Origin of the sequence: Pseudomonas sp. PICF141, assembly GCF_002286815.1 — a bacterium.
Lineage (GTDB): Bacteria > Pseudomonadota > Gammaproteobacteria > Pseudomonadales > Pseudomonadaceae > Aquipseudomonas.
Genome location: NZ_MUNM01000049.1, coordinates 1 through 56517 on the forward strand (window position 1 = coordinate 1; position 56517 = coordinate 56517).

A 56517-nucleotide genomic window follows, 5' to 3' on the forward strand; every position below is an offset into this window, starting at 1 on the left:
CCTCGACAACTTCTACAGCCAGCACCTGGTCAACCTGACCTACGTGTTGCCAGTCACCACCGGCCAGTCGCTGAAGACGGATCTGCGCTTTGCCCGTTCAACGGATGATGGCGGCAGCAATATTGATAACAATGCGATTGGCGCGATGTTCACCTACAGCCTCGGCAGCCATGCGTTCGGCCTGGGTTACCAAGGCATGAGCGGCGACACCGGCTACGCCTACGTCAACGGCACCGATGCGTACCTGGTGAACTTCGTGCAGATCGGCGACTTCGCGAGCAAGGATGAAAAATCCTGGCAGGCGCGCTACGACTACAACTTTGCGGCCATTGGCATGCCGGGCCTGACCTTCATGGCCCGCTATCTCACCGGTGACAACATCGATCTGGGCGGCAACCGCCCGCAAGGCAAGGAGTGGGAACGTGATACCGACATTGGTTATGTGGTGCAGAGCGGGCCGCTGAAGAATGTCGGCGTTAAGTGGCGCAACGCGACGGTGCGCTCGACCCACTTCGGCAGCGACCTGGATGAAAACCGCCTGATCGTCAGCTACACCCTGAAGCTCTGGTAAATACGCCCGCGGGCCGAATGCCATTCCCAGCGCCAGGGCGGTGTGAGTGGCATTCGCCTTGCGGTTCAGCCACGAGACGAGCAAAACAGCTCCATGCATTTTTGCACAACATACGGGCTTTTTTAGCCATTCATATTTGTTTTATGCATACCTATACTCGATTCATATCTGGTCATGAACCAGGTCAGTCCCGACAAAAATAACCAAGGGAATTCACCGTGAAACCATTCTTGACGGCCGTCTCTCCATCATCAGGTTTGCGCACCTGTCCCGTACGCCACGCGACGCGCAGCGATGCCTCTCTCGGCGCGTGACTGCTTCGTACTCACTACCCGCGCCGATCGACACCTTGATTGATGGAGAGAACCATGAACACCAACAGCCACCCCTTCCTCGCCGCTCGCGACTTCCTGCTTTCCCACCGCACCGATTACGCCACAGCGGTGCGTGACTTCCACTGGCCGCAATTGAACGAGTTCAACTGGGCGCTGGATTACTTCGATGCCATGGCGCAGGGCAATCACGCCAACGCCTTGTGGATCGTCGAAGAAGACGGCAGCGAACAGCGCTACAGCTTCCAGCAACTGGCCTCGCGCTCCAACCAGGTGGCCAACCACTTGCGTGCCCTTGGCGTGCGTCGCGGCGATCGCATCCTGCTGATGCTCGGCAACGACGTGGCCCTGTGGGAAACCATGCTGGCCGCCTTCAAACTCGGCGCCGTGGTCATTCCCGCCACTGCCCTGTTGACCCCGGATGACCTGAGCGACCGCATCGAGCGCGGCCAGGTTCGCCACCTGGTGGTCGGCGGCGCCCATGTCGACAAGTTCGTCGGCCTGGGTGAAGGCTGCAGCCGCATCTGCGTCGGTCCGGGCCCCGCCGACTGGACCTCGCACAGCGCCGCCAGCGAATATCCCGAGCAGTTCGAAGTCGAGGGCCTCACCTTGGCCACCGACCCGATGCTGCTGTACTTCACCTCCGGCACCACCTCCAAACCGAAGATGGTGCTGCACAGTCACCAGAGCTACCCGGTCGGCCATCTGTCGACCATGTACTGGATCGGCCTGCAGCCGGGTGACCTGCACTTGAACATCTCCTCACCGGGTTGGGCCAAGCATGCGTGGAGCTGCCTCTTCGCACCCTGGAACGCCGGCGCCTGCATCTTCATCCACAATGTCGCGCGCTTCAGCGCCCCGGCCCTGCTCGGCGCGCTGGAGCGCTACGGCGTCACCAGCCTGTGCGCCCCGCCCACCGTCTGGCGCATGCTGATCCAGGAAGACCTGGCCAGTTACAAGGAGCGCTTGAAACTGCGTGAACTGGTGGGCGCCGGTGAACCGCTGAACCCGGAGATCATCGAGCAGATCCTGCATGCCTGGGACTTGCCACTGCGCGACGGCTTCGGCCAGTCGGAAACCACCGCCCTGGTCGGCAACACACCTGGCCAACTGCTCAAACCCGGCTCCATGGGCCGTCCGCTGCCGGGTTATCGAGTGACCATGCTTGACCCCGATGGCGTACCCGGCAATGAGGGTGAAGTAGCGCTGCCGCTGGATGTGCGACCACTCGGTCTGATGTTGTGCTACGAGGACAGCCCGGAAAAAACCGCCGAAGTGATGCGCGACGGTTACTACCGCACCGGCGACACCGCGCAGATCGACGAGGATGGCTATGTCACCTTTGTCGGCCGCGCCGACGATGTGTTCAAAGCCTCCGACTACCGCATCAGTCCCTTCGAGCTGGAAAGCGCGCTTATCGAACACCCGGCCGTCATGGAGGTGGCCGTGGTGCCGAGCCCTGATCCGGTGCGCCTGGCAGTGCCCAAGGCTTATCTGATCCTGGCCCATGACGCTCCGGGCAGCTGCGAACTGGCCGCCGACATCCTCGCCTTTGCCCGCGAGCACCTGGCGCCTTACAAGCGGGTGCGACGTATCGAATTCGTCAGCGAACTGCCCAAGACCATCTCGGGGAAGATTCGCCGGGTGGAATTGCGGCAAATGGAAGTGCAGCGTCGCCAGGGTGACGCGCGCGGCCCGCAGGAATACTTCGAAGAAGACTTCCCGCACCTCAAGGGCTGAACCTCGGGCCGGTGCGCCGGCCCCTTTCTGAATTCAAACGCGACCGCTCGGCCAATCAGGCCGAGGGGCGTCACTCGACTCAAAAAAAGTAGACAGGACCCGAAAATGACCGCCTCCAGCATTCCTAGCGTCAAGCTTCTCATCAACGGCGAGTTCGTCGAATCGCGCAGCACCCAATGGCGCGACGTGATCAACCCGGCGACCCAGGAAGTCCTGGCCCGCGTGCCCTTCGCCACCGCCGAAGAAATGAACGCTGCCGTGGCCAGCGCCAAGGAAGCCTTCAAGACCTGGCGCAAGACGCCGATCGGCGCCCGCTCCCGGATCTTCTTCAAATACCAGCAACTGATCCGCGAAAACATCAAGGAACTGGCCGCCCTGCTCACCGCCGAACAGGGCAAAACCCTGCCGGATGCCGAAGGTGATGTGTTCCGCGGCCTGGAGGTCGTCGAGCACGCAACCGCCATCGGCAATCTGCAGATGGGCGAATTGGCCAACAACGTGGCCAACGGCGTCGACGCCTACACCCTGATGCAGCCGCTGGGCGTGTGCGCCGGCATCACCCCGTTCAACTTCCCGGCAATGATCCCGTTGTGGATGTTCCCGATGGCCATCGCCACCGGCAACACCTTCATCCTCAAACCGTCCGAGCAGGATCCGCTAGTGACCATGCGCCTGGTGGAACTGGCGCTGGAGGCCGGTGTACCGAAAGGCGTGCTCAACGTTATCCACGGTGGTGTCGACGCGGTGAACTTGATCTGCGACCACCCGGACATCAAGGCCGTGTCCTTCGTCGGTTCGACCAAGGTCGGCACCCACGTCTATAACCGCGCGACCCAGAATGGCAAGCGTGCACAGTGCATGATGGGCGCCAAGAACCACGCCATCGTGCTGCCCGATGCCAACAAACAGCAGACCCTGAACAACCTGCTGGGTGCTTCCTTTGGCGCTGCGGGCCAGCGCTGCATGGCTCTGCCAGTGGTGATTCTGGTCGGTGAAGCGCAGGCCTGGTTGCCGGACCTGATCGAGCGAACCAAGACTCTCAAGATCAATGGCGGCACCGAGCCGGGCACCGACATCGGCCCGGTGATTTCCTGCGCCGCCCTGGAACGCGTCAACGGTCTGATCGCCAGCGGCATCGAAGAAGGCGCCAGGCTTGAACTGGATGGGCGCAACCCAAGCGTGCCGGGCTACCAAGATGGCAACTTCGTCGGCCCGACCATCTTCTCCGGCGTTACCGCGCAGATGTCTGTGTACCGCGAAGAGATCTTCGGCCCGGTGCTGTGCGTGATGCACGCCGCCAGCCTGAGCGAGGCGATCGAGATCATCAATGCCAACCCGAATGGCAACGGTACCGCCCTGTTCACCCGCTCCGGCGCTGCCGCCCGTCATTTCCAGGAAGAGATCGACGTCGGCCAGGTGGGCATCAACGTGCCGATCCCGGTGCCGGTCCCACTGTTTTCCTTCTCGGGTTCGCGCGCCTCCAAGCTGGGCGACCTGGGTCCCTACGGCAAGCAGGTGGTGACCTTCTACACCCAGACCAAGACGGTCACCCAGCGCTGGTTCGACGAAGACGACACCAGCGGCGCGGTAAACACCACCATCACCCTGAAATGACCTTTGCTGGCGTCCCGATGCTACCGCGATCAACCTCGGCGCAAGCTCTACCTATGGCTAGAGCTTTGTGGTGAGGTGAACGGAGAGAGGACGGGGTGGTGTCCTGTCCGCCAGGCTGGCTGGCTTGCTCGCGGTTTCAGTTTGACTCGTATTGTCAGGACCGATCTTGAACCAGATGGCATACATCGCCGGCAGGAACACCAGCGTCATGATGGTGCCGACCAACGTTCCTCCGATCAGCGTGTAGGCCAGCGTCCCCCAGAAAACGGAATGGGTCAGCGGAATGAACGCCAGGATTGCCGCGAGTGCAGTCAGCAGTACCGGACGGGCACGCTGTACGGTGGCTTCGACTACAGCGTGAAACGGGTCCAGCCCTTCTTGCGTATTGTGATGAATTTGCCCTATCAGAATCAGCGTATTGCGCATCAAAATGCCCGACAGCGCGATCAGGCCGACCAGAGCGTTGATCCCAAACGGCTGCTGGAAGATTAGCAGCGTTGGCACCACGCCGATCAATCCCAGCGGCGAGGTGAAGAACACCATGATCATTGCCGAGATCGAACGCACCTGGACAATGATGATCAGCAACGTCAGGGCAATCATGATCGGAACCAACGGCACTATCGCCTGGCCGGCCTTGCCCGATTCCTCGATTGCACCCGCCTGCTCAATCCGGTACCCGGCAGGCAGTTTATCGATGATCGGCTGCAGCTCCTTCATGATCACGCTCGAGACGTCCGGTGGCTGCAAGCCTTCGGCAATGTCGCCGCGCACGGTGATCGTCGGCGTGCGGTCACGGCGCCTGAGGATCGGATCCTCCATACGCACATCCACCTTTCCGACCTGGGACAGAGGGATACGCTGACCCGCCGCTCCCACCAATGTGAAACCTTCAATCCGAGCCGGATCAAGGCGGATGTCACCCGCGGCGCGACCCACCACCTGCACTGAACGAATGTCTTCGCGAACCGCGGTGATCGGCACCCCGGTCAGCAGGAATTGCAACTGCTGGGCGACCGCACTGGATGTCAGTCCAACCGCCTGCAAGCGATCCTGATCCAGGCTGAAATGCAGCGTCGGCGTCAGAGGCCCCCAGTCACTGTTGACCGTCCGCATCATCGGGCTGGCTTGCATGACCTCTTGGACACGGCCCGCAATCTCGCGCAGCTTCGTCGGGTCAGGCCCCATCACCCGGTAGGCAACCGGGTATGGCGAATACGGACCAAACACAATTTGAGATGCCCTGACCCGGGCCTCTGGGGCGAGGCCTGCAGCGACCGCTTCGCGAAGACGGAACTTGAGGGTTTCACGTGCCTCCTGGCTGTCCGTCAGCACCACGATCTTGGCGAACGATGGATCGGGCAGTTCTGGCGCCATCGCCAGGAAGAAACGCGGCGCGCCCTGCCCGATATAGGCCGTGACGATTTTTGCCTCTTCCTGCTTTTGCAGCCAGGCCTCGACTTTTGCCGCAGTGGCACTGGTCTGTTCGATGGAGGTTCCGTAGGGCATTTGCACCTCGACCATCACCTCGGGACGGTCTGAGGTCGGGAAGAACTGCTTCTTCACCAGGCTCATGCCCAGAACGGCCACGAAAAACAGCGTGACAACCGTACCGGCCACCAGCCATTTGCGGGCGATGACGCGTGTCAGAACCCGGCGGAAGCGGTTGTAATGGGGGGTGTTGTAGATGGCCGCGTGACCACCCTCGACTTTCTTGATGTTCGGCAACATCTTCACACCCAGATACGGGGTAAAGGCGACCGCAACGACCCAAGAGGCAATCAGGGCAATGCCCACGATCCAGAACATGTTGCTGGTGTATTCGCCAGCAGTCGATTGCGCGAAGCCGTTGGGCATGAAGCCAATCGCCGTTACCAGCGTACCGGCAAGCATCGGTGCGGCCGTGTGGCTCCAGGCATACGCGGAGGCTTTGATGCGGTCGTAGCCCTCCTCCATTTTCACCACCATCATTTCGATAGCAATGATGGCGTCGTCCACCAGCAGTCCGAGCGCCAGAATCAACGAGCCGAGGGTAATGCGGTCAAAGTTCTTTCCGGTGGCCGCCATCACCACAAACACGATCGCCAGCGTCAACGGTACCGCCGCTGCGACCACGAGGCCTACCCGCCAGCCCATGCTGAGAAAGCAGACAAGCATCACCACAAGCAGCGCGACAAAAAATTTGACCATGAACTCGCCAACGGCTGAGTCGATGTTCACGGCTTGATCAGTGACTTTGGTCAGCGTCATGCCCAGCGGCATGCTTTCATTTATCTTCGTCGTCTCGGCGTCCAGCGCCTTGCCCAGGTCCAGGCCATTCCAGCCCTCGCGCATTATGACCCCCAGCAACAAGGCCTCTTCGCCGTTATTGCGCACCAGGAAGGTGGCAGGGTCTTCATAGCCTCGCTCAACCGTTGCCACGTCCGAGAGCTTCAACGTGCGCCCCTGAATCGCCAAGGGCGTGTCACGAATTTTTTCCAATTTATCGAAAGCGCCATCCACCCGCAGGAAAACCTGTGGCCCGCTGGTTTCGATGGAACCGGCGGGTGTGAGCACATTCTGGCTATTCAGCGCGGCGAAGATGTCCTGGGGAGAAACGCCCAAGGTGGCCAGTCGGTCGTGGGAGAAGGAGACAAAAATGCGCTCGGCTTGCTCACCGATGATGTTGACCTTCTTCACGCCCGGCACATGCAACAGTTGTTGGCGCAAGGATTCAGCATCGCGCACCAGCAAGCGCTGCGACTCGCCCTTGGCTTTCAAGGCAAACAGCGCAAACGTCACGTCCGAATACTCGTCGTTGACCAATGGCCCGATCACACCCGCCGGTAGCTTGGTGGCTTCGTCGTCGAGCTTTTTGCGCGCCTGATAAAACTCTTCCTGCACCTGTGAGGGTGGCGTGCGGTCCAACAACGACACCATGGTGAACGCGAGACCGGGCCGCGTATAGGTTTCCGAGCGGTCGTACCATTTCAATTCTTGCAAGCGTTTTTCAAGGGGTTCTGCTACCTGGTCCTGCATCTCCTGCGCGGTGGCGCCCGGCCACGCGGTAATGACCGTCAACTGCTTGACCGTAAACGGAGGATCTTCCGCACGCCCCAACTGGAAGAACGCCAGGGTGCCTGCAACAGCAATCAGAAAGATCAGAAACACCGTAATAGATCGCTCACGAACGGCGATCGAAGAAAGATTGAAGCGCCCCTCGCTCATGGACGCCCCCCGGCAACTTTTTCAGCATCCTGTTGAGGCAATCTAACCTCTTCACCTTCGTGCAACAGATGTGCGCCTAACGCAACGATCTGTTCGCCGACCTGGAGGTCGCCCGCGACTCGCACTGAGTCGTCGCTCAAACCCAGGACTTGTACAGGTCGCCAGGCCACCTTCGCCGGTGTACCGGCAATGACCCACACGCCAGTGCCTTGGCCTGGGTCATAAACGGCAGCGATCGGTACTTGCAGCTCCTGCCCTTGCATCGTGGATTCAGCGATCCGAAGCGTGACGGTCGAACCGATCGGTGCATTGGCCAATGCGCCCTCAAGCACATACCGCGCCTCGAAGGTGCGCGTCATTGGGTCGGCCGAGTCAGACAGCAGCCTCAACTTCGCTGTCACAGCGTCCGTGGTATTGCCATAAAGCGTTGCCTGCGCGGTGGATCCTGCGGCGGGGCGCAACGTCTCGGGCAGGTGCACGATGGCTTCGCGCTGCCCTGCCCGCGCCAATCGAACCACTGGCTGTCCCGGGCTGACAACTTGTCCGGGCTCGGCGAGTGTCTCCACCACCACGCCGTCGGAATCCGCAAGCAGCACCGCATAACCGGAAGCATTACGGGCAACGTCAGCCTGCGCTTCAGCGGCGCTAAGCTGCGCCTTTGCGGTATCCGCTGCGGCTTTGATCTGGTCGTAGGCCGATGCAGAAATAGCGCCTGCGGCCACCAGACTGCGGTATCGCGCTTCGTCATCTGCTGTCTGTTTGGCTCGGGCCCGAGCGGCTATGACCGACTCTTGCTGTGCTCGCGCTTGCAGTCCCAAGTCGGTGGGATCGAGGCGCATGAGCGGCTGACCACGCTTAACGGTCTGGCCGGTATCTACCAGGCGCTCAAGGATCTTGCCCGAGACCCGAAACCCGAGATCGCCCTGCACACGGGCGGCCACCACGCCAGTGAAAGAACGTGAGTAGTCGGAGGAACCCTGAACCGTTCCAGGCCTTATCAGAGGGGCATGCGTGCGCGGATCGTCAGCACTGGATGAGTCACCACACGCCGTCAACACGAGAGGCAACAAGCAGGCCGCAATGGGGATGGGTCGAAGCCGGAGCATAGGTTCCCTTACTCGATCAGATAGAACAGGAATCCTATATTAGAATAGTGACCATAATTGTCAATGGTCACATTTGGAATGCTCAACTGCGGAGTATCAGCACTGAAAGAGACTCAGCGTGTTGAAGCCCGCGAAATAAGTCATAGCGCCATAATCGCCCATTTCTCTTGCCTTCAACGATCTCATCGCGAACGCCAGGGTCGCGCAGTTCAGCCAAGAACCTCAAGTTGACAGAGAGTGACCGTGACGTACTATAGTCACCAACAACATTCGGCTCCAGGAATTCTCGATGCTCTCCCTCCGCCTCGCTCTATTGGTAAGCGCTAGCTTGATGGCAGGCTGCGCGGTCGGTCCGGACTATCAGCGTCCGGACGTTCCGCTTTCAGACCGCTACATGGGTCAGACTATTGTCGAACAGAGGCCTGGGCCGAGGCAGGCCGGTCTTGTTGACTGGTGGGAAGGCTTTGGTGATCCACAGCTTTCCGACTTCGTCTCTAAAGCACTTGAACAAAACCTGGACCTGGTACAAGCGTCGGCGCGAGTCACACAAGCGCGGGCAGGACTAGGCGCCGCAAATGCCGCTTTACTGCCCTCAGGAAACATCAGTGGCCAGGCTGCGCGCTCCTACCAGTCCATCGAGACGCCACTGGGCCAAGTGTTGAACTCGACACCTGACTTCGATCGGTACGCAAGCTCCTACGAACTCGACCTTGATGCCAGCTGGGAGATCGATATCTTTGGCGGGCTGCGACGCGGACGGGAGGCTGCATTAGCCGAGTATCAGGCTGCCGAAGCGGGCGCCGCCGCCACACGCCTGGCCATCGCCGCGCAGACCGCCGACACCTACATCATCATCCGTGGATTACAGTCGCGCCTGGACATAGCGAACCGACAAGTCACAACGCAGGAGGAGCTGTTGAAGAAAGTCCAACTGCTTTATGGCAAAGGCCTCGCCGCCCACTATGAAGTTCGCCAAACGGAGGGCGCGCTGTCGCAAGTCCAAGCGACAGTGCCAGCTCTGCAAACGGGTCTGGATGACGCCATGAACGCACTGGATATCTTACTCGGCACGCCACCAGGCACTCATAGAACGCAACTAGCAAGTACTGGCCACATCCCTCTAGCGCCCCAGTTAAAAACCACTGGAGCACCCGCCGAACTGTTACGCCGCCGACCAGATCTCATTGTGGCCGAGCGCCGCCTTGCAGCCTCCAACGCACGCATCGGGGAGGCAATCGCTGAGTACTATCCGAAATTTTCCCTTGGCGCATTGCTAGGCAGTGCAACGGCCGTATCCAGCGGCAACCTTTTTAGCGGTGATGCCAGCCAGTCAGCAGGCGTATTGGGTTTGCGCTGGAGACTCTTCGACTTCGGTCGCATAAACGCCCAAATCGACCAAGCCAAAGGACAGGAAGCCGAAGCCCTGGCCGCTTACCGCCAGTCAGTGTTACGCGCCACCGAGGATGTCGAAAACGCCTTCTCCGCGCTGGTGAATCGGGAAGCGCAAGCAACCCTCCTCACCCGAGGAGAGGAATCACTGACACAGGCTCGCCAGTCATCGTTCACCGCCTATGAAATGGGCACAGCCAGCCTTATTGATGTTTTGCACGCCGACGAGACAATGCTGCAGGCCTCCGATACGCGGGCGCAAGCCAGAACAGAATCGGCCAGGGCCGCGGTCGCGGCATTCCGAGCGCTTGGAGGTGGCTGGCAGGCTCCCCAGGCCCAAACTATGACGAGTACGGCAAATACTGGCGCTGAATCATGGCGATCCCTCTAGAGGTGATGCACCCTGTTTTATTCAGGTGACTTTTTATACCAATAGTCACGAATCAGGCAGTAACGCCCTCTTCCGCTGCCCAGTGCAAGAACTGAAATTCGATATGATTTTTTGTCTCTCGCAGCAGGGCAGCATGCAATGCTTTGCCCGTAATCATGGCATGAGGCTACGCAATATCAGGTTGGAGGTGAGCGTTGGCGCCTCTTCGATGAAATCGAGATTGAACTGCAGCAGCAAAGGGTTGACGAAAGGTCGCAGCGCAAGATGTATTGAATTGACCGTCTCGTCTAAAGGAGTCTTGCGTTCAAATTCGTTGTTTTCCCGTCCCTCCCGCACGATCTGCGACACAAAACCCTTGATCTGTGCGTCGTAAACCTGCGAACTCGGCCAGCTTTCCAATGCAGCAAACGCCGCGATGTCGTAAAGCTTTCGGTCGTTAAAGAACAGGCTTACGCCTGTGGAGATCAGGGTTTTGACCAGGCGTCGGAAGCGCTCCGTCGAGGAAATACCATCGACATTGATGGCATCCTCAACGGCTGCCACGATTTCCGCCAGGCAATTTGCGCAGATGGCTTCACCGATCGCCTGCTTGGAATCAAAGAACTTGTAGATGTAAGCCTTGGAGAATCCGATGGCCTTGGCCAGATCGGAAACCGTGGTTTTGCTGTAACCGTATTGGCTGAAATGCTCGTTGGCCGCCACGACAATCTGATTTCGAATGTCATGATCCGCAGGCCCCCGAACGCCGGGTGAAGGTATTGATGGCTGGTTCATATTTGTAGCTTACGCATCCATATGACGGTTGACAACTTGTGACCCATTTGTGATGCGGTCACAATCGGTTGATATAAAGGGTTTTGCCACCTTCCTGACTGAACTGCAGCCACAGCCAGAGATTGCCCATCGCACAGTTACAAAAAGCCCGAGACAGCAAGATTCTGCGATGAAGCGCCATTCAGGTTACGTGCAACGCTTTCGGCAAGCCTTCACACTGGATTGAAATGCCGGTCAGTAAAAGCCATTACAGCTACGACGCTCTCCTTGTAGGAGCTGTCGAGCCTGCGAGGCTGCGATCGGCTGCGCAGCAGTCGTGAAGCCGGCTGATGCGGTCTGCCTGACACACCGCGACCTCTGGTTTTACGACTGCTGCGCAGCCGATCGCAGCCTCGCAGGCTCGACAGCTCCTACAAGGCCGAGCGCAGCCTCGCGGGCTCGACTGTTGCTACAGATCGCATTACGCATTTTTTTTGATTTTGATGAAGTTCAACTCATATCAAAAAAGGAAAAACCATCATGCGTCGCCGCCGCCAACATGACTCGCGCCGCCGTCGAGCGAAAATACCGCTGGTCTACGTCAATCGCCATCCGGACGAACGCGTCCTGCCCAAAGGCGTGGTCACGGTAACGTCCAACGGCGTTGAGGCCGGGCAACTGCAAATGCGTTACCTGGCTGACAAGATGGCGGGCAAAAGGCAACATCGCGATCATCATGGGCGACCTGGCGCAGAACTCCACGCACGACCGCACCGAAGGCGTCAAACAGGTGCTCAAGGACTACCCCGGGATCAAGGTCGTCGAACAACAAAGTGCCGAGTGGCAGCGCAATAAAGGGATGGACCTGACCAGCAACTGGCTGCTGGCCGGCACCGGTTTTGATGCCATCGAGGCTAACAACGACGAGATGGCCATCGGTGCGGCCATGGCACTGCAGCAAACCGACAAAGCCAAGGGCGAGATTGCCATTGTCGGCATCGACGGCCTGCCTGACGGTCTGGCGACCATCAAGCGCGGAATGCTCGTAGCCTCAGTCTTTCAAGACCCCAAAGCGCAAGCGACCAGCTCGCTGCAAGCAGCCATCAAGATAATCAAAGGGGAGCCGGTCGAGACGGATGTCTGGGTGCCCTTTCAACTGATCACGCCGGAGCAGGTAGCTGTATTTGAGCAGCATTATAAATAGCGTCAAACAGCTGCGTTAGTCGAGCTTGTTTATTGAGTACACACAGACGTTCAAGCAGTTTGACTGCTGCCCTTGATGAGGGGCAGCAATCGGCCTGTTGAACAAGCCGGATTTTCAGATCGCCGATGACCCCGCAGCCTAACCCTTCTAGGCGGATCACAAGGATGATGATCCATCGCAAAATCTCCATAAGCGAGCATTGGAGCCCTGAGCCACACTCGACGAAAAAACCGGTTTTTTTCAACATCGCGGACGAGCAAATATATTCAGTTCCTCGCGCACGACCGGGATAGGGCTGAGCGAGCGATTGCCAAATCGGCGCGTCCGACGTCTTCAATGCCCGCGGATATAGCTTTCCAATTGCTGTATCAGGTCGGCTTGTTCTGCAATAGCCGCCTTTACCAGATCACCAATGGATAGCAAGCCCAGCAATTCTTCGTTTTCCACGACTGGCAGATGACGAAGATGGCTATCGGTCATAATACCCATGCAATCTTCAATGCGCTGTCGAGCGTCTACCGTTATCACAGGGAAACTCATGATATCCCTCACAGGCGTACCCGCCGAGGAGCGCCCCTGAAGTACCATTTTCCGCGCATAGTCTCGTTCACTGACAATACCGATTACCTTCCCGTTTTCTACGACAGGTAGAGCACCGATGTTTCGCTCAGCCATTAACCTGATCGCCTCCAACACCATTTGATCTGGCGCAATGGTGTGAACTTTTTGATTATGCACGGGCTTTAAACACAGTAATTGGGTCACTGTTTTCATAACGATCGTCTCTTGTTTTATTTTGATGCAAGCGCTGCTAACAGGCGCCTTGGCCAGTCAATGATTCCGACTTCGTTCAACCGTTTTCGATGGCACTTCCAAAAACATTTTTTTGTAATCTGATGAAAAGCGACCCAGATGATTAAATCCCCACCGCATCGCTACCGCGGTGATGTTTTCATGACAACCACCTTCTAAAAGCGCCTGCCTGACTGCTTCCAGACGAAACCGCTTCAAGTACAAAGCGGGAGATATACCGAAGTACTTCTTGAAGTCCTCGGAGAGTTTGAAACGGGATACGCCAGCCGCCCGACTGATGTCGTTCAGGTTCAGTTCGCCGCCAGCATTTTCATGCATAAATTGCTTGGCCTTCAGCAAATACGCAGGGCACCGTGTTTGCGAGATCCCCTCCAGTTCACTTGAGTAATTATTTGGCTGCGCCAGGATCAAACCTTTTATCAACGTCCGTTCAATGTCACGGACAATAGACACATGGCCAAAAAACTCTCGCCCCTGATCCAGTTCCATCAGCAAAAATTTAACCAGCCGCCACCATGCCGCGGGAGTTCCTTGATCTGTACTTATCCCTGTTTCGAAGACAATCGGTTGTGGGGCGGGTCGCTGTAGCAATTCCTCCAACACTTGATGCATTGCTACGCACTTGATCGCAACCTGAATTTTCCGACAGTTACCTGCAATGGCAAGTTCTTGCTGATCATAGGGCGAAACAATGAGCCCGTTGTTGCTATCGGACATCAATAATCCATTTGCTTTTCGCAACTCCTGTTGCCCACTGACCGGAAGACTGATGCTGTAGCTGTTGAGTACCGATGCATCAATATCGATAGTGACATCAGTACCGTATTCGATATAGCCAATCACCGTAGACATCGACTTCAGGACGTTTCCGTCATGCTGAAAATGAAGACGTTGCGCAGATGAGGTCTTTAGTTCGTGAGGGCCGCAAATGTTCGCCATCCAGGCCTGCGCACTCTGCAGGTCATGACGTACCGCATGGATGTCTTGAAATTCAGCATCAGCCCGAACATGAGTTTGCAGATTCATCACAGCACCCCGTTACAGATTAGTTGTAACCCTACTTTCTGCTCTCACATGCCTGCTATCCACAAAGTGCAGAAACAATCAAAAAAACGCGAAAAAAGCTTGCTTGAGCAGCGCTTACCCAAATCACTTCCCGCGCCCAAGAATCGGATAGATATCGCCTCGAATCCGGATAGCTGCACTGCACAGAAAGGCTTTCAATCAGGTTGAGCCTAAAACTACAAAAAGGGTGTACCTGATGAACAGCACTAGAAGCATTGCGCAGTGGCAAGACTACATTCAGGGTTGTCTGGATTTCCGGCCGGCTGAAGGCATATACCGTATCGCTCGTGACATGTTCACAGAGCCGGAACTGTTCGACCTGGAGATGGAGCTGATCTTCGAAAAGAACTGGATCTACGCTTGCCACGAAAGTGAAATCGCAAATCCCAATGACTTCCTGACGATGCGCGCAGGTCGTCAGCCGATGATCATCACCCGAGATGGGAACAATCAGCTTCACGCGCTAATCAACGCTTGCCAGCATCGGGGCGCGACGCTGACTCGTGTCAGCAAAGGTAACCAGTCAACCTTCACCTGTCCGTTCCACGCCTGGTGTTACAAAAGCGACGGCCGCCTGGTCAAGGTCAAGGCACCGGGGGAATACCCGGAAGGTTTTGACAAAGCGACTCGCGGCCTGAAGAAAGCCCGGATCGAAAGCTACAAGGGCTTCGTCTTCATTAGTCTGGACGTTAACGGTAGCGACTCGCTGGAAGACTACCTCGGTGATGCCAAAGTGTTCTTCGACATGATGGTCGCGCAGTCCCCCACTGGCGAACTGGAGATACTGCCGGGCAAGTCGACTTATAGCTACGACGGCAACTGGAAACTGCAGCACGAAAACGGTCTGGACGGTTATCACGTCAGCACCGTGCACTACAACTACGTCTCCACGGTACAGCATCGCCAGCAAGTCAATGCCGCTAAAGGTGGCGGCTCCGACACACTGGACTACAGCAAACTGGGCGCCGGCGATGCCGAAACCGATGATGGCTGGTTCTCGTTCAAGAATGGTCACAGCCTCTTGTTCAGCGACATGCCCAACCCGACTGTACGCGCCGGTTATGCCACCGTCATGCCGCGTCTGGTGGAACAGTATGGCCAGCAGCAAGCCGAGTGGATGATGCACCGTCTGCGCAACCTCAACATCTACCCAAGCCTGTTCTTCATGGATCAAATCAGCTCACAACTGCGCATCGTGCGCCCAGTGGCCTGGAACAAAACAGAGATCACCAGCCAATGCATCGGCGTGAAAGGTGAGTCCGACGCGGACCGGGAAAACCGGATTCGCCAGTTCGAGGACTTCTTCAACGTTTCAGGCATGGGAACCCCAGACGACCTGGTGGAGTTTCGTGAAGCTCAACGTGGATTCCAGGCACGCCTTGAGCGTTGGAACGAAGTATCCCGCGGCAGCGAAAAATGGGTTGAAGGTCCCACACCCAACAGCGAGGTTCTGGGCATTCAACCGGTATTGACCGGCACCGAGTTCACCCATGAGGGGCTCTACATTAATCAGCACGGTTCCTGGCAGCGCTTCCTTCTGCAAGGCCTGGAACAAAAAGCCCTGAAGTTGAAGGAGGTGTGAAATGAGCGCACTACAACATTCCGTCGAGCAGTTCCTTTACCGTAAATCCGAGTTGTGCGATCAGCAGGACTGGGACGCCTACATCGCCCTCTTTGATGAACAGAGTGAATTCCATCTGCCGCAATGGGAGTCGGAGCATGTGTACACCACCGACCCCAAGCGCAGCATGTCGCTGATTTACTACTCGAACCGGTCCGGCCTTGAAGACCGGGTATTTCGCCTGCGCACCGGTAAGTCGGCGGCTTCAAACCCGATGCCGCGCACCCTGCATCAAATCAGCAACGTGCGAATCAAGGAGCTCGATGACGGCTTGCTTGAAGTCAAGGCAGGCTGGGTCACGCTTTATACGCGTCAAGGATTGTCTGAGCAGTTCTACGGCCATGTGACCTACCACCTTAAAGCGGTCGCAGACAGCTGGAAGATCACTCGCAAGCACATTGTGTTGCTCAATGACACGATCAATTCTGTGCTTGATTTCTATCACCTGTGAGCTGTGGGGCACCTTGTCATGAACCATAAAGTCGCTTTCAGCTTCGCAGACGGCAAGACCTCATTCTTTGAGGTCAAACCAAACGAACTGCTGCTCGACGCCGCGTTGCGTAATGGTGTGAACATTCCGCTGGATTGTCGCGAAGGTGTCTGTGGCACCTGCCAGGGCCGCTGCGAATCCGGTCAATTCACTCAAGACTACGTCGATGAAGAGGCATTATCCGAACACGATCTGGCCCAACGCAAAATGCTCTCTTGCCAGACCCGCGTGCAATCGGATGCTTCGTTCTATTTCGACTTCGATTCGACTTTGTGTAACGGCGGTGGAACCCAACTGTTACAAGCGGTTGTTACCGGTGTAGAGCAAGTGTCAGCCACCACCGCGATCCTTCATATCGACGCGTGTTCCAACAAGCAGCAACTGGATTTTCTTCCGGGACAGTACGCACGTGTGCATGTTCCTGGAACCAGTGAGTGGCGCTCTTATTCATTCGCTAACCGCCCGAACCCCACTAACCAGCTTCAGTTTCTCATCCGGTTGCTGCCTGATGGAGTGATGAGCAACTTCATCAGAGAGCATTGCCAGCCTGGTCAACTCATTGAGTTCGAGGCACCTTTGGGTAGCTTTTATCTACGCCAAGTGACCAAGCCACTGGTACTGGTGGCAGGCGGCACCGGCCTGTCGGCGTTCCTCGGGATGCTGGATAACATTGCGGAAAAAGGAGGTTGCGGCCAGCCGATCCAGTTGTTTTATGGCGTTACGCAAGACAATGATTTGTGTGAACTCTCGCGGCTGGCCGGTTACCGTGAATGCATCGCGGACTTCGACTACCACCTCGTCGTCTCGAAACCATCCGCGGCATGGGCAGGCAAAACCGGGTGGATTCCAGAACACTTCGACCGCCAGCAATTGGAGGCTAATCCGTTCGATATCTACTTGTGCGGTCCGCCACCGATGGTGGAGTCCATCAAAACCTGGTTTGATGCCCAGCAGATTGAACATTTTCAGATGTACTACGAAAAATTCATCGAGAGCAACACCAAGCAGTGACGACTAAAAAAGGGGAAATAGCCTCGCGGCTATTTCCCCTTTTAATTTGTCTTTAATTGAACCTCGCACATCATTGATCAAAGCGTTCAGCCAGATGACACAATGCTTCGGCCTGACGTTGCAAGTCCTCGCTGATGCGTTTTCCATCCAGCGCCTTTTCGACACTGTCAGTCGACAGTTCAGCCACCTGCAATACCTGTTGCGACAAATTTTCCACCACTTGGGACTGTTGCTCCATGGCAGAAGCGATTTGCATGCCCATGCCGGAAATTTGTGCGAGGGATGAATTCACACCCGCCAGGTTGTTCTGCACCGAAGTGACTTCACGGGTGCTGTTTGAGGCAAACTCACGCCCGGCATCAGTCAGTTGCACCGTCAGCTCGGTGGCATCGCGCAGTTGCAGTAAGAGCGGTTGAATTTGTTGTGTCGCTTCCTGGGTTCGCGTCGCTAATTGCCGCACCTCATCAGCCACTACGCTGAAGCCCCTGCCCGCTTCCCCCGCCCTCGCTGCCTCTATTGCCGCATTCAGTGCCAGTAGATTGGTTTGCCCGGCAATCGAACTGATGATGTTGGTGATATGACTGATCGCTTCCGTAGAACTGGCCAATTGTTGAACGGCCGTGGCCGTGTCGCCCACGGATGTATTGAGCAATTGCATTGCCCTCAGGCTTTGACCGGATAGTTGCTCGCCATGGTTGGCCAGATCGACGGCCCGGGTAGTCGCCAGATGGGTGGCCTGCACATTGCCGGTAACTTCTTGAATCGTCGCGGCCAGCTCGGTGAGCGCTGTCACCGACAGATCGGTTTCATCGCGCTGACGTTCAAGGCGCAGGGTTTCGGCCTGGATCAGTTGCCCGAGCTCCAGCACCCGCTGCTGTACCACCAGACCGGTGCTGCCAATCCGCGACAGAGCACTTTGCAGACGAGCCTCTTGCGCGACCAAGGCCATATCCACTTGAGCTGCGGCACCGTGCTCGCGACTGTACATTTGCGCCATTAACGGTTCAGTGAATGCTTTGGGATGTGCAGAGAAAACACGCTGGAGAGCTCGAGTTTGTCGATGCGCCTGAAAAGCCGCCATGGCCCCCAGCCCCACTACGATCAATGCGCTCTGAGCGACAAAAGCGTCCAGTTGCCAAAGCCCGGCCGACAGGACAAAACCTAAGGGCACCGCCGGTAATGCGCAGCCAAGCAAACGCCCGATATTCCATCGCACGACCGGATCCTGACTATTCAAGCGAGCATAGAGCTTTTGCGCACGTTCACGTTGTTGCTCGCTAGGTACGCTGTAAACCGCACCGTAGGCCTCTATGCCATCGAGGCCGAACACCGGTTTGATGTATACGCTCAACCAATAGGCTGTACCGTCCCGACGAAGGTTCTTGATCAGGCCCATCCAGGGCCGCCCTAGCTTTAACGTTTGCCACAGGCTACTAAAAACCTGTGGCGGCATTTCCGGATGCCGAAGCACGTTACCAGGTTGATCAGTCAGTTCTTGGCTTGAATAGCCGCTGAGCGCGACAAATGCTTCGCTGCAGTGGCTGATGCGCCCTCGCAGGTCAGTGCTGCAAATCAGAACGGCGGTATCGGGTGATAAGGGGGATGCGGGCATGATCGAAAAGTCCCGGAAGCAGAAAAAAAAATGCCTGCCGCGTGGGGCAGGCAAAAGACCAAAGGCATCGAACGCCAAAGGAGCAGGAGTTTCGCGGTCTTAAAAGTGATGGATGTAACGCATTTGCACACGACTGCCGTCAGCACGGTTTTCTACGTCTTGCTCAAAATACGCATTCAAAAATACATGGTCATCCTTCGAGAAACTGTACATTGCACCCGGTCCGATGGCCCAGACCTTCTCTCGACGTCCAGACACTTCATGACCGTCCACTTTGGTATCGGTGATCTGCTTTAACCAATAACCGTTGATGCCCAGGCGCAGCTGTGGCGTGACGGCATACTCGGTTGCAAAGTTGGCGTGCAGAGCCTGTCCGGCCTGGATGTCGTCGGCATCGCCAAAACCTGGCCCCGGGTCGTTGTTTTTGCCGTTGTAGAGATAGTGCGCTCGCACCGACGCCGTCCATTTTGGCGTGAACCAATAGGTGCCCGCCCAATACGGATTAAACGACCAGGCATTAGCCCCGGGATTAACATCGTGTTTGCTATCGTATTTGCCGGTGGGCAAATTGACCTGCAATTCAATGCGATGAACGAAGCGTGGGCCATCGGGCCCCATAATCGGATCAAATTGAATCATCGGTCCCAACAGCAAATCACCAAAGCCACTTTGACCTTTTATTGCTGCATTGTTCAGCCCGTCATCGACGTCCATCCGCGTCACAAAGGGCAGCAAGGCATTCATACCCAGTGCGGCATTACCTATGCGAATGTCGGACAAGTAAGTCAGTTGAGTGACGGCCACTTGATAATCCAGCTGTTGCTTGGGTAGCCCCAGCGCTTTGCCGTCTTTATCGCGCAGCCGATCGGCGCTGTAGCTCTGGAAGTACTCCTGGAAGTACCAACCTGATCCAGCGGGTGGGCCGCCATCGAGAAAACTGGTGAAGCCTAAATTGACCACGGGCAAGTCATACGCCTGTACCGTTTCAAATCCCGAAAAGCCAGATCCCAGAATGCACACCGACAGCAGTTTTATTTTTATTTTCATCACGCTCTCCACTTACAGCCAGGCTAAAGGTAGAGCAGTCGAAAGTTGCAATCTGCAGGCAAGGCCATCCGTTAACGTACAAACGCAGAATCCTCATTGCACAAGCACAGTCAGACTCAACACCTTCAGGAAATACAGCGAATACTTGCGATCACACCGCAACTTTATGTTTTCAAGCGGTAACAAATACTTCGCCACTCTGAAGTAGCGGCGAAGTTCGGGGTTCTTAAATTATCGACTCAATCCTGGATGCTCCGACGCCACTCGATACTGTCCACAATGAAACACCAGCGGCTCGCCTGTGCCGTGGCGGTAGTGCTCGATCTGCCCCAGAAAAATCAGATGATCACCCCCCTCATACTGCGTAACGTTGCGGCAGACCAAGGTCGCGATCACGCCATCAAGAAGCGGTACTCCAGCCTCCCCGGCCTTGAATGCCACACCCGAGAACTTATCTGGCGCGGGCCGCGCAAAACGTCCCGAAAGATCGTGCTGATCAGCGCCCAGGATATTGATTGCAAAATGGCCACACGACAGGTAGTCCGCCAGGCTCGGAGCGTTGCGAGAAATACTCCAAAGCACCAGTGGCGGATCCAGCGATACCGATGAAAAGGAGTTAGCGGTCATGCCAACATTGCGCCCGTCAGGGGTGCGCGTGGTAATAACGGTCACACCGGTCGCAAACTTCCCGAGCAGATTACGCAGTTCGCGCGGGTCGCAGTCTTGTGCGTTGACCAGTTCGTGTTGGATAGACTCTGGACTAAATGCATTCATGATGAACTCCTGGCTCGATGGCGGCTCAAGCGGCCTGACGAGTCTTTTCCTGAATAAAGGCTTGGCAAGACTGGGCGTCGAACCACCAAGGTGCAAAATTGCGCGGATCATCGAAGCCGTTGGCGATGGCCGATGCCAGGGGTTTTGACTGGCTGGCGGCGCCCAGCAGTTCCAGCAGATGCTGAGGCGGTGGAGTCAGCATGGTGTTGGTCCACTTGACCACATGCTGGGCATAGCTCCAGTACTGCTCGAAAGTGTCGTGCATCCAGTCCGGGCCAAAATCTTGCACACCACGAGCGACAATCGCATCCAGGTAAACCTTGCTGCACTTGGCGGCATTGTTCGAACCCTGGCCGGTAATCGGGTCGTTGACTACCAGAGCATCGGCCATGCCAAAGACCTTGCGGCCAGACGGCAGCGTCAATACCGGTTTACGCACCATCGGCGTGAATCTGCCGGACAAGAAGCCCTTGTCATCGGTCATTTCCACAGAGCGGCAGCGTTCGGCTTCCCAAGGGACGTAACGATTGATCAGCTCCAGGCTTTTCTCAAGATGTTGCTCTGCAGACGTAATCCCCTGCCAGCAATCCATCGGCCCGCCCGGAATCCCTTCGAAAACCATGATTTCGCAAGGTCCGGTGGTCGTCAGGCAAGGAAACACAAAGTACTCGCCTACACCGGGAATCAGGTTGAAGCTGACCCGGGAAAACGGCGACATCGGTGTCATGCCCTTCACATAGGTCAATGACAGCGCTCTTTGCGGTTGCTGAAACTGAGTCCGCTCGGCATCTTTTTCAAACAGATTGACGATTTCGCCCTTACCCGCCGCCAGCAGTACCAGGTCATGGCTGGTCGACAGAAGCTCCAACTCGGCCACACCGACATCCTGAATAATGACCTCGCCGCCACGCTTCACGACCTCATCCATCCAGACTGGCATTTTCAGGCGCTGATCGACTGATTGGGCGTAGCGATCCAGCCGGGTACTCCAGCTGAACAGTGGCTCATTTGGCTTCTCCGGGTCAGGCACTGCCAGGCCAATACCTTCTACGGCCGGGCACTGGTCCTCCCAAAAGTTCAGGCCCAAATCACGCTCGCTTTGCAGGGCGGCGTTGAACATGCACTGACTGGACATCACTTTACCGTTGCGAATGGCCTCGCCATTACGATTAGTGGCCAGGGTCACATGGTAGCCCTTGGCGAGCAGGCCTAGAGCGAGTTGCAGGCCGGCTTGACCGGCTCCGACGATGGCGATTCGACGCATTGTTATTCTCCTGGTTATCGACGGTTACAGGTGCAGCATTCGGCAGTCGCCGAACAGGGTTTCTTGTTAGTTTCGGTGTTACTCAGCAAGCCGTGGTATCGCCGGCAGGTTCTGTTCCGGTCCCATGACCGAGTAGCCTCCATCGACGGCATAATCCGCACCCGTCACAAAGCTGGCGGCTGGCGAACATAGAAACGCCACCACATTGGCCACTTCGCCGGGTTCTCCCAGACGGCCCAGCAGGTGATAGGAAGCGGCGACTGCATCAGCCTTTTCGCGGTTGCCGCCACTGGCCTGGTCGATCACCCGCGACCAGGTCCAGCCAGGCGACACCGAATTAACGCGGATACCGTCGGCGGCCAGGTCCATCGCCATGCAGCGAGTCAGCTGCACCATGGCGGCCTTCGAGACTGGATAAAGCCAGCGCCCGGTCTGGGCGCACTTGGCCGAGATGGACGTGAAATTGACAATCGCACCACGTCGGGCTTTAAGGTCCTGATGCACCGCTTGAGTCAATGCCACGGCTGAAACCAGGTTCACATCAAGTGCCTGTAGCCAATCCTGACGGCTGGAAGCAAAGCCCTGGTCGCTATAGGTGCAGGCCAGATTAATCAACAGGTCGACCCCACCAAAACGTGCCCGAACGTCTTCGACTGCATGGGCAATAAGTTCGTCATCCGTTACATCGAGATGAAAAAATGCGGCTCGCTCACCGAGCTCGGACGCCGCCCTGAGACCTGCGTCACGATCGATATCGAACAGTGCAACAACAGCACCGGCATCCATCAGCGCCCGAGCGACGGCAGAACCAATCAGGGTTGCGCCACCGCTGATCACGGCGACCTTATTCTCTAGATGAGACATGTCTTTCCCCTTACACCGGCTTGTCAGCGCTGGAAGCCCAACTCGGCATCAGCGTATTGGAGGGCAGTGACTCATCGAGCAACTTTTGCGCAGTCACCACACCCGCCACGGGTAGTCCGGTCGGGTCAAGCAGGCCGATCTGAACCAGCACGCTGGCCTGATCCCAGTAGATGTGTTCGTGATAGAGCTTCGGACCGCGGAACTTGACTACGCCAAGCATCGGGATCTCGACGTAGCGCCCGGTGGGTGCCACCCCGGGAAGCATCCAGTCAATCTCGGCGTCATGGGTAAAGCTCATGATGAATTCATCGACGATCTGTGATGCACCGACCGTGCGAGACAGTGGCGTCAACGCCATATCCTTGGGGTTGCCGTGGACAAAGTGATGCTGGTAGAAGCGGCTCAACTCTTTAGCACCCACGCCACCGGTCATGGTCGGAATGTGGTTAACGTAAGGTTCAGCGACCATGGTCGCCATGGTGGCAGGTACGTCCCGGGTATCGAACTCGTGACGGACATGCTCATCCCACAGGTCAGAGAGGTTGTAGTCTGGCCCTAGCTCCCTGCGCAGTGCAGCAACAGTCCGCTCGTGGGCCAGAAGCGCTGATGGCTTGTGGTAGTGATGACCGCTGGGGCGAGCAAACGCGTGATCAACGCCCGGATAGACGTAGAGTTCAACACCCTTTTTATCGCAAAGGGCCTCCTTGATCGCGGAGCGGGCCTCTGCTGGACAGAACTGATCCTGTTCGGCCATATGGAGCACCAGACGCCCTTGAAGTCCTTCAATTTCCGGGAGCGCGGTTTCAATTCCTACGCCGTAGTAGCCAACGGCACAAGCCACCTCAGGCAACCGACAGGCCGCCAGGTAAGCCAGCTTGCCACCCAGGCAATAGCCGACAACGCCTAGGTCCCCGGGCTTACATTGAGGCAATGACTCCAATGCCTTCAGACTGGCACGGATATCATCAATGCCCAGCGTCTCGTCGAAGCCCTGGTAGAGCGCATAGGCACGACCGAACTCCGCTTCGGTGTAACCTAAATCGACACCAGGCTCTTGGCGCCAGTACAGGTCCGGAACCAGCACCGTATAACCTTCCTCGGCCAACAGGTCGGCAACTTCACGCATAGCCTGGTTAACGCCGAAGATTTCCTGACAAAGCACCACACCCGGACCACGACCATCGATAGAGGTCGCAAGGTAAGCCTGGAACTGACCGCCGGACGGAACCGGCACGCTGATATATTGGCCTTTCATCTCGAATCTCCAAGGGCTCAGGAACGTTGGATGTGATATTGGGCACCTTCTGCTGCACCGACTATCCGCTGAGTGCAACGCTTGTCCGAGGCCTGCAGGAAGTTATCCGGCAGGCTTTGCAGCACCAACCGCAGCAGTGCCAATGGATGGGTCATGAAGCCGCGAACCTGTTCGCTACTGCTTTTGCCGTACAGGCACCAATTACAGAAGTGCTCGCAATTATTAGTCAGCAACCGGTAGTGATTTTCCCCCAGGCGCGAGAGTGCCCGGCGGATCACTTCCTCACCGTCGAACTGAGACATCGGGGCATCGTCGACCCACACTGGTTGCCCGCCAGCAAAACAGTCCAATGCCAACACTTCGACAGGACCGACCTGAAAACCTTTATGAAAGCCTGCGTAGTGCACGACTCGACGCCCGCCCAGATAAATCCCATGGTGGTAGTAACGACGTCTTGACGTGATGAGATGGCTGCCAGGCTGAACGTCGGCGTTTTCCAGGTCGTCCCAGTTGCGCCATTGATGAGCGCTTGGAACAGGCGGTGTATGGGTAATGTTCATGGCGTTCAACCTCGCCGTCTGGCGGCTTCAACGAATTAACAAGCGTTGAAGTCATGGTGCGACCCTGCCCTTGCCAGCACTATCCATCTGATGCTGCCGTTGTCCGCGAGCTGCGAAAATGTGTCGGTGCCTTTGCCACATTCACCTATGCCTCGCCCCTCCAAAAAAAGTTGGACGCCCAGGATTTGCGGGAGGATTCTAAAAAATACCGACTACTGCACGCTGCGTCAGAATGCTTCTGTCGTCGCTTGGCACACCAATTGCTGGCTTAGGCAGAAAGCCCAATAAGGGCACAAAAAGAAACGGACATGCACACGGGTTATCCGGATAACGCAGCGATCATCCAGATCCTGCAAAACCTGGGTAACACCACCGTGCGACATGCCTTGAATCGTGCATGCAACTGAGGTGACCATGAGTCAGAATCTCATCGCACAGCGCTGCGCCAGCCTTTTCGACAGTGCGTCGCTGTTCACCCCGGAAAACCAGTTGTTCCTGCTTAATGATCTGGACGGCATCCGCGAAGGCGTCAGCGGCGTCTTCAAAAAACACGAATTGCGCTGCATCGACAGCACCGAACGGGTCAGCGCACGGATGCACCACATCAACCGTGGACGACTGTCCCTGAACCGATTGGAATACGGCGTCAACGTCTTTATCGACCCAGGTCGCCTCGAGGATTTTTTCCTGATTCAGGTACCGCTCAAGGGACAAGCACGCATTCAATGCGCAGGACATGACTTCATTTCCACGCCGGAACGGGCCTCGCTGATCTCCCCTAATCTGCCGTTGTCGATGAGCTGGGAGGCTAACGCGCCACAATTGGCCTTGAGGATCGAACGCAGTGAAGTCGAATACCATTGCGTCCAGCATCTGGGACACAATTTGGACAGACCGTTGGAGTTCGATCCAGAACTCGACTTGACCACACCTGGAGGTCACTACTTTCTCCAGCTCATCAACATTCTGGCGGACGCAATCAAGCTGGATGACCATCCACTGCACCATTCGCTGGTACTCAAGCAGTTTGAGTCAATGCTGATTAATGCTCTGGTTTACGGTCAGCCGAACAATCTTCGAGAACGCCTGGACTGCGCCAGCAAACCCAGAACGCCTTTACCCCACTTCGTCAAAAGAACCGAAGAGTTCATGCGCGCTCACGCCGACCAACCGCTGAGCATCGAGCAATTGGCCGAACATGCCGGTGTGAGCGTTCGCACGCTGTTCGCCGGCTTCCGCGACTTTTGCGATACCACACCCATGGCCTACTTGCGCAACTTACGGCTGGAACAAGTGCACCTTGAACTTTGCCGTCAGCAACAAGAAGGTTCGGTCACAGATATCGCCTTCAAATGGGGTTTTGCTCATCTGGGACGATTTGCTCAGGAATATAAAAGACGCTACGGCGAAGCCCCCTCAACCACGCTCAGATTCCGTAGCTGAAGCCAACCTTTGCATTCCCCGCAACACACAATTGTCATCATTTCATTTGAACGCGCGCCAATGGAAGGTGCATGCTAGAGAGCTCGCAATGAACTTATATCATTCCGAATGATAGTTACCTTCGCTTCATTCGATTCGTGCCATACAACCCCGCCAAGCATCATCCGCCCATCTCAATACATTGGCGGATGCTCCCATGGAACAATCACTCAAACATTTGCGCTTCCCCTTGGCCTTGTTGGCCGTGCTGGTGATGAGCGCTTGCGGCAAGACTCCGGACGCTGCCGCCACCCTGCCAGCAGCCAAAGTCAGCGTGGCCAAGGTGCTGGAGCAACCGGTCAACGAGTGGGACGAATTCACCGGGCGCCTTGAAGCGCCGGAAACGGTAGAAATTCGTCCACGGGTTTCCGGCCAGATCGATGACGTGGCCTTCACCGAAGGCGCGCTGGTCAAGAAAGGCGATCTGTTGTTCCAGATCGATCCCCGCCCTTTCCAGGCTGAGGTCCGCCGCCTCGAAGCGCTGGTTTCGCAAGCTCGCGCTACCGCCACCCGCAGCGAAAACGAAGCCCAGCGCGGCGAACGTCTGCGTACCAGCAACGCGATTTCCGCCGAGCTCGCCGATTCGCGCACCAGCGCGGCTCAAGAAGCCCGCGCCGCCGTCGGTGCACTCCAGGCCCAACTGGACCTGGCCAAACTGAACCTGAGCTTCACCCGTGTCACTGCGCCTATCAGCGGCCGTGTCAGCCGTGCGGAAATCACCGCCGGCAACCTGGTGACCGCCGACACCACCGCGCTGACCAGCGTAGTCTCCACCGACAAGGTCTACGCCTACTTCGACGCCGATGAGCGTGTCTTCCTCAAATACACCCAGCTCGCCCGCCAGGGCCAACGCGGCGCGACCACGCCGGTTTACCTGGGCCTGTCCAATGAAGACGGCAACCCGCACCAGGGCCAGATGAACTTCATCGACAACCAGGTCAACCCGAAGACCGGCACCATCCGCGGTCGTGCGGTGTTCGACAACACTGACGGCCAATACACCCCCGGTTTGTATGCCCGCCTGAAACTGGTGGGCAGCGGCACCTACTCCGCCGTGTTGATCAACGACGAAGCGGTCGGTACCGATCTGGGTAAAAAATTCGTGCTGGTGATGGATGCCGACAACAAAACGGCTTACCGCCCCGTCGAACTGGGTCCGAAGATCGAAGGTCTGCGCATCGTGCGCAGTGGCCTGAACAAAGACGACACCATCATCGTCAAGGGCTTGCAACGGGTTCGCCCTGGTTCACCGGTCACCCCTGAAGTGATCCCGATGGCCAGCCAGGAAACCCTCGCGGCTCTGGCTCAACAACGACAAGCGCTGGAAGCCAGCAACCTGCCCCAAGTCGCACCTGCCAAGGTCGCGCCGGGGACGGTTGTGAAAGTGGCTGCTGCGACTCCACGCGGTTAAGGGATCTCTACGATGAATTTTTCCCAATTCTTCATTTCACGGCCGATCTTCGCAGCGGTATTGTCGCTGCTGATCCTGATCGCCGGCGCGATCTCGCTGTTCCAGTTGCCGATCAGCGAATACCCCGAAGTCGTGCCGCCGACCGTTGTGGTCCGCGCCAACTTCCCGGGCGCCAACCCTAAAGTCATCGGTGAAACCGTGGCCGCTCCGTTGGAGCAAGCCATCACCGGCGTCGAGAACATGCTGTACATGTCCTCGCAGTCCACCGCTGACGGCAAGATCACCCTGACCATCACCTTCGCCCTGGGCACCGACCTGGACAACGCGCAGGTACAGGTTCAGAACCGCGTGACCCGGACCGAGCCAAAGCTTCCCGAGGAAGTGACGCGCATCGGTATCACCGTCGACAAGGCGTCGCCCGACCTGACCATGGTTGTGCACTTGACCTCGCCGGACAAACGCTACGACATGCTCTACCTGTCCAACTACGCCTTGCTCAATATCAAGGATGAGTTGGCGCGCTTGGGCGGTGTCGGTGATGTGCAGCTGTTCGGGATGGGCGATTACTCGCTGCGGGTATGGCTCGATCCGAACAAGACCGCTTCGCGCAACCTGACCGCCACCGATGTGGTCACCGCGATTCGTGAACAGAACCGTCAAGTGGCGGCCGGTGCCCTGGGCGCTCCGCCTGCGCCGAATGCCACGGCGTTCCAGCTGTCGGTGAACACCCAAGGTCGTCTGGTTTCCGAGGAAGAGTTCGAGAACATCATTATTCGCTCCGGTGAGAATGGTGAAATCACTCGCCTGAAAGACATCGCTCGCGTCGAACTCGGCTCCAGCCAATACGCCCTGCGCTCCTTGCTGAACAACCAGCCGGCGGTGGCGATCCCGATCTTCCAGCGCCCTGGCTCCAACGCGATCCAGATCTCCAACGACGTTCGGGAGAAAATGGCCGAGCTGAAGAAGAACTTCCCGCAAGGCATGGACTTCAGCATCGTCTATGACCCGACGATCTTCGTGCGCGGTTCCATCGAGGCGGTGGTTCACACCCTCTTCGAAGCGCTGATCCTCGTGGTACTCGTGGTAATCCTGTTCCTGCAAACCTGGCGTGCGTCGATCATCCCGTTGGTGGCAGTGCCGGTTTCGCTGATCGGTACGTTTGCCGTGATGCACCTGTTCGGTTTCTCGTTGAACGCCCTGTCGCTGTTCGGGCTGGTACTGGCCATCGGTATCGTGGTCGACGATGCGATTGTGGTGGTGGAGAACGTCGAGCGAAACATCGGGCTCGGCCTGACCCCTGTCGAAGCCACCAAACGGGCGATGCGTGAAGTGACCGGTCCGATCATTGCGACGGCGCTGGTGCTGTGTGCGGTGTTTGTCCCGGCCGCGTTCATTTCCGGCCTGACCGGGCAGTTCTACAAACAGTTTGCCTTGACCATCGCCATTTCTACCGTGATCTCGGCCTTCAACTCGCTGACCTTGTCGCCGGCGCTGGCCGCTGTGTTGCTCAAGGGCCATGACGCGCCGAAAGACCGTTTCTCCAAGGTTCTGGACAAGCTCTTCGGTGGCTGGTTGTTCCGTCCGTTCAACCGCTTTTTCGACAAGGCCAGCCATGGTTATGTCGGCACCGTGGGCCGGGTTATCCGCAGCAGCGGTATCGCCCTGCTGGTGTACGCCGGCCTGATGGTGTTGACGTTCTTCGGGTTCTCCAACACGCCGACCGGTTTCGTCCCCGGCCAGGACAAGCAATACCTGGTGGCCTTCGCGCAACTGCCGGATGCCGCGAGCCTGGACCGTACCGAAGAGGTGATCAAGCGCATGTCCGACCTGGCGCTGAAACAGCCTGGCGTGGAAAGCGCCGTGGCCTTCCCGGGCCTGTCGATCAACGGTTTCACCAACAGCCCGAACGCCGGCATCGTGTTCGTCACTCTGAAGCCGTTCGACGAGCGCAAGGATCCGAGCATGTCCGCCGGGGCGATTGCCGGTGCATTGAACGGCCAGTACGCCGGGATTCAGGAAGCCTACATGGCGATCTTCCCGCCGCCGCCGGTACAAGGCCTGGGCACCATTGGCGGTTTCCGCCTGCAGATCGAAGACCGGGGCAACCTGGGCTATGACGAGCTGTACAAAGAAACCATGAACATCATCACCAAAAGCCACAGCGTGCCGGAACTCGCAGGCCTGTTCACCAGCTACACCGTGAACGTGCCGCAGGTCGATGCCGCCATCGACCGGGAAAAAGCCAAGACCCACGGCGTGGCCGTCAGCGACATCTTCGACACCCTGCAGATCTACCTGGGTTCGCTGTATGCCAACGACTTCAACCGCTTCGGTCGTACCTATCAGGTCAACGTTCAGGCCGAGCAACAGTTCCGCCTTGAATCGAACCAGATCGGTCAGTTGAAAGTGCGTAACAACCGCGGCGAGATGATTCCGCTGGCGACGTTCATCAAGGTCAGCGACACCTCGGGGCCAGACCGTGTAATGCACTACAACGGCTTCATCACCGCGGAAATCAACGGTGCGGCAGCCCCCGGCTACAGCTCCGGCCAAGCCGAGAAAGCCATCGAAAAACTGCTCAAGGACGAATTGCCCAACGGCATGACTTACGAGTGGACCGACCTGACCTACCAGCAGATTCTGTCCGGCAACACCGCGCTGTTCGTGTTCCCGCTCTGCGTACTGCTGGCGTTCCTGGTACTCGCGGCTCAATACGAAAGCTGGAGCCTGCCACTGGCGGTGATCCTGATCGTACCGATGACCCTGCTGTCGGCCATTACCGGTGTGATTGCCTCGGGTGGCGACAACAACATCTTCACCCAGATCGGCTTGATCGTACTGGTGGGACTTGCCTGCAAGAACGCGATTCTGATCGTCGAGTTTGCCAAGGATAAACAGGAAGAAGGCCTCGGCCCGCTGGCAGCGGTACTGGAAGCTTGCCGTCTGCGTCTGCGGCCGATCCTGATGACCTCCTTCGCGTTCATCATGGGTGTGGTGCCTTTGGTCTTCTCCAGCGGTGCCGGTGCTGAAATGCGTCATGCCATGGGCGTGGCGGTGTTCTCCGGGATGCTTGGGGTGACCTTCTTCGGTCTGTTGCTGACGCCGGTGTTCTACGTACTGATTCGCAACTTTGTGGAGCGCGGTGAAGCGCGCAAAGCCGCCAAAGCGCTGAAATTGGAAAAGCCACTGGAGGCGCAACCATGAGCCTGAAAGCCTTCCTGCCGAGTCTTCTGGTACTGGCCTTGAGTGCCTGCGCCGTCGGCCCGGACTACAAAACCCCAACCACGGAGGCGGCCAACATCATGGCCGCCACCGATGGCAGCGCCGGTCAGAAGAACTTCGACCGCGCTCGTTTCGAAGGTATCTGGTGGCAACAGTTCGACGATCCGACCCTCAACCAGTTGGTGACGCAATCATTGCAAGGCAACCGTGATCTGCGCGTGGCCTTCGCTCGCTGGAAAGCGGCCCGGGCAATTCGCGATGACGCCAGCAATGATGCCATGCCGACCATCACCAGCCGCGCGAGCAGTGATCTGGCCAAAGGACAGATTCCCGGCCAGACCACCGACCGGGTCAGCAGTGAACGCTATGACCTGGGCCTGGACATGGCCTGGGAACTGGATTTGTTCGGTCGCATCCAGCGCAACCTGGAATCCAGCGACGCAGAACAGCAGGCGGCCGAAGCCGATCTTTACCAACTGCAAGTCACCATGATTGCCGAACTGGTGGACGCTTATGGCCAACTGCGCGGCGCACAGCTGCGGGAAAAGATCGCCCTGGCCAACCTGAACAACCAGCAGGAATCGCGCAAGATCACCGAAAACCTGCGTGATGCCGGTGTCGGCGATCAGCTGGACGTGGTTCGCGCCGATGCGCGCCTGGCCTCTGTCGAAGCCAGCGTGCCGCAATTGCAGGCCGAACAGGTGCGTCAGCGCAACCGCATCGCCACCCTGCTGGGCGAGCGTCCGGACAAGCTGAGCATCGACCTGAGTCCAAAAGACTTGCCGGCCATCGCCAAGGCCCTGCCAATCGGTGATCCGGGCGAGCTGCTGCAACGGCGTCCGGACATCCGCAGCGCCGAACGCCAACTGGCGGCCGCCACCGCGCGCATTGGCGTGGCCAAGGCTGATTTGTTCCCTCGGGTCAGCCTCAGCGGCTTCCTCGGTTTCACCGCCGGGCGCGGATCGCAGATCGGCTCCTCGGCGGCCAACGCCTGGGCACTGGGCCCAAGCATTACCTGGGCGGCCTTCGACCTGGGCAGCGTGCGCGCCCGTTTGCGCGGTGCCGATGCTGAAGCCGAAGGCGCCCTGGCGACCTACGAGCAGCAAGTATTGCTGGCGCTGGAAGAATCGGAAAACGCCTTCAGCGATTACGGCAAACGCCAGCAGCGCCTGATCTCGCTGATTCGTCAAAGCGAATCCAGCCGCGCCGCTGCCGATCTCGCCGAGATTCGTTACCGCGAAGGCACCGTCGACTTCCTCGTGTTGCTCGATGCCCAGCGTGAGCGCCTCGCGGCGGAAGATACCCAGGCCCAGGCCGAAGTCGATTTGTATCGCGGCATTGTCGCAATCTACAAAGCCCTTGGCGGCGGCTGGCAACCAGAGACGATCGCCAGCAAGTAACGTTTCAACGAGCTCCTTTGGTTGGCGCAACCAACCAATTCTTTTGCCCCGCGCCCTCATTCGGTCGCGGGGCTTTTTTTTTGTCGGTGCAGGTACCGACGTCCTCAAAACCTCTGCGGGAGCGGGCTTGCCCGCGATAGCGGTCTGTCTGGCACATGGATGTTGGATGTACCGACGCAATCGCGGGCAAGCCCGCTCCCACAGGGATTGCGGGGGATCGTGATTGGACAGTGTCCCTACCAGACTCGAATCGCGAAAAACACACGCCTGGTTTGACTCACAGCCCGGCCTGACCGAAGCTGATAGCTTTGCAAAAACCTGCCACCCCGGATTCCTGCATGCCTCAGTCCCGCCGCTACTTGCTCATCAGCGTTTGCGTATTGTTTGCCCTCGCCCTCGCCTGGTTTTTCCTGCGCAGCACGACGCCTGTGGTGCCAGCGGCGATCAAGCACGGCTACAGCGAAGCGCTGGCCCAGGCTCGTGCAGGTCAACCGGGGGCGGCGCGGGTGCTTTATCAGCAATTGGGTCGCCCTGACCTGTCGCCCAAGCGTCGTGTCTGGCTGCATGCCGAACTGCCTAACTACCCAAGCCCGCAAGCCCTGAAGCTGGCCGATGCGGACCTGCAACACCCCTCGGCCGAGGTGCGCATTGCTGCGATCAAAAGCATCAGCGGGCTAGTGTCCAGCGGGCAGCGCAGTTTACTGCTGGGGCCTTTGCTCGATGACAGCGATCCCAGCGTCCGGTTTGCCGCAGTCAATGCCTTATTGGGTCTGACCCCGGATGAATTGGGGTTGTACTTCGCCCCCCTCGAGCAAGCCATCGATGCCTGGGAGCAGCGCCTCAAGCTTCAACCGGAAAGCGCCGAAACCCAATACCAACTGGCGCGCCTGCACTTGCACAATGCCGAGTTGAAGGACGCGCAGCAGGCCTTGGAGCGCACGTTGCAACTGGCGCCCGGCAACCTGCCAGCACTGGTGATGCAGATCGAAGTGCTGGATAAACAGGGCCAAAGCGATGCCGCCAGGCAATTGTTGGCAAAACAGTTAAAAGCCCAACCTGACTCGGCCTACCTGCAACATGCGCTGGGACTCTGGTTGCTGCATCACGGGCAAAGTGAGTTCGCCCTGCTCGGGCTGTCCAAAGCCGTGGAGCTTGAACCGGACAACAAGGAATATCGCTACGACCTGGCCACCACGCTGCATGCTGAACAAGAGCTGGAAGCGGCGCAGAATCAGCTGCAGGAAATCGTCCAGCGCCATCCGGCCGATCGCAAAGCGCGGGTGCTGCTGATCAATTATTGGAAGGAAAGCGGTCAGTTGCAGAACGTGCAGATTCTGTTGGCACAGCTGGAACAGCTAAACCCGGACGATCCGGCGTTGCAGCAAGGGCTTTAATCAAGATCGAAAGTTCGAGAATCAAGATCAAAAGATCGCAGCCTTCGGCAGCTCCTACGCGCCTGTGGGCGCTGCCGAAGGCTGCGTTTGAGCACGTAGCACTCGTCATCGATTGACCGACGGGCGCTGCGTCCCCGAACGCAGCCTTCGGCAGCTGCTACAAATCAGAGCAGCAAAAGGTTGAACCGCCGCCTCGGCGAAGGGTCAAGTGATCAGGCAGTCCATTTAGGCACTTTCAGCCTGTTGCCTCGCTTCCCCTAGTCATGAGAGGGCATTTCTTGTCTATATCTAACGAGTTGATCAGTGCAAAAGCCGCCACCGGCATCGAAGGTCTGGATGACATCCTGGCCGGTGGATTGTCCCGCGGCCACGTGTTCTTGCTGGAGGGTGAACCCGGAACCGGCAAAACCACCGTCGCATTGCATTTTTTGCTGGCCGGCGAGCGCTCGTTGTACATCACCCTCTCGGAAACCGAGCGCGAACTGCGTCAGGGGGCACTGTCCCATGGCTGGGAGATGGATGAGAACATCCACATCTTCGAGCTCACACCGCCGGAGAGCCTGCTCAATGCCGAGCATCAGCAGAGTCTGCTGTATTCCTCGGACCTGGAACTGGGTGAAGCCACCAAACAGATTTTCGAAGCGGTCGAACGGGTCAAACCGACCCGTGTCGTGGTCGATAGCCTGTCCGAAATCCGCCTGTTGGCACAAAGCTCATTGCGCTACCGTCGGCAAATTCTGGCCATCAAGCATTACTTCGTGCGCTACGAAGCCACGGTACTGCTGCTGGATGACCTGACCACCGAAGCCCTCGACAAAACCGTGCACAGTGTGGCCCACGGAGTGATTCGCCTCGAAGAATTGACGCCCAACTACGGCGCCGAACGTCGGCGCATCCGCGTGGTGAAATATCGCGGTCAGAAGTACCGGGGCGGTTTCCATGACTTCACCATCATGGGTGACGGCGTGCATGTCTTTCCACGCCTGGTGGCAGCCGAACATCGCGGCCGTTATATCCGTCAGCAGTTGACCAGTGGCATCCCGGAAATGGATGCCCTGCTCGGTGGCGGTATCGAGACGGGCTCCAGCACGCTGATCCTCGGCCCGGCCGGTACCGGCAAATCGCTGATCTCCATGATTTTCGCCGCTGCGGCGGTGGCCCGTGGGGAAAAGGCCGCGTTGTTCATCTTCGATGAAGAACTGGGGCTGCTGTTCGAGCGGATGAAAAACATCGGCATCGACTTGAAAGCCCTGGAAGCCACCGGCAACTTGCTGATCGAGCAAGTGGACGCCGCCGAATTGTCCCCCGGCGAATTCTCCTACCGGGTTCGTCGTTGTGTTGATGAGGGCAATATCAAAACCGTGGTGATCGACAGTATCAACGGCTATCAGGCGGCGATGCCTGAGGAAAATGCCCTGGTGCTGCACATGCACGAGTTGCTGCTGTACCTCAATCGTCAGGGCGCCGCGACGTTCATGACCGTCGCCCAACATGGGCTGGTCGGTGACATGCAGGCGCCCGTCGATATTACCTATCTCGCCGACACCGTCATTCTGCTGCGCTACTTCGAAGCCCTGGGCAAGGTTCGCCGAGCGATCTCGATCATCAAGAAACGTACCGGCAGCCACGAATCGACCATCCGCGAATACCGCATCAGCAGCCGAGGCATGACCATCGGCAAACCACTGGATGCATTTCAGGGTGTATTGCGTGGCGTGCCCACTTATCTGGGCGCGAGCAATCCGCTGCTTGAGGAAGATGCCCAGTGACGGCCATGGAGGCAATGTCCGAGCGTGCGATCATTCTTGCGCCGTTGGGACGCGACAGCCAGATCGCGCTGATGATGCTCAACGAGGCAGGAGTCGAAGGGATCATCACAAAGGATCTGGTCGCGTTGTGCAACGAGCTGTCGCTAGGTGCCGGCCTGTTGGTGATTGCTTCCGAGGCCTTATTGGGCGCCGACCTTGAACCGTTGCTGAGTCTGATCGAACAGCAACCGGCATGGTCGGATCTGCCGATCGTGCTGCTGACCCATCACGGTGGCCCGGAGCAGAACCCTGCGTCGCGACTCGGTTCGCAGTTGGGCAACGTGACGTTCCTTGAGCGCCCGTTCCATCCGGTCACGCTGATCAGCCTGGTCACCACCGCGTTGCGCGGGCGACGACGGCAGTATGAAGCCAGGGACCGGTTGATTGATCTGAGCCAAAGTGAACTGCGCCTGCAAAACACTCTGGAAACCCTCGAGCAACAGGTTGAAGAGCGCACCGCGCAACTGCGCCGCAACGAGGAGGTCCTCAGGCAGTCGCAGAAAATGGAAGCGGTCGGCCAACTCACCGGCGGTATTGCTCACGACTTCAATAATATGCTGACCGGCATCATCGGCAGTCTGGAGCTGCTGCGTCGACGCCTGGCACGCGGACGCACCGAAGACCTGGACAGCCTGATCGATCTTGGAGTGACTTCCGCCAACCGCGCGGCGGGCCTGACGCATCGTTTGCTGGCGTTCTCTCGGCGTCAGTCGCTGGATTCAAAACCGGTGCAGATGAACACCCTTGTGCTGTCCATGGACGAGCTATTGCAACGCAGCATCAATGAGAGCATTCACCTGGAAATGCAGCTGGACGAGCAGCTGTGGGTGGCCGAGGCGGACCCCAACCAACTCGAAAGCGCCCTGCTCAACCTGGTGCTCAACGCCCGGGATGCCATGCCCGACGGCGGAAAGCTGCTGGTCAAAACCTCCAATCGGCATCTGGACACGGCGTTTACCGCGGCACACAGCAACCTGCAGCCGGGCGACTACATCGTCCTGAGTGTCACCGATACCGGTTACGGCATGCCGCAAAGCACCATCAACCGAGCTTTTGATCCCTTCTTCACGACCAAACCCATTGGCCAGGGCACAGGCCTGGGATTGTCGATGATTTACGGTTTCAGCAAACAGTCCGGCGGCCATGCGAGCATTGACAGTGAAGTCGGAAAAGGCACCACGGTCAGTCTGTTTTTGCCGCGTTTCAGCGGCGAACTGGTCCAGGATACCCAAATCGATGCCCAACATGCGCCTTACGCCCGGAACGGCGAAACCGTGCTGATCGTCGAGGATGATCCCGCAGTGCGAGTATTGGTCAGTGCCGTATTGAGTGAATTGGGTTACGCCTTCGTTGAAGCGGGCGATGCCGACAGCGCCATGCCGATACTCAACTCGGGTCAGCGAATCGACCTGCTGATCAGCGACGTGGGATTGCCGGGCATGAACGGCCGGCAACTGGCGGAAATCGGCCGGCAGTATCGGCCTGACCTGAAAGTATTGTTCATCACCGGTTACGCCGAACACGCTGCCGTACGCGGTGGTTTTCTTGATCCAGGCATGCAGATGATCACCAAGCCGTTCACCTTCGATTTGTTGACGGCGAAGGTGCGGGAGATGATCAGCGCCTGAGAGATTCTCGTGTAGGCGCTGCCGAAGGCTGCGATCTTTTGATCTGGGCCGTCGCGCAGGCGCAAAAAGATCAAAAGATCGCAGCCTGCGGCAGCTCCTACGGGGGGCCAGCCGTCTTCAGCACAGCATGTCCTGCATGATCTTTTGCAACACATCCAGATCGAAGGGCTTGCCCAGGATCGGTGCTTTGCGGGTGATCGGGCTGTCGGTCTCGCGAATTTCCTGCGGGTAGCCGCTGATGAAGATGACCTTGAGCTCCGGTCGCAGCTTGACGGCGGGTTCGGCGATCTGCACGCCAGTGATTCCCCCCGGTAAGCGGAAGTCGGTGATCATCATGTCCAGATGCGGTTTGCTCGCCAGAATTTCAAAGGCCTGTTCGCCGTTCTCGGCTTGCAGCACCCGGTAACCCTCACTCGACAAGTAAGTAGACAGCACCATCAAGATCGAAGGGTCATCCTCGACGATCAGTACCACATCTTGTGCATCTTCACTCATGGAAAGCCTTTGTTCAGTCAATAGCTGCTGATACGACCTTGCGGTCACTCAGAGGTTGCGTTTATCGGGCTGTTTTCCTGCAGCGGCAGACAAACGCGAAACAAGGCGCCTTCGCCAATCCGGCTCTCGACGGTGATGGAGCCACCGTGGGCGGCGACAATCTGCTCCGAAATAAACAGCCCCAGGCCCAGTCCCGCTACAACGGTCTTGGCGCAAACGCGTTCGAATTGTTGAAAAATGCGCGGCTGATCCTCTTCACTGATCCCGATACCGCGGTCCTGAACCTCAATCCACGCTAGCCCGTCCTGATTGTACACGCGTACGTCGATCAGGCTGTTGGCGCCATAACGCAGCGCATTGGTCAACAAGTTGGAAACCACTTGTTCGATACGGAATTCGTCCCAGTGCCCCATCACCGGCTGCTCGGCCGTCAAGATGACCGACGATTGCGCGGCCTCGACCTGCGGGGCAAAGTTTTGCAGAAGATTGTTTACCAGTTGCACAAGGTCAAACCGGCTGGGGCGAATCGACAGCTTGCCGGTGCGAATCCGCGACACATCGAGCATGTCTTCGATCAGGCGGATCAGGCTTTTGATCTGCCGCTCGTCGCGGTCGACCATGGCGTGCATTTTGTCCATCGTGAATGCCGCGGCGTTATCCCGGGCCAGGTGCATTTTACGTAACTGGGTTTCGAGAATCAGGCCATTGAGTGGCGTACGGACTTCGTGGGCCACGATGGACATGAAGTCATCTCGCATGCGCACCGCCTGCTCCAGCTCATTCTGGGTGTTCTGCAACTGTTTGAGCAGCGCCTCCTGCTCCCGTCGACTTTGCTCCAGCGCCTGGACCTGATGCTCCATCGCTTTGCTCTGGCGATACAGGTCGACAAAGACATTGACCTTGCTCTTGACCGCATGAACATCCAGCGGCTTGTGCAAGAAATCCACCGCACCGCTTTCATAACCCTTGAACGCGTAGTTAAGCTCGCGGCCGGCGGCACTGACGAACACAATCGGGATGTTTTTGGTTTTTTCCGTGCCGCGCATCAACTCGGCCAGCTCGAAGCCGTTCATGCCGGGCATCTGCACATCAAGAATGGCCAAGGCGAATTCATGCTGCAGCAACAGCGACAAGGCTTCGTCGGCGCACAGGGCTTTGTAGACGATACGGTCTTCGCGCCTGATCAATGCATCGAGCGCCAGAAGGTTTTCCGGCAGGTCGTCGACGATCAATAATTTGGCCTGGACATTTCTTAACATGCGACTCGTTCCAGCTCGACAAACAGATGGCTAATGCCGCGAAGATCCAGCCGATGAGTATCCAGCACTGCCCTATTCATGATTTGCGATAAATCCGTTCTGGTTTGACCAATGCTTCAAATTGTTTGCCATAGGCCGAGAATTCCAGGGTTTCCTTACTGCCCAGAGCCAGAATCCCCCGATGACACAGCGATTCGTGAAACAAGCCAAACGCACGATCCTGAAGTTTTTTATTGAAATAAATCAATACATTACGGCATGAAATCAATTGAGTCTCCGAGAACACACTGTCGGTGGCCAGGCTGTGGTCGGCGAAGGTCACGTTGTCGCACAGGCTCTTGTCGAAAATCGCATAACCATAGGCCGCCGTGTAGTAATCGGCGAACGAGCGCTGACCACCCGCCTGCTGGTAGTTGTGAGTGTAGGCCCGGACGTTCTCCAAGGAGAAAATCCCCTGCCGCGCTTTATCCAGCGAGTATGGGTTGATGTCGGTGGCATAGAGAATGGTGCGATCCAGCAGGCCTTCTTCACGCAGCAGAATCGCCATCGAATAGACCTCTTCGCCAGTGCTGCAACCGGCGATCCAGACCTTGATCGACGGGTAAGTCTTGAGCAGTGGCACCACTTCCTGACGTAACGCCAGAAAATGCGAAGGGTCGCGGAACATTTCACTGACCGGAATCGTCAGGCATTGCAGCAGCTGCATGAACGCACTCGGATTATGCAAAACCTTCTCTTGCAGCGCCGAGATGGTTTTGCACTCCAACTGACTCAAGGCGTGATTGACCCGGCGTTTGATCGAAGCGCTGGAATAATCGCGAAAATCGTAGCTGTACTTGAGGTAGATCGCCTCGATCAACAAGCGCAATTCGATGTCGTTGCCGCACTCCACTAGATGCGTTCCATCTTCGGTAGCCACACACGAATCAGCGAAAACAGGCGATCCAGGTCAATGGGTTTGGCCAGGTAGTCGTTGGAACCGGCCTGCAAGCAGCGCTCCTGATCGTCTTTCATCGCCTTGGCCGTCACCGCAATGATTGGCAGTTTGCGCCAGCGCGGGTCCTTGCGGATCTCGAGGGTGGCTTCGAAACCATCCATTTCCGGCATCATCACGTCCATCAGCACCAGGTCAATGTCCTCGACTTCATTCAATTTCTCGATCGCCTCACGGCCGGTGCGGCCAATGACCACGACGGCGCCCTTTTGCTCCAAGGCGCTGGTAAGGGCGAAGATGTTGCGTACATCGTCGTCCACCAACAGCACTTTACGGCCCTCGAAAACCTTGTCGCGGCTGCGGGCGATCTTGAGCATCGTCTGGCGCTCCTGGGACAAGCGGGATTCGATCTTGTGCAGAAAAAGTGTCACTTCGTCCAGCAACCGCTCGGGCGAGCGAGCGCCCTTGATGATGATCGAACGCGAATACTTGCGCAGCTCCGCCTCTTCGTCCCGGGTCAGGTTACGTCCGGTATAGACGATCACTGGCGGGAACGAGCAGATATCTTCGATGGACATGCGTTTGAGCAAGTCGTTGCCGAGCATGTCCGGCAGCTTCAGGTCGATGATCATGCAGTCAAAAATCGTGGTGCGCAGCAAATCCAGCGCATCCTGCGCCAGGCCGACAGCGGTGATTTCAATCTCCTCATCGCCGATCAGCCGGGCGATGCTGTCGCGTTGCACGTCGTCGTCTTCAACCAGCAAGACCCGTTTGACCTTTTGCGTCAGTTTGTCTTCGAGACGGGCAAATACCTCCTTGAGCTCCTCGCGTGTGGTGGGCTTGACCGCATAACCGATGGCGCCCAGATGCATGGCCGCCTCGACCCGGTCTTCGACCGAAATCACGTGCACCGGAATGTGCCGGGTTTCGGCATGCTCTTTAAGGCGCTGCAATACCGTCAGCCCGGAATGATCCGGCAGGCGCATGTCCAGCAGAATCGCATCAGGGAGGAACTGCATGGCCAGGTCGTAGCCTTCGTCGGCGCCGTGGGCCACCAGGCACTGATAACCCAGTTCATGGGCCAGATCGTAGAGAATGTGCGCGAAGTCTGGCTCATCCTCCACGACCAGAATGCAACGAGTCGCGAATGGCGCCTTGTTGCGATCATCGTCGAAACGCGGAATGTCGACGTCGGCAATCAGGGGCCCAGGCGCAGCAACCACGGCGTTTTTCGGCACGGCCACTGGCGTTGCGCTCACCGCCTCGACAGGCGCCTCATCCGGTTCGACATAGTGCTGTGGCAGCACCAGTGTGAACACACTGCCCTGCCCAGGCGTGCTGGTCACGCTGATGGAGCCGCCCAATAACGTGGCCAGATCACGGGAAATCGACAAACCCAGGCCGGTGCCACCGTAACGGCGGTTGATGGTGCCATCGGCCTGACGGAAGGCTTCGAAAATGCTTTCCTGCTGATCCGGCGCGATACCGATGCCCGAATCGCGGATGATAAAGGCAATGCCCTCGCCCGGCTGGGCAGCGACGCTCAGGCTGACAGTGCCCTTCTCGGTGAACTTCACGGCGTTGGACAACAGGTTCTTGATCACCTGCTCCAGGCGCTGGCGATCGGTGAACAACACAAGCGGCGCATCGGCCAGCAATTGCACCTGGAAATCCAGGTTCTTTTGCGCAGCCAACGGCTGGAACATGCCACGCAAGCCTTCCACCAGACGCGCGACATGGGTGTTTTCCGCTCGCACCTCAAGCTTGCCGGCCTCGACCTTGGAAATGTCGAGAATGTCGTTGATCAGGTTCAGCAAATCGTTGCCGGCGGAATAAATCGACTCGGCGAATTTGACCTGTTCGGCACTGAGGTTTTCCTGCGGGTTTTCCGCCAACAACCTGGCCAGAATCAACGAACTGTTCAGCGGCGTGCGCAGTTCATGGGACATGTTGGCGAGGAATTCGGATTTGTATTTGCTCGAGCGCTGCAACTCTTTGGCGCGCGCTTGGAGCTCAATCTGCGCCAGATTCAGCTCGGTGTTCTTCTGGTCCATGGCATCGCGTTGCGCGGCCAGGATCTGCCCCTGCTCGGCGAGTTGTTCGTTAGTTTGCTCCAGCTCCACCTGCTGGGCTTGCAGATGAGTCTGGGACTCCTTGAGGATCCGCGACTGCTCTTCCAGCTCTTCGTTGGCGCTCTTGAGCTCTTCTTGCTGAACCTGCAGCTCTTCGTTGAGTTGCTGGGCTTCGGCGAGCACTTCCTGCAAGCGTTGACGATAGCGAGCGGCCTCGATCGAGGTGCCGATGTTGCCGGCGATCAACTCGAGCAGTTCAACATCACGATCCGTCAGCGTGCGCAGGAAACCCAGTTCGATCACACCGTTGACCCGATCGTCGTCGCTGGTGGGCACTACTAATACGCTATGCGGCAAACCTTCGCCCAGGCCGGAACTGACTTTGAAGTAGCCGCCCGGGACATCATCCAGGCGAATCAAACGCCCTTGTTGCGCCACCTGGCCGACAATGCCTTCGCCACTGTAGATCTGCTGTTCAAGCGCTTCCTGTTCCCGGGAAAAACCGTAAGACGCGATGCGCTTGAGGCCGCCGTGATCCTCACGGACATAGATCGCCGCGACAGCCGTGCCCAAGTATTGCGCGCAGAACTGCAAAATGTTGCGCCCCAACACATTGAGCGATAGCTGGCCCAAGACTTGCTCGGCCAGTTCAGTCTGGCCATTGCGCAACCAGGCTTGCTGTTCCAGACGCAGGGCGCTGGCCTGTTGTCTGGCGAGGTTGGCGCTGTAACTTTGCGACAGTTTGAGCAGGTCCCGACGGCCAATGTAGGCCAACAACCCGCTGATAGCGGCCACCAACAGCAGATAAAGGGCGATGCTCCAGATCGTAGTGCGGCGCACTTCCTCGTTGCGCGTAGCACGCAACTGCTGCTCCAGGTCGATAACGTCTTCGAATTGCTTGCGGATCTCGTCGGTCAGGCGCTTGCCACGCCCGGCCTTGACGACGCCACGGTAGTCACCGTTGGCGCGCTGCAAATCGATCATCGCTTGCGCGTAAGTGGCCCATTCGGTCTGCAAGGCCTGGAGCCGGTGCAGACGATCAGTCTGGAGCGGATTGTCGGCAGTCAATTCGAGCAAGGTACTGAGCGCGACGGCGATTCTCGGCTTGGCCGTCTCGTAGGGATCGAGGAAATGTTCATCGCCACTGAGCAGAAACCCGCGCATGCCGGTTTCCAGATCGACGGTCAGCTTTATCGCTTCATTGGCATTATTGATCACCCGGTCGGTGTGCTGGACCCACTGGATCACCGACAGCAGGTAGGTGATCAGCGAAACGAAGAAAACCGCACTGATGACGCCCATACCCAGTGGCAGGCTGACGTTGCGGCTCAGGAGTTTACGGAATCGTTGCTCATCAACCGAAGACGCAGAGGTCATGGGAAGCCTTGTCGTGCTGTTGAAAGGCATCGAGTCTGCCCCAAAACGGCCGGGGCGATCCATTTTTCTGACACGTTTTGCGGTAAAAACCTGCATTTAGCTGCTCTGGGACAAAGGAGCGGTTATTCTCTGCGGCTCTGGTGCGGCTATTGTCTTTGTAACGCGTCGGGAACCTGTCGTGATTCGTCACTGACCCATGCTGGAGTCCGGCGATTTCGATTGTCCGGCAACCGCGAAATTCAATGTTGAGAGCCCCACTATGTCCGCTGACACCTCCACCATTCTAGTCGTCGAAGACGATGACATTGTGCGCGCACTGATCGTCGATGTGCTGGAGGAGCTCGAATTCGAAGTACTCGAGGCAGATGGTAGCGAACAGGCCCTGGAGTTTCTAAATGACGAAGACCAGGACATTGAGTTGCTAATGACAGATGTGGGGTTGCCGGTCATGGACGGTCGGGAATTGGCCAGGCAAGCGCGCATGCTGCGTCCGGAATTACCCATTCTGTTCGCCACTGGCTATGCCGAAAGCATCGAGGTGCCTGACGGCATGCATACCATTGGCAAGCCATTTTCCATTGATCAATTGCGGGGCAAGGTCCAGGACATCCTCAAGGACTGACTTTTCTCGCGTCCCGATTCTCTCCGTTCCCTACCCGCTTCAAGGAATACCCGTCAATGAGTCAGCCCCGCGCAACCAAAGTCCTGGTGATTGGTTACGTCTGGCCCGAGCCCCGCTCTTCTGCGGCCAGTGGGCATGTGATGCAAATTCTCGATATGTTCCTGCAGCAAGGCTGGGACGTCACCTTCAGCAGCCCGGCCGGCACCGGTGAGCACCGTGCGGACCTGACCGCGCTGGGCATCCGCGAAGTGCCGATCGAGTTGAATAACAGCAGTTTCGACACCTTTGTCAGCGAACTGGCACCGGATATCGTGTTATTCGACCAGTTCATGATGGAAGAACAGTTCGGCTGGCGAGTAGAGAAACACTGCCCCGACGCCTTGCGCGTGCTGGAAACCTCTGACCTGCAAAGCCTGCGACATGCCCGGCATCAGCGCCTCAAGGAACGCTTGAAGGACAGTGATGATGCCAATGATTTCAGTGAATTGTTCGCCCCGGCATTACGCGAAGAGTTCGAGCTCATGGCCGATACCGATCTGGCAAAACGGGAAATCGCCGCGCTGTATCGCTGCGACTTGAACCTGATGATCTCCGAAGTGGAGATTGAATTGCTCGTTGAGCAGTTCGGGTTACCTCAATCATTGCTGCACTGGTGTCCGTTGATGGTCGAACCGCTGACCACCGCATCGCCAGCCTTTGAAGACCGGGCGCATTTCCTCAGTATCGGCAACTTCCGTCACGCGCCGAACTGGGACGCCGTGCTCTGGATGAAAACCACGATCTGGCCGCTGATCCGTGCACAGCTGCCAGAGGCGCAACTGCACATCTACGGCGCCTACACGCCGCCCAAAGCCACCGCCCTGCACAATGCGGCCCAAGGGTTTCATGTGATGAACTGGGCAGAAGATGCATTGCAAGTCATGTCCGCGGCGCGGATATGCCTGGCGCCGTTACGCTTTGGTGCGGGTATAAAAGGCAAGATTGTCGACGCCATGCTGTGTGGCACGCCCAATGTCACCACCCCGATTGGCGCGGAAGCGATGCACCGCGAACAGCCGTGGCCGGGTGCCGTGACCCGAACCGCGCGTGAGTTCGCCGATCGTGCGGTTCGTCTGTATAAAGACAAAGACCTGTGGACGAGCGCCCAATCCCATGGACAGCAACTATTAGCCGATCGCTATCAGCCAGCGGTACATGGCCCGGCGCTGATCGAAAAGTTGCTGCATTGCCAGCAACACCTGACACAACTTAGAAGAAATAACTTTACCGGCGGCATGTTGCGTCATCATCAACATAAAAGTACCCAGTACATGGCGCAGTGGATCGAGGCAAAGAATCGAAATCCATAACCAGGTTTCAACCTTCTCCAACGAGCGGATGTATAAACCACACAGTTCGCATCAATCGAGCGATTGGCCATCGACTCGTTCACCGCTATAACTACGGAAAGCCAACTTTCAAGTATTTCGATACTAAGAGGTGTGGCTTCTCCTATTTAATCGATGCAAGGATGCATTAATGAACAATAACGCTTCAGATAATTACGCCCTCAACAATTGGATGACCGCGACATCGGCCATCGACACGTTATCGCTCTGCCAGTTAACGCTGCCAGGCACTCACAATGCGGGCTGCGACTGGAAAGCGTCCTACCCAATAATTCCCGGTGCTCACTGGCTGGCATGCCAGCACGATTCGTTTTATGCCCAACTGAATAATGGTTCGCGGGCTCTGGATGTTCGATTGGATTTTGTCTTCGACGAACCGGGGCTGGGCAAATTCCGTTTTCAGCACAACGGATACCGCTCCACCCGTACGTTGGGGCACCTTGTGACAGATGTGAACCGTTTTCTTCAGGAAAACCCAGACGAATTTATTATTTTGGACTTCCACGAGCTGAAGGGTAGCCAGCAACCCTTTGACTATCATTTTTTCAACGAAATGATGCTCAGGTTTCTGGGCGAAAGAATGATTCCTTCCAACAACCTGCACCTTAGCCTCGGTCAACTCAAGAAACTCAGCAACGTGCAAAGAGTCCTGGTCGCTGCCGAAGGGGACCGGGAGCTTGATCGAACCCGGTTTTGCAAAAAAGTCGAGCACAAATGGAGTGGCATCGCCGACACGAATGCCGCTGAACTGGAAAAACACATCATTGAAGTTTTGAAAAACCCTCCCGGCACATGGGCACCATGGTCTCTTTCCGCAACCTGTTACAGCATTACTGGCGGCCCTGTCGACATCAAAGGACATCTCACTTGGTGGTTCGATCTCGCCAAACGCGATTGGGCTACCCAATGCAACATTATCAATGTCGATTTCATTGAAGAGTCAAAAATAGTTTCTTATTGTCGAGCCGCGAGCTTGATAAAAGCGAACAAACAAATCAAATAGTTCCACACCGACGCACCTCCTTTAGCTAAAACGAGTATTCCTGTGCTGGTTCTGAACTCGTCTTCATGACAGCTTGCTTTTGATGAGTGCGAGATCGTTCCCCATTGCATGAGCCGGCGTGAACGGTCAGTGTCGTGGGCTGGCACAATCAGCCTGGAAAGAGGCATGATCAACCGGCGATAACAATAAAAGTGCCCTGAGATGAGCCGACCAGCCAGAGTTACCGACCCTTCCTACGAATTGATGGACGACCATAACGGGTTGTCCATCATCTATCGTCAGCACGGCTTCCCTTGCCCGTTGGTGCGCTGGCATTTCCACAAGGAATATGAACTGCACCTGATCGTCGCCAGTTCCGGGAAGGTGTTCATCGGTGACTACATCGGCAACTTTTACCCGGAAACACTGTTTCTGACGGGCCCCAACCTGCCCCACAACTGGATCAGCCAAGTGGCTGAAGATGAAGTGGTGCCCAAGCGCGACATGCTGGTCAATTTCACTGACGAACTGTTCGAAAGTGGCCATCAGGTGTTTGCCGAGCTCAAGATGCTCGCCCCTTTGCTGGAGCGCGCGCAGTACGGCATCGAGTTTCGCTGCAAGCGCACAATCCGCCAGGCCATGACCTTGATGCAGCGCATCGCTGATACCAGAGGCATGACCCGGCTTGGGCATTTTTTTATCCTGTTGGAGTTGCTGGCCGCGTCCGATGATTATCAGTTGCTGTCCGGTGCGACGACGCCGCAATTGGCCGATGAACACAATATCGACCGCACCAACCGAGCGGTGGATTACATCTTTGCCCATTACGCCCGGGAACTGCCGCTGGATGAAGTCGCCGAGCACCTGGGGCTCAAACCAACCTATTTCAGCCGCGTGTTCAAACAGGCCACGGGGCGCTGCTTTATCGAATTCGTCAATCGCCTGCGCATCAGCAAATCCTGCGAGCTGCTGGCCGATGGCGATAAAACCGTGACCGATGTGTGTTTCGAATCGGGCTTCAACAATATTTCCAACTTCAACCGGCGCTTTCAACAGCTCAAGGGCATGACGCCTTCGCACTACCGGCGGTTGGCGGTGCAGCGTTTGACCGAGCAAAACCTAGGCTAAGCGCTTTTCGTAGGAGCGAGGCTTGCCAGCGAAGGCGGTGTGTCAGACAAAACGCCTTCGCGGGCAAGCCTGGCTCCTACAGTCCCCCCTATTACAGATCAAAAACCTATACGGATTCGATAGCAGCTAATTGCTGGATAACCGTTCCTTACGCCTCACACCCCAAACCCCAGTGCAAAAAAGTATCGGTCACAGTGCGATGGATGATTTGTCAGCCCATCGATTGAAGGCTGTAATCAGCGCACATTCTTCCTGCCCAGGAAGACACAAAAACAATAACTGTCCTTCTGTAACCCGCCGGGTGCAGAAAAGGAGTGCACGATGCAACCTTCTGTAAAAGCTCTGCTTGCCCTCACCTGCATGACCCTCAGTAGCGTCAGCCTCGGCGCCCAGACCCTGACCATCGCCACCGTCAACAACAGCGACATGATCCGCATGCAAAAACTCTCGAAAACCTTCGAGGCCGAGCATCCAGACATCAAGCTCAATTGGGTGGTGCTCGAAGAAAACGTCCTGCGCCAACGCCTGACTACCGACATCGCCACCCAGGGCGGGCAGTTCGATGTGTTGACCATCGGCATGTACGAAGCCGCACTCTGGGGCGCCAAGGGGTGGCTGGAACCGATGAAGGACTTGCCGGCCAGTTATGCCCTGGACGATGTGTTCCCGTCAGTCCGTGAAGGCCTTTCGGTCAAGGGCACGCTCTATGCCCTGCCGTTCTACGCGGAAAGCTCCATCACCTATTACCGCACCGACCTGTTCAAGAACGCCGGGCTGACCATGCCCGAGCGCCCGAGCTGGACCCAGATCAGCGAATTTGCCGGCAAACTCACCAACAAAGACAAAGAACAGTACGGTATCTGCCTGCGCGGCAAGGCGGGCTGGGGCGAGAACATGGCGCTGATCACCACCGTCGCCAATGCTTACGGCGCACGCTGGTTCGATGAAAAATGGCAGCCGGAATTTCCCGGGCCTGAATGGAAGAACGCGCTGAATTTCTATGTCGAGACCATGAAGAAGTCCGGCCCTCCCGGCGCATCGAGCAACGGTTTCAACGAGAACCTGGCGCTGTTCAACAGCGGCAAGTGTGCAATCTGGGTCGATGCCAGCGTCGCCGGTTCGTTCGTCACCGACAAGGCTCAAAGCAAGGTCAGCGAACACGTCGGCTTCACCTACGCACCGCATCAAACCACCGATAAAGGGTCGGCCTGGTTGTATTCCTGGGCGCTGGCCATTCCGACCAGTTCCAAAGCCAAAGAGGCGGCGAAAACATTCAGCACCTGGGCCACGTCCAAGGAATATGGCGCGCTGGTCGCAGAAAAAGACGGTATCGCCAACGTGCCCCCAGGCACTCGCACTTCGACTTACACCGAGGCTTATATGAACGCCGCGCCGTTCGCCAAGGTGACCCTGGAATCGCTGAAGGCCGCGGACCCGAGCAAACCGTCCATCAAGCCCGTGCCCTACATCGGCATCCAGCTGGTGACCATTCCTGAGTTCCAGGCCGTGGGCACCCAGGTCGGCAAGCTGTTCTCGGCAGCGCTGATTGGCCAGACCACGGTCGACCAGGCTTTGACCGCCGCCCAGTCAACCACCGAACGTGAGATGAAGCGCGCCGGTTATCCCAAAGTAACCGCGCAATAACAACTGTGGGAACGGGCTTTGTGGCGAGGGGGCTTGCCCCCGTTGGGTCGCGAAGCGCCCCCAAAGCTTTGCGACTGCTTCGCAGCCGAACGGGGGCAAGCCCCCTCGCCACAAAGCCTGCTCCCACATTGGATTCTCATTTGTCTGTTCTTAATCGGTTTTAACGCCATGAATATTTCAACCGTCAAAGCTCACATGGACATTGCCCAACCGGTGCGTAAAAGCCGGTTGACCAACCCCGGCTGGTTTCTGGTCAGCCCCTCGGTGGCGTTGTTGCTGCTGTGGATGATCGTGCCGCTGGGCATGACCGTTTACTTTTCAATGATCCGCTACAACCTGCTCTACCCCGGTGAAAACCAGTTCGTGGGGCTGGAAAACTTCAGCTACTTTCTGAGTGACTCGGGCTTCCTGCCCGGCGCCACCAACACCCTGTTGCTGGTGGGCAGTGTGTTGCTGATCAGCGTGGTGTTCGGCGTGTTGATCAGCGCATTGCTGGAGGCCAGTGAGTTTCTCGGTCGCGGCATCGTGCGTGTGATGTTGATCTCGCCGTTCTTCATCATGCCCACCGTCGGTGCGCTGATCTGGAAGAACCTGATCTTTCACCCGGTCTCGGGGATTCTCGCCTGCATCTGGAAACTGTTCGGCGCGCAACCGGTGGACTGGCTCGCGCATTACCCGCTGCTGTCGATCATCATCATTGTCTCCTGGCAATGGTTGCCCTTCGCGATCCTGATCCTGATGACCGCCATGCAGTCCCTCGACCAGGAACAGAAAGAAGCCGCGCGCCTGGACGGTGCTGGGCCAGTTGCGATTTTCTGGCACCTGACCCTGCCGCACCTGGCCCGGCCGATTGCGGTGGTGGTGATGATCGAAACCATCTTCCTGCTCTCGGTGTTCGCCGAAATCTTCACCACCACCAATGGTGGCCCCGGCTACGCCTCGACCAACCTTGCCTACCTGATCTACAACCAGGCGCTGGTGCAGTTCGACGTCGGCATGGCGTCCGCCGGTGGTTTGATCGCGGTGTTGATTGCCAACATCGCGGCCATCGTGCTGGTGCGGATGATCGGCAAAAACCTGACAGACAAAGCCTGAGGCCTGCGCCATGACCCTTCAACAATCCCGCCGCCTGCAAAGCCTGCTGCTCGGCACCCTGGCCTGGGCCATTGCGATCGTGATCTTCTTCCCGATCTTCTGGATGGTGCTGACCAGTTTCAAAACCGAAATCGATGCGTTCGCCACCCCGCCGCAGCTCATCTTCACGCCGACGCTGGAGAACTACCTGCACATCAACGAGCGCAGCGATTACTTCAGCTTCGCCTGGAACTCGGTGGTGATTTCCTTCAGCGCCACGGCCCTGTGCCTGCTGATCGCGGTGCCGGCGGCCTACTCCATGGCGTTCTATGAAACCCAGCGCACCAAAGGCACGCTGCTGTGGATGCTCTCGACCAAGATGCTGCCGCCGGTGGGCGTGCTGATGCCGATCTATCTGCTGGCCAAGAGCTTTGGCCTGCTGGACACGCGCCTCGCGCTGATCGTGATTTACACGCTGATCAACCTGCCGATCGTGGTCTGGATGATTTACACCTACTTCAAGGACATCCCCAAAGACATCCTCGAAGCCGCACGCCTGGACGGCGCAACCCTGTGGCAGGAAATGGTCCGGGTGTTGCTGCCGATCGCCAAGGGCGGCCTGGCTTCCACGGTTTTGTTGTCATTGATCTTGTGCTGGAACGAGGCGTTCTGGTCGCTGAACCTGACGTCGTCCCAAGCCGCGCCACTGACCGCGTTGATCGCCTCGTACTCAAGCCCCGAAGGTCTGTTCTGGGCCAAGTTGTCGGCGGTATCGACCCTGGCCTGTGCACCGATCCTGATCTTCGGCTGGATCAGCCAGAAACAATTGGTCCGCGGCCTGTCGTTCGGCGCCGTGAAATGAAGATCGCGACTCAACGCGATCCCTGTAGGAAAAGCCCGCACGGCTCAACTGAATAACAACACCTGGAGGCCCATCATCATGGCCAACCTGAAAATCAAAAATCTGCAAAAAGGCTTCGAAGGTTTTTCCATCATCAAAGGCATCGACCTGGAAGTGAATGACAAGGAATTCGTGGTGTTCGTCGGTCCGTCAGGCTGCGGCAAATCCACCCTGCTGCGACTGATCGCCGGCCTTGAAGAAGTCAGCGGCGGCACCATCGAGCTCGATGGCCGCGACATCACCGAAGTCAGCCCGGCCAAACGCGACCTGGCGATGGTGTTCCAGACTTACGCCCTGTACCCACACATGAGCGTGCGCAAAAACATGTCGTTCGCCCTGGACCTGGCCGGTGTGGCGAAAGCCGAAGTCGAGAAAAAAGTCGGCGAAGCGGCGCGCATCCTTGAGCTTGGGCCGATGCTGGAGCGCAAGCCCAAGCAACTGTCCGGCGGTCAGCGGCAACGCGTGGCCATCGGCCGGGCGATCGTGCGTAACCCGAAAATCTTCCTGTTCGATGAACCGCTGTCCAACCTCGACGCCGCCCTGCGGGTACAGATGCGCCTGGAACTGTTGCGCCTGCACAAAGAACTGCAAGCCACGATGATCTACGTGACCCACGACCAGGTCGAAGCGATGACCATGGCCGACAAAGTCGTCGTGCTCAATGGCGGCAAGATCGAGCAAGTCGGTTCGCCACTGGACCTGTATCACCAGCCGGCCAACCTGTTTGTCGCAGGCTTCCTCGGCACGCCGAAAATGGGCTTGCTCAAGGGCAAAGTCACCCGCGTCGAAAGCCAGCGCTGCGAAGTGCTGCTGGACGCGGGAACCCGCATCACGTTGCCGCTGAGCGGCGCCCACCTGAGCGTCGGCGGCGCGGTGACCTTAGGGATTCGCCCGGAGCATCTGAACCTGGCGCAAACCGGCGACTGCAGCTTGCAGGTGACGGCGGACGTTAGCGAACGCCTGGGCAGCGACACCTTCTGCCACGTTCTGACGTCTTCCGGCGAAGCGCTGACCATGCGTGTTCGCGGCGATCTGGCCAGCCGTTATGGCGAAACCCTGAGCCTGCACCTGGATGCCGAGCACTGCCATTTATTCGATGCCGACGGCGTGGCGCTGACCCGCCCACTGCGCGCCGCAGCCTGATCCGAGAGCATGCGATGAAACTGAACAGACAGAACCTCAACCGCCTTGCTCCTGAGGTGGCCCTGCCCGCCTACACCCTGAGCGATACCCGCCAAGGCATCGCGCACATTGGCGTCGGTGGTTTCCACCGCGCGCATCAGGCGTATTACACCGATGCCTTGATGAATACCGGCCAAGCATTGGACTGGGCCATTTGCGGGGTCGGCCTGCGCGCCGAAGACCGTCGCGCCCGGGACGATCTCAAAGAGCAGGATTATCTGTTTACCCTGTACGAACTCGGTGACGCCGACGACGCTGAAGTGCGGGTAATTGGCGCCCTCCGGGACATGCTGCTGGCCCAGGACAGCGTCGAGGCGCTGATCGACAAACTCGCCGATCCAGACATCCGCATCGTCTCGCTGACCATCACCGAAGGCGGCTATTGCATCGATGACAGCAACGGCGAATTCATGGCGCACCTGCCCCAGATCCAGCATGATCTGGCTCACCCGAACGCACCGCAAACCGTGTTCGGTTTTCTCTGCGCCGCACTGGCCAAACGTCGTGCGGCCGGCACGCCTGCGTTCACGCTGATGTCTTGCGATAACCTGCCGCACAACGGCGCCGTGACCCGCAAAGCCCTGCTCGCGTTCGCCGCCCTGCGTGACGCCGATCTGCGCGACTGGATCGAGCGCCATGTCAGTTTCCCTAATGCGATGGTCGACCGCATCACGCCTATGACCAGCACCGGGCATCGTCTGCAACTGCACGACAAACACAGCATCGACGACGCTTGGCCGGTGGTCTGCGAGCCGTTTGTGCAATGGGTGCTGGAAGACAAGTTCGTCAACGGTCGCCCAGCCTGGGAAAAAGTCGGGGTGCAGTTCACCGACGACGTTACGCCGTACGAAGAGATGAAAATCAAACTGCTCAACGGCAGCCATCTGGCGCTGACCTATCTGGGCTTTTTGAAAGGTTATCGCTTCGTCCACGAAACCATGAACGACCCCCTGTTCGTGCGCTACATGCGCGCCTATATGGACCTGGACGTGACGCCGCAACTGGCGCCGGTGCCGGGGATCGACCTGACCGAATACAAAAACACCCTGGTGGCGCGCTTCTCCAATCAGGCGATTGCCGATCAACTGGAGCGGGTGTGTTCGGATGGCTCGTCGAAGTTTCCGAAATTCACCGTGCCGACCATCAACCGCTTGATTGCCGATGGCCAGGAAACCAAGCGTGCGGCGCTGGTGGTGGCGGCGTGGGCGCTGTACCTCAAAGGCGTGGATGAGACTGGCCAGACCTACGCCATTCCTGATCCACGGGCGGCGTTCTGTCAGGCGCTGGTGGCCGATGATGCGTTGATCACGCAGCGGTTGTTGGACGTGGAGGAAATTTTTGGGACGGCGATTCCGAACTCCGCCGAATTTGTCACAGCATTCCAATGGTGCTGTAACAGTTTGCGGGAGGTTGGGGTGACGCGGACCCTCGAAAGAGTGCTTGCCACCTGATCATTCCCACGCTCTGCGTGGGAATGCAGCCCGGGACGCTCCGCGTCCCATCCAGAAGCGGACGCAGAGCGTCCATTGAGGCATTCCCACGCAGAGCGTGGGAACGATCTTCGGTAGGGTTTTCAATGGCAAATCAACAATTATTCCTGGGCATCGACTGCGGCACCCAAGGCACCAAAGCCGTGGTCCTCGACGCGTGCAGCGGCGAGGTCCTTGGTCAAGGCGCCGCCGCCCATAGCCTGATCAGCGGCGCCAACGGTCGACGCGAGCAAGACACTGCCCAATGGCTGGAAGCCTTTACCCTGGCTACCCACCGTGCACTGCTCGCCGCGAATGTAGACGGTCAGGCCATCCTCGGCATTGGTGTTTCCGGCCAGCAGCATGGCCTGGTGCTGCTCGACGAGCGCGGCCAGGTGCTGCGCCCGGCCAAGCTCTGGTGCGACACCGAATCGACGCCGCAGAACGACCGCTTGCTCGCCCATCTGGGCGGCGAAAAAGGCTCCCTGGAACGCCTCGGCGTGGTCATCGCGCCGGGCTACACCGTGTCCAAATTGCTTTGGACCAAAGAACAGCATCCGGAAGTGTTCGCCCGAATCGCCCGTATTTTGCTGCCCCATGACTACCTCAACTACTGGCTCACCGGCCGCAGTTGCAGCGAGTACGGTGATGCGTCAGGCACGGGTTATTTCAACGTGCGCACCCGCCAGTGGGATTTGCAACTGCTGCGCGACATTGACCCTACGGGGCGCCTGCAAGCGGCGCTTCCGCAGCTGATCGACGCCCACCAGCCGCTCGGCACCATCCTGCCGAGTATTGCCGAACACTTGGGCATCAACCCGCATGCGCTGGTCTCCAGTGGCGGCGGCGACAACATGATGGGCGCGATCGGCACTGGCAATATACAGCCCGGTGCGATCACCATGAGCCTTGGCTCCTCGGGCACGGTTTACGCCTATGCCGAGCAAGCGAACGTCAGCCACGACGCCTCGGTCGCGACGTTCTGCTCCTCCAGCGGCGGCTGGCTGCCGCTGATTTGCACGATGAACCTGACCAACGCGACCGGCGCGATTCGCGAGCTGTTCGAACTGGATATCGAAGCGTTCAACGGCTTGGTCGAGCAAGCGCCGATCGGTGCCGACGGCGTGTGCATGCTGCCGTTCCTCAATGGCGAACGCGTCCCCGCCCTGCCCCATGCCCGCGGCAGCCTGCTGGGGTTGACCATGACCAACCTGACCCGGGCCAACCTGTGCCGCGCCGTGGTGGAAGGCACTACCTTCGGTTTGCGTCATGGGCTGGACCTTCTGCGCCAGAATGGCTTACAAAGCCTGCGCATCTGCCTGATCGGCGGCGGTTCAAAGAGCCCGGTGTGGCGACAGATCGTCGCTGACATCATGAATACGCCAGTGATTTGCACCGAACAAAGCGAAGCCGCGGCCCTCGGTGCAGCGATTCAGGCGGCGTGGTGCACGTCCTGGGCAAACGGTCACGAAGACAGTCTGGCGGACTTGTGCGAGCGTTGCGTAAAGCTCGATCTGGCCAGTGAAACCTTACCGATTGCAGAAAATGTGTCGGCCTTTCAGCAGGCCTACGAACGCTATCAACAGCATGTCGCAACCCTTTAAAGAGCGAGAAACTATGTATCTGGTATGTGGCGAAGCGCTGTTCGATTTCTTCAGCGAAGACGATGCCAGCGGCCTGGCATCCAAAGTGAATTTCAAGGCGATTGCCGGTGGCTCGCCGTTCAATGTGGCGGTGGGTTTGCGCCGACTTGGCGTGGACGCCGGGCTGTTTGCCGGGCTGTCGACCGATTACCTCGGCCGACGTTTGCAGCAAGTGCTGCACGATGAAGGTGTGCGCCCGGACTACCTCGTGGACTTCGCCGCACCGACCACCTTGGCGATGGTCGCGGTCGGTGCCAATGGCTCGCCCCACTACAGTTTTCGCGGCGAAGGGTGTGCGGATAGGCAGTTGAGCCTGGCGCATCTGCCGACGCTTGGGCCTGAAGTACGCGGGTTGCACGTCGGCTCGTTTTCGCTGGTGGTGCAACCGATTGCCGATACCTTGCTGGCACTGGTGCAACGGGAAAGCGGCAAACGCTTGATCAGCCTCGACCCGAACGTGCGCCTGAATCCCGAGCCGAACATCCAGTTGTGGCGTTCGCGAATTGCCACGCTGGTGGAGCTGGCGGATCTGATCAAGGTCAGCGATGAAGACTTGAGCCTGTTGTACCCCGGGCAAGACCCTCAGCGCGTCATCGAAAGCTGGCTGGAATATCGCTGTCAGTTGGTGTTCCTGACCCGTGGCGGCGAAGGCGCGACGGTATTCAGCCGTGCCCACGGTGCGTGGTCGGTGCCGGCCTGTTCGGTGAAGATTGCCGACACCGTGGGTGCCGGGGATACCTTCCAGGCGGCGCTGATTACCTGGCTGACCGAGCAGCAGCTGGATTCGGTTGAAGGGTTGCAGCAGTTGAGCCGTGAACAGATCGACACGATGCTCAGGTTTGCGGTGAGCGCAGCGGCGTTGACCTGCAGCAAGACCGGGCCGGATTTGCCGTATCGGCAGCAGTTGGAAATGCGCTGAAGCTGATGGCCCCTTCGCGGGCAAGCCTCGCTCCTACAGCTCCGGTGTTGGCATGTTCAATAGATCGACACAAATCCGGTGTCGGCATGATCAACGGATCGACACAAAACCGGTATTAGCATGATCAATGGATCGCCACAAATCCTGTAGGAGCGAGGCTTGCCCGCGAAGGCGGCCTACCGGTTGCACAGCGAAAAATGGTAACTCCGCAATCAACGGCACAAGCCCATATCCATTGCTCGAAACCCTCTGGACAAGGGTTTCCCCTATACAGCTTGCCCTCCATTTGCGCCTTGAACATGGCACTTTAATCCTGCACCATCCGCCCCAGCTTTTTCAAAGGACGGAATTCAAGGCATGCTGGACGCAAACGCAATCCATATCTCCCTCACGCTCGAAG

Annotated in this window: 41 protein-coding genes and 2 pseudogenes; 26 read left to right on the forward strand and 17 right to left on the reverse strand. The window is 57.8% G+C overall.

Translation table 11 applies throughout. The features are described from left to right. The 3 genes from BZL43_RS12710 to BZL43_RS12720 all read left to right on the forward strand — a co-directional run. Positions 1–571, forward strand: a 571-nt coding sequence (locus BZL43_RS12710) for an OprD family outer membrane porin (protein WP_143517856.1), incomplete at its 5' end; no start/stop codon positions are given. A gap of 368 nt (positions 572–939) precedes the next feature. After that, a complete protein-coding gene (locus BZL43_RS12715) occupies positions 940–2643 on the forward strand; it encodes an AMP-binding protein (protein ID WP_095632629.1) in 1704 nt (567 codons plus the stop codon). Positions 2644–2748: 105 nt separating this feature from the next. Beyond that, on the forward strand, positions 2749–4257 hold the full coding sequence (locus BZL43_RS12720; RefSeq protein WP_095632630.1) for a CoA-acylating methylmalonate-semialdehyde dehydrogenase: 1509 nt from the start codon (positions 2749–2751) through the stop codon (positions 4255–4257). Between the two features lie 57 nt (positions 4258–4314). On the opposite strand, the gene BZL43_RS12725 is transcribed toward BZL43_RS12720, so the two are convergent. Both BZL43_RS12725 and BZL43_RS12730 read right to left on the reverse strand, forming a co-directional pair. Continuing rightward, on the reverse strand, positions 4315–7464 hold the full coding sequence (locus BZL43_RS12725; protein WP_095632631.1) for an efflux RND transporter permease subunit: 3150 nt from the start codon (positions 7462–7464) through the stop codon (positions 4315–4317). Next, positions 7461–8570: an efflux RND transporter periplasmic adaptor subunit gene (locus tag BZL43_RS12730; RefSeq protein WP_095632632.1), complete on the reverse strand. Its 1110-nt coding sequence runs from the start codon at positions 8568–8570 to the stop codon at positions 7461–7463. The genes BZL43_RS12725 and BZL43_RS12730 overlap by 4 nt, the downstream gene beginning before the upstream one ends. Before the next feature lie 289 nt (positions 8571–8859). On the opposite strand from BZL43_RS12730, the gene BZL43_RS12735 reads away from it, so the two are divergent. Beyond that, the gene (locus BZL43_RS12735; protein ID WP_095632633.1) at positions 8860–10350 is read left to right on the forward strand and encodes an efflux transporter outer membrane subunit; all 1491 of its coding nucleotides are present in this window, start codon (positions 8860–8862) and stop codon (positions 10348–10350) included. A 153-nt stretch (positions 10351–10503) separates the two neighbouring features. Here the strand turns inward: BZL43_RS12735 and BZL43_RS12740 are convergent, their stop codons facing one another. Beyond that, the gene (locus BZL43_RS12740) at positions 10504–11124 is read right to left on the reverse strand and encodes a TetR/AcrR family transcriptional regulator (RefSeq protein ID WP_095632634.1); all 621 of its coding nucleotides are present in this window, start codon (positions 11122–11124) and stop codon (positions 10504–10506) included. A 526-nt stretch (positions 11125–11650) separates the two neighbouring features. Between BZL43_RS12740 and BZL43_RS12745 the strand changes: the two are divergent. Next, a pseudogene (locus BZL43_RS12745) lies at positions 11651–12307 on the forward strand (substrate-binding domain-containing protein); the annotation flags it as partial. A gap of 333 nt (positions 12308–12640) precedes the next feature. On the opposite strand, the gene BZL43_RS12750 reads toward BZL43_RS12745, so the two are convergent. After that, on the reverse strand, positions 12641–13081 hold the full coding sequence (locus tag BZL43_RS12750) for a CBS domain-containing protein (RefSeq protein WP_095632635.1): 441 nt from the start codon (positions 13079–13081) through the stop codon (positions 12641–12643). A gap of 57 nt (positions 13082–13138) precedes the next feature. Continuing rightward, positions 13139–14146: an AraC family transcriptional regulator gene (locus BZL43_RS12755; RefSeq protein ID WP_095632636.1), complete on the reverse strand. Its 1008-nt coding sequence runs from the start codon at positions 14144–14146 to the stop codon at positions 13139–13141. A gap of 235 nt (positions 14147–14381) precedes the next feature. Here BZL43_RS12755 and antA point away from each other — a divergent pair, with 235 nt between their 5' ends. From antA to antC, 3 genes are read left to right on the forward strand one after another with little or no spacing between them, the layout of a single operon-like run. Beyond that, entirely contained in the window at positions 14382–15767 is a 1386-nt protein-coding gene (antA, locus tag BZL43_RS12760) for an anthranilate 1,2-dioxygenase large subunit (protein ID WP_095632637.1), read from the forward strand. 1 nt (position 15768) lies between these two features. After that, positions 15769–16257, forward strand: a complete 489-nt coding sequence (antB, locus tag BZL43_RS12765) for an anthranilate 1,2-dioxygenase small subunit (RefSeq protein ID WP_095632638.1) — start codon at positions 15769–15771, stop codon at positions 16255–16257. An 18-nt stretch (positions 16258–16275) separates the two neighbouring features. Beyond that, positions 16276–17307, forward strand: coding sequence for an anthranilate 1,2-dioxygenase electron transfer component AntC (gene antC, locus BZL43_RS12770; protein ID WP_095632639.1), 1032 nt, complete (start codon positions 16276–16278; stop codon positions 17305–17307). 70 nt (positions 17308–17377) lie between these two features. On the opposite strand, the gene BZL43_RS12775 is transcribed toward antC, so the two are convergent. The 8 genes and pseudogenes from BZL43_RS12775 to BZL43_RS12805 form a co-directional block, all read right to left on the reverse strand. Then, positions 17378–18388, reverse strand: a complete 1011-nt coding sequence (locus BZL43_RS12775; protein WP_371916213.1) for a methyl-accepting chemotaxis protein — start codon at positions 18386–18388, stop codon at positions 17378–17380. Between the two features lie 231 nt (positions 18389–18619). Then, positions 18620–18919, reverse strand: a pseudogene (locus BZL43_RS28820) (PAS domain-containing protein); the annotation flags it as partial. Between the two features lie 99 nt (positions 18920–19018). Then, a complete protein-coding gene (locus BZL43_RS12780) occupies positions 19019–19966 on the reverse strand; it encodes a transporter (RefSeq protein ID WP_256582840.1) in 948 nt (315 codons plus the stop codon). Between the two features lie 231 nt (positions 19967–20197). Then, entirely contained in the window at positions 20198–20740 is a 543-nt protein-coding gene (locus BZL43_RS12785) for a flavin reductase family protein (protein WP_007905566.1), read from the reverse strand. A 25-nt stretch (positions 20741–20765) separates the two neighbouring features. After that, positions 20766–22004: a styrene monooxygenase/indole monooxygenase family protein gene (locus tag BZL43_RS12790; protein WP_095632641.1), complete on the reverse strand. Its 1239-nt coding sequence runs from the start codon at positions 22002–22004 to the stop codon at positions 20766–20768. A 78-nt stretch (positions 22005–22082) separates the two neighbouring features. Next, on the reverse strand, positions 22083–22868 hold the full coding sequence (locus tag BZL43_RS12795) for an SDR family oxidoreductase (protein ID WP_007905568.1): 786 nt from the start codon (positions 22866–22868) through the stop codon (positions 22083–22085). Positions 22869–22878: 10 nt separating this feature from the next. After that, positions 22879–24123, reverse strand: a complete 1245-nt coding sequence (locus BZL43_RS12800; protein WP_095632642.1) for a dienelactone hydrolase family protein — start codon at positions 24121–24123, stop codon at positions 22879–22881. A gap of 17 nt (positions 24124–24140) precedes the next feature. Continuing rightward, positions 24141–24683 carry a lecithin retinol acyltransferase family protein gene (locus tag BZL43_RS12805; RefSeq protein ID WP_095632643.1) on the reverse strand — a complete coding sequence of 181 codons (543 nt, stop codon included), beginning with the start codon at positions 24681–24683 and terminating at the stop codon, positions 24141–24143. Between the two features lie 414 nt (positions 24684–25097). Here BZL43_RS12805 and BZL43_RS12810 point away from each other — a divergent pair, with 414 nt between their 5' ends. From BZL43_RS12810 to BZL43_RS12840, 7 genes are all read left to right on the forward strand, one after another. After that, on the forward strand, positions 25098–26126 hold the full coding sequence (locus BZL43_RS12810) for an AraC family transcriptional regulator (RefSeq protein ID WP_095632644.1): 1029 nt from the start codon (positions 25098–25100) through the stop codon (positions 26124–26126). Positions 26127–26322: 196 nt separating this feature from the next. Continuing rightward, positions 26323–27576, forward strand: a complete 1254-nt coding sequence (mexE, locus tag BZL43_RS12815; protein WP_095632645.1) for a multidrug efflux RND transporter periplasmic adaptor subunit MexE — start codon at positions 26323–26325, stop codon at positions 27574–27576. 12 nt (positions 27577–27588) lie between these two features. Next, a complete protein-coding gene (locus BZL43_RS12820; protein WP_095632646.1) occupies positions 27589–30780 on the forward strand; it encodes an efflux RND transporter permease subunit in 3192 nt (1063 codons plus the stop codon). Continuing rightward, positions 30777–32198: an efflux transporter outer membrane subunit gene (locus tag BZL43_RS12825; protein WP_095632647.1), complete on the forward strand. Its 1422-nt coding sequence runs from the start codon at positions 30777–30779 to the stop codon at positions 32196–32198. Before BZL43_RS12820 ends, BZL43_RS12825 begins: the two co-directional genes overlap by 4 nt. Positions 32199–32536: 338 nt before the next feature. Further along, positions 32537–33592 carry a lipopolysaccharide assembly protein LapB gene (locus BZL43_RS12830; protein WP_095632648.1) on the forward strand — a complete coding sequence of 352 codons (1056 nt, stop codon included), beginning with the start codon at positions 32537–32539 and terminating at the stop codon, positions 33590–33592. Between the two features lie 278 nt (positions 33593–33870). Further along, positions 33871–35361 carry an ATPase domain-containing protein gene (locus BZL43_RS12835; protein WP_095632649.1) on the forward strand — a complete coding sequence of 497 codons (1491 nt, stop codon included), beginning with the start codon at positions 33871–33873 and terminating at the stop codon, positions 35359–35361. Positions 35362–35366: 5 nt separating this feature from the next. Continuing rightward, the gene (locus tag BZL43_RS12840; protein ID WP_221217184.1) at positions 35367–37028 is read left to right on the forward strand and encodes a response regulator; all 1662 of its coding nucleotides are present in this window, start codon (positions 35367–35369) and stop codon (positions 37026–37028) included. A gap of 117 nt (positions 37029–37145) precedes the next feature. Here the strand turns inward: BZL43_RS12840 and BZL43_RS12845 are convergent, their stop codons facing one another. From BZL43_RS12845 to BZL43_RS12860, 4 genes are all read right to left on the reverse strand, one after another. After that, positions 37146–37523, reverse strand: coding sequence for a response regulator (locus BZL43_RS12845; RefSeq protein ID WP_095632651.1), 378 nt, complete (start codon positions 37521–37523; stop codon positions 37146–37148). Positions 37524–37567: 44 nt separating this feature from the next. Next, the gene (locus BZL43_RS12850) at positions 37568–38782 is read right to left on the reverse strand and encodes a hybrid sensor histidine kinase/response regulator (RefSeq protein ID WP_095632652.1); all 1215 of its coding nucleotides are present in this window, start codon (positions 38780–38782) and stop codon (positions 37568–37570) included. Between the two features lie 76 nt (positions 38783–38858). Continuing rightward, the gene (locus BZL43_RS12855; protein ID WP_371916212.1) at positions 38859–39701 is read right to left on the reverse strand and encodes a protein-glutamate O-methyltransferase CheR; all 843 of its coding nucleotides are present in this window, start codon (positions 39699–39701) and stop codon (positions 38859–38861) included. Then, positions 39674–43165, reverse strand: coding sequence for a response regulator (locus BZL43_RS12860; RefSeq protein WP_095632654.1), 3492 nt, complete (start codon positions 43163–43165; stop codon positions 39674–39676). Before BZL43_RS12860 ends, BZL43_RS12855 begins: the two co-directional genes overlap by 28 nt. Positions 43166–43424: 259 nt before the next feature. Here BZL43_RS12860 and BZL43_RS12865 point away from each other — a divergent pair, with 259 nt between their 5' ends. The 11 genes from BZL43_RS12865 to BZL43_RS12915 all read left to right on the forward strand — a co-directional run bounded on the left by BZL43_RS12865 (position 43425) and on the right by BZL43_RS12915 (position 56117). Then, positions 43425–43787 carry a response regulator gene (locus BZL43_RS12865; RefSeq protein WP_095632666.1) on the forward strand — a complete coding sequence of 121 codons (363 nt, stop codon included), beginning with the start codon at positions 43425–43427 and terminating at the stop codon, positions 43785–43787. 56 nt (positions 43788–43843) lie between these two features. Continuing rightward, positions 43844–45136: a glycosyltransferase gene (locus BZL43_RS12870; RefSeq protein WP_095632655.1), complete on the forward strand. Its 1293-nt coding sequence runs from the start codon at positions 43844–43846 to the stop codon at positions 45134–45136. A 169-nt stretch (positions 45137–45305) separates the two neighbouring features. After that, on the forward strand, positions 45306–46178 hold the full coding sequence (locus BZL43_RS12875) for a phospholipase (RefSeq protein WP_095632656.1): 873 nt from the start codon (positions 45306–45308) through the stop codon (positions 46176–46178). A gap of 201 nt (positions 46179–46379) precedes the next feature. Continuing rightward, complete coding sequence (locus BZL43_RS12880; protein WP_095632657.1) at positions 46380–47285, forward strand: AraC family transcriptional regulator; 906 nt, start codon at positions 46380–46382, stop codon at positions 47283–47285. 321 nt (positions 47286–47606) lie between these two features. Next, positions 47607–48929 (forward strand): sugar ABC transporter substrate-binding protein, encoded by a 1323-nt coding sequence (locus BZL43_RS12885; protein ID WP_095632658.1) that lies wholly within the window; start codon positions 47607–47609, stop codon positions 48927–48929. A gap of 168 nt (positions 48930–49097) precedes the next feature. Further along, the gene (locus tag BZL43_RS12890; RefSeq protein WP_095632659.1) at positions 49098–50024 is read left to right on the forward strand and encodes a carbohydrate ABC transporter permease; all 927 of its coding nucleotides are present in this window, start codon (positions 49098–49100) and stop codon (positions 50022–50024) included. A gap of 10 nt (positions 50025–50034) precedes the next feature. Then, positions 50035–50865: a carbohydrate ABC transporter permease gene (locus BZL43_RS12895; protein WP_095632660.1), complete on the forward strand. Its 831-nt coding sequence runs from the start codon at positions 50035–50037 to the stop codon at positions 50863–50865. 78 nt (positions 50866–50943) lie between these two features. Next, positions 50944–52047 carry an ABC transporter ATP-binding protein gene (locus tag BZL43_RS12900; protein WP_095632661.1) on the forward strand — a complete coding sequence of 368 codons (1104 nt, stop codon included), beginning with the start codon at positions 50944–50946 and terminating at the stop codon, positions 52045–52047. A 14-nt stretch (positions 52048–52061) separates the two neighbouring features. Further along, complete coding sequence (locus BZL43_RS12905; RefSeq protein WP_095632662.1) at positions 52062–53537, forward strand: mannitol dehydrogenase family protein; 1476 nt, start codon at positions 52062–52064, stop codon at positions 53535–53537. Between the two features lie 125 nt (positions 53538–53662). Continuing rightward, positions 53663–55159 (forward strand): xylulokinase, encoded by a 1497-nt coding sequence (xylB, locus tag BZL43_RS12910; RefSeq protein ID WP_095632663.1) that lies wholly within the window; start codon positions 53663–53665, stop codon positions 55157–55159. 13 nt (positions 55160–55172) lie between these two features. After that, positions 55173–56117: a carbohydrate kinase gene (locus tag BZL43_RS12915; protein WP_095632664.1), complete on the forward strand. Its 945-nt coding sequence runs from the start codon at positions 55173–55175 to the stop codon at positions 56115–56117. Positions 56118–56517: the final 400 nt, after the last annotated feature.

What these genes read in the sequence shown, in the direction of transcription:
- BZL43_RS12715 (WP_095632629.1), top strand. Translation starts at nt 940, where the DNA reads ATGAACACCAACAGCCACCCCTTCCTCGCCGCTCGCGACTTCCTGCTT.
- BZL43_RS12720 (WP_095632630.1), top strand. Translation starts at nt 2,749, where the DNA reads ATGACCGCCTCCAGCATTCCTAGCGTCAAGCTTCTCATCAACGGCGAG.
- BZL43_RS12725 (WP_095632631.1), bottom strand. Translation starts at nt 7,464, where the DNA reads ATGAGCGAGGGGCGCTTCAATCTTTCTTCGATCGCCGTTCGTGAGCGA.
- BZL43_RS12730 (WP_095632632.1), bottom strand. Translation starts at nt 8,570, where the DNA reads ATGCTCCGGCTTCGACCCATCCCCATTGCGGCCTGCTTGTTGCCTCTC.
- BZL43_RS12735 (WP_095632633.1), top strand. Translation starts at nt 8,860, where the DNA reads ATGCTCTCCCTCCGCCTCGCTCTATTGGTAAGCGCTAGCTTGATGGCA.
- BZL43_RS12740 (WP_095632634.1), bottom strand. Translation starts at nt 11,124, where the DNA reads ATGAACCAGCCATCAATACCTTCACCCGGCGTTCGGGGGCCTGCGGAT.
- BZL43_RS12750 (WP_095632635.1), bottom strand. Translation starts at nt 13,081, where the DNA reads ATGAAAACAGTGACCCAATTACTGTGTTTAAAGCCCGTGCATAATCAA.
- BZL43_RS12755 (WP_095632636.1), bottom strand. Translation starts at nt 14,146, where the DNA reads ATGAATCTGCAAACTCATGTTCGGGCTGATGCTGAATTTCAAGACATC.
- antA (WP_095632637.1), top strand. Translation starts at nt 14,382, where the DNA reads ATGAACAGCACTAGAAGCATTGCGCAGTGGCAAGACTACATTCAGGGT.
- antB (WP_095632638.1), top strand. Translation starts at nt 15,769, where the DNA reads ATGAGCGCACTACAACATTCCGTCGAGCAGTTCCTTTACCGTAAATCC.
- antC (WP_095632639.1), top strand. Translation starts at nt 16,276, where the DNA reads ATGAACCATAAAGTCGCTTTCAGCTTCGCAGACGGCAAGACCTCATTC.
- BZL43_RS12775 (WP_371916213.1), bottom strand. Translation starts at nt 18,388, where the DNA reads ATGGCGGCTTTTCAGGCGCATCGACAAACTCGAGCTCTCCAGCGTGTT.
- BZL43_RS12780 (WP_256582840.1), bottom strand. Translation starts at nt 19,966, where the DNA reads ATGAAAATAAAAATAAAACTGCTGTCGGTGTGCATTCTGGGATCTGGC.
- BZL43_RS12785 (WP_007905566.1), bottom strand. Translation starts at nt 20,740, where the DNA reads ATGAATGCATTTAGTCCAGAGTCTATCCAACACGAACTGGTCAACGCA.
- BZL43_RS12790 (WP_095632641.1), bottom strand. Translation starts at nt 22,004, where the DNA reads ATGCGTCGAATCGCCATCGTCGGAGCCGGTCAAGCCGGCCTGCAACTC.
- BZL43_RS12795 (WP_007905568.1), bottom strand. Translation starts at nt 22,868, where the DNA reads ATGTCTCATCTAGAGAATAAGGTCGCCGTGATCAGCGGTGGCGCAACC.
- BZL43_RS12800 (WP_095632642.1), bottom strand. Translation starts at nt 24,123, where the DNA reads ATGAAAGGCCAATATATCAGCGTGCCGGTTCCGTCCGGCGGTCAGTTC.
- BZL43_RS12805 (WP_095632643.1), bottom strand. Translation starts at nt 24,683, where the DNA reads ATGAACATTACCCATACACCGCCTGTTCCAAGCGCTCATCAATGGCGC.
- BZL43_RS12810 (WP_095632644.1), top strand. Translation starts at nt 25,098, where the DNA reads ATGAGTCAGAATCTCATCGCACAGCGCTGCGCCAGCCTTTTCGACAGT.
- mexE (WP_095632645.1), top strand. Translation starts at nt 26,323, where the DNA reads ATGGAACAATCACTCAAACATTTGCGCTTCCCCTTGGCCTTGTTGGCC.
- BZL43_RS12820 (WP_095632646.1), top strand. Translation starts at nt 27,589, where the DNA reads ATGAATTTTTCCCAATTCTTCATTTCACGGCCGATCTTCGCAGCGGTA.
- BZL43_RS12825 (WP_095632647.1), top strand. Translation starts at nt 30,777, where the DNA reads ATGAGCCTGAAAGCCTTCCTGCCGAGTCTTCTGGTACTGGCCTTGAGT.
- BZL43_RS12830 (WP_095632648.1), top strand. Translation starts at nt 32,537, where the DNA reads ATGCCTCAGTCCCGCCGCTACTTGCTCATCAGCGTTTGCGTATTGTTT.
- BZL43_RS12840 (WP_221217184.1), top strand. Translation starts at nt 35,367, where the DNA reads ATGGAGGCAATGTCCGAGCGTGCGATCATTCTTGCGCCGTTGGGACGC.
- BZL43_RS12845 (WP_095632651.1), bottom strand. Translation starts at nt 37,523, where the DNA reads ATGAGTGAAGATGCACAAGATGTGGTACTGATCGTCGAGGATGACCCT.
- BZL43_RS12850 (WP_095632652.1), bottom strand. Translation starts at nt 38,782, where the DNA reads ATGTTAAGAAATGTCCAGGCCAAATTATTGATCGTCGACGACCTGCCG.
- BZL43_RS12860 (WP_095632654.1), bottom strand. Translation starts at nt 43,165, where the DNA reads ATGACCTCTGCGTCTTCGGTTGATGAGCAACGATTCCGTAAACTCCTG.
- BZL43_RS12865 (WP_095632666.1), top strand. Translation starts at nt 43,425, where the DNA reads ATGTCCGCTGACACCTCCACCATTCTAGTCGTCGAAGACGATGACATT.
- BZL43_RS12870 (WP_095632655.1), top strand. Translation starts at nt 43,844, where the DNA reads ATGAGTCAGCCCCGCGCAACCAAAGTCCTGGTGATTGGTTACGTCTGG.
- BZL43_RS12875 (WP_095632656.1), top strand. Translation starts at nt 45,306, where the DNA reads ATGAACAATAACGCTTCAGATAATTACGCCCTCAACAATTGGATGACC.
- BZL43_RS12880 (WP_095632657.1), top strand. Translation starts at nt 46,380, where the DNA reads ATGAGCCGACCAGCCAGAGTTACCGACCCTTCCTACGAATTGATGGAC.
- BZL43_RS12885 (WP_095632658.1), top strand. Translation starts at nt 47,607, where the DNA reads ATGCAACCTTCTGTAAAAGCTCTGCTTGCCCTCACCTGCATGACCCTC.
- BZL43_RS12890 (WP_095632659.1), top strand. Translation starts at nt 49,098, where the DNA reads ATGAATATTTCAACCGTCAAAGCTCACATGGACATTGCCCAACCGGTG.
- BZL43_RS12895 (WP_095632660.1), top strand. Translation starts at nt 50,035, where the DNA reads ATGACCCTTCAACAATCCCGCCGCCTGCAAAGCCTGCTGCTCGGCACC.
- BZL43_RS12900 (WP_095632661.1), top strand. Translation starts at nt 50,944, where the DNA reads ATGGCCAACCTGAAAATCAAAAATCTGCAAAAAGGCTTCGAAGGTTTT.
- BZL43_RS12905 (WP_095632662.1), top strand. Translation starts at nt 52,062, where the DNA reads ATGAAACTGAACAGACAGAACCTCAACCGCCTTGCTCCTGAGGTGGCC.
- xylB (WP_095632663.1), top strand. Translation starts at nt 53,663, where the DNA reads ATGGCAAATCAACAATTATTCCTGGGCATCGACTGCGGCACCCAAGGC.
- BZL43_RS12915 (WP_095632664.1), top strand. Translation starts at nt 55,173, where the DNA reads ATGTATCTGGTATGTGGCGAAGCGCTGTTCGATTTCTTCAGCGAAGAC.